Origin of the sequence: Virgibacillus sp. L01, assembly GCF_052246775.1 — a bacterium.
Lineage (GTDB): Bacteria > Bacillota > Bacilli > Bacillales > Amphibacillaceae > Lentibacillus.
Window position 1 is genome coordinate 230,687 of sequence record NZ_JBQQCP010000005.1, and the last position, 57,671, is coordinate 288,357.

The 57,671-nt window shown below is 38.5% G+C and carries 54 protein-coding genes and 1 pseudogene (2 of these 55 running past the window's edge); 23 read left to right on the forward strand and 32 right to left on the reverse strand.

Annotated features, from left to right (window positions below):
• A protein-coding gene (locus tag ACTWQM_RS11700) for an EcsC family protein (RefSeq protein ID WP_443258331.1) crosses the window boundary here: on the reverse strand, positions 1 to 323 show its 5' portion. 406 nt of this gene lie to the left of the window's left edge; 323 of the gene's 729 nt are visible here — the first part of the coding sequence; the start codon lies at positions 321 to 323; its stop codon lies beyond the left edge, outside the window.
• Between the two features lie 179 nt (positions 324 to 502).
• On the opposite strand from ACTWQM_RS11700, the gene ACTWQM_RS11705 reads away from it, so the two are divergent.
• On the forward strand, positions 503 to 1,126 hold the full coding sequence (locus ACTWQM_RS11705; RefSeq protein WP_443258332.1) for a metal-dependent hydrolase: 624 nt from the start codon (positions 503 to 505) through the stop codon (positions 1,124 to 1,126).
• A gap of 599 nt (positions 1,127 to 1,725) precedes the next feature.
• On the opposite strand, the gene ACTWQM_RS11710 is transcribed toward ACTWQM_RS11705, so the two are convergent.
• The 3 genes from ACTWQM_RS11710 to ACTWQM_RS11720 are packed head-to-tail and all read right to left on the reverse strand — an operon-like array spanning position 1,726 to position 4,885.
• Positions 1,726 to 3,327 carry an ABC transporter permease gene (locus ACTWQM_RS11710; RefSeq protein WP_443258333.1) on the reverse strand — a complete coding sequence of 534 codons (1,602 nt, stop codon included), beginning with the start codon at positions 3,325 to 3,327 and terminating at the stop codon, positions 1,726 to 1,728.
• Positions 3,327 to 4,241: an ABC transporter ATP-binding protein gene (locus tag ACTWQM_RS11715; protein ID WP_443258334.1), complete on the reverse strand. Its 915-nt coding sequence runs from the start codon at positions 4,239 to 4,241 to the stop codon at positions 3,327 to 3,329. The genes ACTWQM_RS11710 and ACTWQM_RS11715 overlap by 1 nt, the downstream gene beginning before the upstream one ends.
• A 14-nt stretch (positions 4,242 to 4,255) precedes the next feature.
• A complete protein-coding gene (locus ACTWQM_RS11720; RefSeq protein WP_443258335.1) occupies positions 4,256 to 4,885 on the reverse strand; it encodes a TetR/AcrR family transcriptional regulator in 630 nt (209 codons plus the stop codon).
• Positions 4,886 to 5,073: 188 nt separating this feature from the next.
• On the opposite strand from ACTWQM_RS11720, the gene ACTWQM_RS11725 reads away from it, so the two are divergent.
• On the forward strand, positions 5,074 to 5,802 hold the full coding sequence (locus ACTWQM_RS11725) for an AEC family transporter (protein WP_443258336.1): 729 nt from the start codon (positions 5,074 to 5,076) through the stop codon (positions 5,800 to 5,802).
• A gap of 2 nt (positions 5,803 to 5,804) precedes the next feature.
• Positions 5,805 to 6,044, forward strand: coding sequence for a hypothetical protein (locus tag ACTWQM_RS11730; RefSeq protein ID WP_443258337.1), 240 nt, complete (start codon positions 5,805 to 5,807; stop codon positions 6,042 to 6,044).
• 595 nt (positions 6,045 to 6,639) lie between these two features.
• Here the strand turns inward: ACTWQM_RS11730 and ACTWQM_RS11735 are convergent.
• Positions 6,640 to 6,849 (reverse strand): heavy-metal-associated domain-containing protein, encoded by a 210-nt coding sequence (locus ACTWQM_RS11735; protein ID WP_443258338.1) that lies wholly within the window; start codon positions 6,847 to 6,849, stop codon positions 6,640 to 6,642.
• A gap of 352 nt (positions 6,850 to 7,201) precedes the next feature.
• Here ACTWQM_RS11735 and ACTWQM_RS11740 point away from each other — a divergent pair, with 352 nt between their 5' ends.
• The 5 genes from ACTWQM_RS11740 (at position 7,202) to ACTWQM_RS11760 (ending at position 12,742) form a co-directional block, all read left to right on the forward strand.
• Entirely contained in the window at positions 7,202 to 8,803 is a 1,602-nt protein-coding gene (locus tag ACTWQM_RS11740; protein WP_443258339.1) for a catalase, read from the forward strand.
• A gap of 332 nt (positions 8,804 to 9,135) precedes the next feature.
• Positions 9,136 to 10,128: a sodium:calcium antiporter gene (locus ACTWQM_RS11745; RefSeq protein ID WP_443258340.1), complete on the forward strand. Its 993-nt coding sequence runs from the start codon at positions 9,136 to 9,138 to the stop codon at positions 10,126 to 10,128.
• A 96-nt stretch (positions 10,129 to 10,224) separates the two neighbouring features.
• Positions 10,225 to 10,482: a hypothetical protein gene (locus ACTWQM_RS11750; protein WP_443258341.1), complete on the forward strand. Its 258-nt coding sequence runs from the start codon at positions 10,225 to 10,227 to the stop codon at positions 10,480 to 10,482.
• 113 nt (positions 10,483 to 10,595) lie between these two features.
• The gene (locus tag ACTWQM_RS11755; protein WP_443258342.1) at positions 10,596 to 11,225 is read left to right on the forward strand and encodes a LysE family transporter; all 630 of its coding nucleotides are present in this window, start codon (positions 10,596 to 10,598) and stop codon (positions 11,223 to 11,225) included.
• A 149-nt stretch (positions 11,226 to 11,374) separates the two neighbouring features.
• Complete coding sequence (locus ACTWQM_RS11760; RefSeq protein WP_443258343.1) at positions 11,375 to 12,742, forward strand: amino acid permease; 1,368 nt, start codon at positions 11,375 to 11,377, stop codon at positions 12,740 to 12,742.
• A 345-nt stretch (positions 12,743 to 13,087) separates the two neighbouring features.
• Here the strand turns inward: ACTWQM_RS11760 and ACTWQM_RS11765 are convergent, their stop codons facing one another.
• On the reverse strand, positions 13,088 to 13,774 hold the full coding sequence (locus ACTWQM_RS11765; protein WP_443258344.1) for a hypothetical protein: 687 nt from the start codon (positions 13,772 to 13,774) through the stop codon (positions 13,088 to 13,090).
• Between ACTWQM_RS11765 and ACTWQM_RS11770 the strand changes: the two genes are divergently transcribed.
• The gene (locus ACTWQM_RS11770) at positions 13,714 to 13,908 is read left to right on the forward strand and encodes an IS3 family transposase (protein WP_443258395.1); all 195 of its coding nucleotides are present in this window, start codon (positions 13,714 to 13,716) and stop codon (positions 13,906 to 13,908) included. The genes ACTWQM_RS11765 and ACTWQM_RS11770 overlap by 61 nt on opposite strands.
• A gap of 112 nt (positions 13,909 to 14,020) precedes the next feature.
• Here ACTWQM_RS11770 and ACTWQM_RS11775 read toward each other — a convergent pair whose 3' ends face one another.
• The 4 genes from ACTWQM_RS11775 to ACTWQM_RS11790 form a co-directional block, all read right to left on the reverse strand.
• Positions 14,021 to 16,792 carry a UPF0182 family membrane protein gene (locus ACTWQM_RS11775; protein ID WP_443258345.1) on the reverse strand — a complete coding sequence of 924 codons (2,772 nt, stop codon included), beginning with the start codon at positions 16,790 to 16,792 and terminating at the stop codon, positions 14,021 to 14,023.
• Positions 16,793 to 17,350: 558 nt separating this feature from the next.
• Positions 17,351 to 17,698, reverse strand: coding sequence for a bacillithiol system redox-active protein YtxJ (ytxJ, locus tag ACTWQM_RS11780; protein WP_443258346.1), 348 nt, complete (start codon positions 17,696 to 17,698; stop codon positions 17,351 to 17,353).
• A gap of 80 nt (positions 17,699 to 17,778) precedes the next feature.
• The gene (locus ACTWQM_RS11785) at positions 17,779 to 18,186 is read right to left on the reverse strand and encodes a secondary thiamine-phosphate synthase enzyme YjbQ (protein WP_443258347.1); all 408 of its coding nucleotides are present in this window, start codon (positions 18,184 to 18,186) and stop codon (positions 17,779 to 17,781) included.
• The gene (locus tag ACTWQM_RS11790) at positions 18,183 to 18,875 is read right to left on the reverse strand and encodes an RluA family pseudouridine synthase (RefSeq protein WP_443258348.1); all 693 of its coding nucleotides are present in this window, start codon (positions 18,873 to 18,875) and stop codon (positions 18,183 to 18,185) included. Before ACTWQM_RS11790 ends, ACTWQM_RS11785 begins: the two co-directional genes overlap by 4 nt.
• Before the next feature lie 160 nt (positions 18,876 to 19,035).
• On the opposite strand from ACTWQM_RS11790, the gene ACTWQM_RS11795 reads away from it, so the two are divergent.
• Positions 19,036 to 21,273 carry a bifunctional 2',3'-cyclic-nucleotide 2'-phosphodiesterase/3'-nucleotidase gene (locus ACTWQM_RS11795; RefSeq protein WP_443258349.1) on the forward strand — a complete coding sequence of 746 codons (2,238 nt, stop codon included), beginning with the start codon at positions 19,036 to 19,038 and terminating at the stop codon, positions 21,271 to 21,273.
• A gap of 266 nt (positions 21,274 to 21,539) precedes the next feature.
• Here ACTWQM_RS11795 and ACTWQM_RS11800 read toward each other — a convergent pair whose 3' ends face one another.
• Positions 21,540 to 22,517 (reverse strand): ring-cleaving dioxygenase, encoded by a 978-nt coding sequence (locus ACTWQM_RS11800; protein ID WP_443258350.1) that lies wholly within the window; start codon positions 22,515 to 22,517, stop codon positions 21,540 to 21,542.
• A 402-nt stretch (positions 22,518 to 22,919) separates the two neighbouring features.
• Between ACTWQM_RS11800 and ACTWQM_RS11805 the strand changes: the two genes are divergently transcribed.
• On the forward strand, positions 22,920 to 23,129 hold the full coding sequence (locus ACTWQM_RS11805; RefSeq protein ID WP_443258351.1) for a hypothetical protein: 210 nt from the start codon (positions 22,920 to 22,922) through the stop codon (positions 23,127 to 23,129).
• 76 nt (positions 23,130 to 23,205) lie between these two features.
• On the opposite strand, the gene ACTWQM_RS11810 is transcribed toward ACTWQM_RS11805, so the two are convergent.
• The 4 genes from ACTWQM_RS11810 to ACTWQM_RS11825 all read right to left on the reverse strand — a co-directional run bounded on the left by ACTWQM_RS11810 (position 23,206) and on the right by ACTWQM_RS11825 (position 25,902).
• On the reverse strand, positions 23,206 to 23,526 hold the full coding sequence (locus ACTWQM_RS11810; protein ID WP_443258352.1) for a YbjQ family protein: 321 nt from the start codon (positions 23,524 to 23,526) through the stop codon (positions 23,206 to 23,208).
• On the reverse strand, positions 23,507 to 23,758 hold the full coding sequence (locus ACTWQM_RS11815) for a hypothetical protein (protein ID WP_443258353.1): 252 nt from the start codon (positions 23,756 to 23,758) through the stop codon (positions 23,507 to 23,509). Before ACTWQM_RS11815 ends, ACTWQM_RS11810 begins: the two co-directional genes overlap by 20 nt.
• A 140-nt stretch (positions 23,759 to 23,898) precedes the next feature.
• A complete protein-coding gene (locus ACTWQM_RS11820; protein ID WP_443258354.1) occupies positions 23,899 to 24,918 on the reverse strand; it encodes a hypothetical protein in 1,020 nt (339 codons plus the stop codon).
• A 51-nt stretch (positions 24,919 to 24,969) separates the two neighbouring features.
• The gene (locus tag ACTWQM_RS11825) at positions 24,970 to 25,902 is read right to left on the reverse strand and encodes a hypothetical protein (protein WP_443258355.1); all 933 of its coding nucleotides are present in this window, start codon (positions 25,900 to 25,902) and stop codon (positions 24,970 to 24,972) included.
• A 160-nt stretch (positions 25,903 to 26,062) separates the two neighbouring features.
• On the opposite strand from ACTWQM_RS11825, the gene ACTWQM_RS11830 reads away from it, so the two are divergent.
• The 9 genes from ACTWQM_RS11830 to ACTWQM_RS11870 all read left to right on the forward strand — a co-directional run bounded on the left by ACTWQM_RS11830 (position 26,063) and on the right by ACTWQM_RS11870 (position 34,011).
• Complete coding sequence (locus ACTWQM_RS11830; RefSeq protein WP_443258356.1) at positions 26,063 to 26,650, forward strand: bifunctional transcriptional activator/DNA repair enzyme AdaA; 588 nt, start codon at positions 26,063 to 26,065, stop codon at positions 26,648 to 26,650.
• Complete coding sequence (locus ACTWQM_RS11835) at positions 26,640 to 27,155, forward strand: methylated-DNA--[protein]-cysteine S-methyltransferase (protein WP_443258357.1); 516 nt, start codon at positions 26,640 to 26,642, stop codon at positions 27,153 to 27,155. Before ACTWQM_RS11830 ends, ACTWQM_RS11835 begins: the two co-directional genes overlap by 11 nt.
• Positions 27,156 to 27,157: 2 nt before the next feature.
• The gene (locus ACTWQM_RS11840) at positions 27,158 to 27,808 is read left to right on the forward strand and encodes an endonuclease III domain-containing protein (protein ID WP_443258396.1); all 651 of its coding nucleotides are present in this window, start codon (positions 27,158 to 27,160) and stop codon (positions 27,806 to 27,808) included.
• Positions 27,809 to 27,823: 15 nt separating this feature from the next.
• Positions 27,824 to 29,047, forward strand: coding sequence for a winged helix-turn-helix domain-containing protein (locus ACTWQM_RS11845; protein ID WP_443258358.1), 1,224 nt, complete (start codon positions 27,824 to 27,826; stop codon positions 29,045 to 29,047).
• A gap of 139 nt (positions 29,048 to 29,186) precedes the next feature.
• On the forward strand, positions 29,187 to 30,326 hold the full coding sequence (locus tag ACTWQM_RS11850; RefSeq protein WP_443258397.1) for a glycerate kinase: 1,140 nt from the start codon (positions 29,187 to 29,189) through the stop codon (positions 30,324 to 30,326).
• Positions 30,327 to 30,492: 166 nt separating this feature from the next.
• Positions 30,493 to 31,233 carry a type I methionyl aminopeptidase gene (map, locus tag ACTWQM_RS11855; RefSeq protein WP_443258359.1) on the forward strand — a complete coding sequence of 247 codons (741 nt, stop codon included), beginning with the start codon at positions 30,493 to 30,495 and terminating at the stop codon, positions 31,231 to 31,233.
• A gap of 149 nt (positions 31,234 to 31,382) precedes the next feature.
• On the forward strand, positions 31,383 to 31,937 hold the full coding sequence (locus ACTWQM_RS11860; protein WP_443258360.1) for a TetR/AcrR family transcriptional regulator: 555 nt from the start codon (positions 31,383 to 31,385) through the stop codon (positions 31,935 to 31,937).
• Positions 31,938 to 31,999: 62 nt separating this feature from the next.
• Positions 32,000 to 33,133: an MFS transporter gene (locus ACTWQM_RS11865; RefSeq protein ID WP_443258361.1), complete on the forward strand. Its 1,134-nt coding sequence runs from the start codon at positions 32,000 to 32,002 to the stop codon at positions 33,131 to 33,133.
• A gap of 314 nt (positions 33,134 to 33,447) precedes the next feature.
• Positions 33,448 to 34,011, forward strand: coding sequence for a DUF4256 domain-containing protein (locus ACTWQM_RS11870; RefSeq protein ID WP_443258362.1), 564 nt, complete (start codon positions 33,448 to 33,450; stop codon positions 34,009 to 34,011).
• Between the two features lie 451 nt (positions 34,012 to 34,462).
• On the opposite strand, the gene ACTWQM_RS11875 is transcribed toward ACTWQM_RS11870, so the two are convergent.
• The 15 genes and pseudogenes from ACTWQM_RS11875 to ACTWQM_RS11945 form a co-directional block, all read right to left on the reverse strand.
• Positions 34,463 to 36,130 (reverse strand): glycoside hydrolase family 13 protein, encoded by a 1,668-nt coding sequence (locus ACTWQM_RS11875; protein ID WP_443258363.1) that lies wholly within the window; start codon positions 36,128 to 36,130, stop codon positions 34,463 to 34,465.
• The gene (locus ACTWQM_RS11880) at positions 36,127 to 38,412 is read right to left on the reverse strand and encodes a TIM-barrel domain-containing protein (protein ID WP_443258364.1); all 2,286 of its coding nucleotides are present in this window, start codon (positions 38,410 to 38,412) and stop codon (positions 36,127 to 36,129) included. Before ACTWQM_RS11880 ends, ACTWQM_RS11875 begins: the two co-directional genes overlap by 4 nt.
• A 3-nt stretch (positions 38,413 to 38,415) precedes the next feature.
• Positions 38,416 to 41,769 carry a glycoside hydrolase family 31 protein gene (locus ACTWQM_RS11885; RefSeq protein WP_443258365.1) on the reverse strand — a complete coding sequence of 1,118 codons (3,354 nt, stop codon included), beginning with the start codon at positions 41,767 to 41,769 and terminating at the stop codon, positions 38,416 to 38,418.
• Between the two features lie 66 nt (positions 41,770 to 41,835).
• Positions 41,836 to 43,104, reverse strand: coding sequence for an ABC transporter substrate-binding protein (locus ACTWQM_RS11890; RefSeq protein ID WP_443258366.1), 1,269 nt, complete (start codon positions 43,102 to 43,104; stop codon positions 41,836 to 41,838).
• A gap of 25 nt (positions 43,105 to 43,129) precedes the next feature.
• Entirely contained in the window at positions 43,130 to 43,963 is an 834-nt protein-coding gene (locus ACTWQM_RS11895) for a carbohydrate ABC transporter permease (RefSeq protein ID WP_443258398.1), read from the reverse strand.
• Positions 43,964 to 44,016: 53 nt separating this feature from the next.
• Positions 44,017 to 44,892 carry a carbohydrate ABC transporter permease gene (locus ACTWQM_RS11900; protein WP_443258367.1) on the reverse strand — a complete coding sequence of 292 codons (876 nt, stop codon included), beginning with the start codon at positions 44,890 to 44,892 and terminating at the stop codon, positions 44,017 to 44,019.
• A gap of 17 nt (positions 44,893 to 44,909) precedes the next feature.
• Positions 44,910 to 46,124 (reverse strand): ROK family protein, encoded by a 1,215-nt coding sequence (locus tag ACTWQM_RS11905; RefSeq protein ID WP_443258399.1) that lies wholly within the window; start codon positions 46,122 to 46,124, stop codon positions 44,910 to 44,912.
• 232 nt (positions 46,125 to 46,356) lie between these two features.
• Positions 46,357 to 48,138 (reverse strand): glycoside hydrolase family 3 protein, encoded by a 1,782-nt coding sequence (locus tag ACTWQM_RS11910; protein ID WP_443258368.1) that lies wholly within the window; start codon positions 48,136 to 48,138, stop codon positions 46,357 to 46,359.
• A gap of 21 nt (positions 48,139 to 48,159) precedes the next feature.
• Positions 48,160 to 49,017, reverse strand: coding sequence for an endonuclease/exonuclease/phosphatase family protein (locus tag ACTWQM_RS11915; protein WP_443258369.1), 858 nt, complete (start codon positions 49,015 to 49,017; stop codon positions 48,160 to 48,162).
• Between the two features lie 272 nt (positions 49,018 to 49,289).
• A complete protein-coding gene (locus ACTWQM_RS11920; protein ID WP_443258370.1) occupies positions 49,290 to 50,516 on the reverse strand; it encodes an SGNH/GDSL hydrolase family protein in 1,227 nt (408 codons plus the stop codon).
• A 132-nt stretch (positions 50,517 to 50,648) separates the two neighbouring features.
• A pseudogene (locus tag ACTWQM_RS11925) lies at positions 50,649 to 51,308 on the reverse strand (MFS transporter); the annotation flags it as partial.
• Between the two features lie 651 nt (positions 51,309 to 51,959).
• Positions 51,960 to 52,592, reverse strand: a complete 633-nt coding sequence (locus ACTWQM_RS11930; protein WP_443258371.1) for a type 1 glutamine amidotransferase family protein — start codon at positions 52,590 to 52,592, stop codon at positions 51,960 to 51,962.
• A 76-nt stretch (positions 52,593 to 52,668) separates the two neighbouring features.
• A complete protein-coding gene (locus ACTWQM_RS11935) occupies positions 52,669 to 53,631 on the reverse strand; it encodes a helix-turn-helix transcriptional regulator (protein ID WP_443258372.1) in 963 nt (320 codons plus the stop codon).
• 63 nt (positions 53,632 to 53,694) lie between these two features.
• Positions 53,695 to 54,270, reverse strand: a complete 576-nt coding sequence (locus ACTWQM_RS11940) for a recombinase family protein (RefSeq protein WP_443258373.1) — start codon at positions 54,268 to 54,270, stop codon at positions 53,695 to 53,697.
• Positions 54,201 to 54,692, reverse strand: coding sequence for an ImmA/IrrE family metallo-endopeptidase (locus ACTWQM_RS11945; RefSeq protein WP_443258374.1), 492 nt, complete (start codon positions 54,690 to 54,692; stop codon positions 54,201 to 54,203). Before ACTWQM_RS11945 ends, ACTWQM_RS11940 begins: the two co-directional genes overlap by 70 nt.
• A gap of 303 nt (positions 54,693 to 54,995) precedes the next feature.
• On the opposite strand from ACTWQM_RS11945, the gene ACTWQM_RS11950 reads away from it, so the two are divergent.
• From ACTWQM_RS11950 to ACTWQM_RS11960, 3 genes are read left to right on the forward strand one after another with little or no spacing between them, the layout of a single operon-like run.
• Positions 54,996 to 55,286 (forward strand): hypothetical protein, encoded by a 291-nt coding sequence (locus ACTWQM_RS11950; RefSeq protein WP_443258375.1) that lies wholly within the window; start codon positions 54,996 to 54,998, stop codon positions 55,284 to 55,286.
• Between the two features lie 7 nt (positions 55,287 to 55,293).
• Entirely contained in the window at positions 55,294 to 55,614 is a 321-nt protein-coding gene (locus ACTWQM_RS11955) for a hypothetical protein (protein ID WP_443258376.1), read from the forward strand.
• Positions 55,615 to 55,644: 30 nt separating this feature from the next.
• Positions 55,645 to 55,911 (forward strand): hypothetical protein, encoded by a 267-nt coding sequence (locus ACTWQM_RS11960; RefSeq protein ID WP_443258377.1) that lies wholly within the window; start codon positions 55,645 to 55,647, stop codon positions 55,909 to 55,911.
• 108 nt (positions 55,912 to 56,019) lie between these two features.
• On the opposite strand, the gene ACTWQM_RS11965 is transcribed toward ACTWQM_RS11960, so the two are convergent.
• Together ACTWQM_RS11965 and ACTWQM_RS11970 are read right to left on the reverse strand one after the other, a co-directional pair.
• Positions 56,020 to 56,151, reverse strand: coding sequence for a hypothetical protein (locus tag ACTWQM_RS11965; RefSeq protein ID WP_443258378.1), 132 nt, complete (start codon positions 56,149 to 56,151; stop codon positions 56,020 to 56,022).
• 1,204 nt (positions 56,152 to 57,355) lie between these two features.
• Positions 57,356 to 57,671, reverse strand: the end of a protein-coding gene (locus ACTWQM_RS11970; protein ID WP_443258379.1) for a YobI family P-loop NTPase. 3,725 nt of this gene lie beyond the right edge of the window; 316 of the gene's 4,041 nt are visible here — the last part of the coding sequence; its start codon lies beyond the right edge, outside the window — the gene reads right to left on this strand; the stop codon is at positions 57,356 to 57,358.

The following is a 57,671-nucleotide window of genomic DNA, read 5'->3' on the forward strand; positions in this document are numbered from 1 at the left end:
ATGCCACCTGCACCTGTTCCTGCTCCCTCAATTACTGCTGTTTTTCGATATGAAGTGAGTTTTTCCCTGAGAATCTCATCCCTCTTATAAAGACTCAATCCGGTTGAAAGTTTTTTCTTTGTTGTAACATTTGAACCGACTAAGGTTGCCTTAACCATATTTTTAATACTATCTGTTATGATTTTATGGGCCCGCTCTGGAATCATCCCGTTAACTTTTGTTTGTGCTTTTTTTGATAGCTGATTTATCAGACCTGACTGCTTCAAAACTTTTTTCCGCCACGTTTGCAGTTCTTCATAAACCTTTGATTCATACATTTTCATTATCAAACCATCCTCTTTAATTCTATAGTAAAGCATACGTTTTTTTGATGAAAAGGATTCAGTATATGAATTCCCCTATAGGAAAAAGGTCTACATTTTTCTGATTTACTGTTAAAACGGAATTAATTTACGTTATGATGTTAAAGTTGCTACCCACACTAATCAAAGGAGAGAGAAAAATGAATGGAATTAGTCACGCTACAATTGGAAGTGGAATCGGACTTGCTGTAGGAATTTTCTCAAGCGCTGACTATGTAACAATAGGATCCTTAACATTAGCAGGCGTTGTAGCTGCACTTGTACCAGACCTGGATACAGGGGGTAATTTAGCCAAAAAGATTTCATTTTCGCATAAACTATTACAAAACGTTATGATTTTAACTGGCATCATCATGATGATCTATTCCTGGGTTAACGGAATTGGAATTGAAAAGCTAATTGGTGTTGGAATTGGCTTTGCCGTAATTATGATTTCCAAAATGGTTTCGCAAAAAATGATGCTTTTGTTAACTGGACTAGGCGCAGTCTTATTGGGAATTATGCTCAGCATATTGTGGATAACGCTTAGCGGTATCTATGTTGCTGCAGCTTCTTTGTTACCACATCGTTCGTATACACATTCTTTAATAGGTCTTTCCTTTTTCAGTTATATCGCTCATTTATTTTCGCTAAGTATACCTGTTGAAAATATATTTATTGTTTGTGTATTAGGTTATATCAGTCATCTAATTGCAGATATGAGGCTCATTCCCACGAATAAACGCGGTATTCCCTTATTATTACCATTTCCTGTGAAGTTCTAAAATAGGCTATCTTCTAAGAAGTTTGTTACTATTGTACACGCACCGATGCGACATTATCGTGATTTTCTTTGATATTTGATTAGATGAGTACTAATCCAATGCAACGGCGGCAAAATACTCGACCGATGAGTGACCTTTTCTCGCTGTTTGAACAGAATTCGGGTTCTCATAACCCGCATGAGTAACCGTTTCTCGCTATTTGAACAGATTTCGAGTCATCATAAACCTCATGAGTGACCGTTTTTCGCTATTTGGACAAAATCCGGGTTCTCATTACAGTCATGAGTGACCGCCTCACGCTATTTTGACAGATACTTGCCATAGGGAACGCTTCTGCCTCCTCGCGAGAAAAAGGCGCTCGCTGTAGGGTCTTCAGGTTTTTCTATCGACGAATAGGACGTGAACCTTTTTATAAAACAAAATATAAATAAGAAAGCGCCTATACATTTAATGTACAGGCGCTTTTACGAAATTTGTGGCGAAAGACCATGTGTTCACATCCACATGAATTGCATTGTCCTTCGTCTTACACAAATCAGCTCATCGCAACTTCAAGTGTATCATTATTACCGATACTAGTCACTATTAAATTATATAATTCAACTCTCAATATCTCGTTTATTATATCCAATAAAGCCAACAATTAACAAAATTATTGCGATTAGAGTCAAGATGATAACTGGCATAAAGTTCATATCCTCTATCGGAAGTTGTGGAATATGGCCAAATGGCGAAAGGTTTCCAACCCACTCTGGAAATTGGAATATCCCGCCTAAATAAAGAACAACAAATGAATAAAAAACATATAACCAAATGAAACTAATCCACTTAGGCACAAAGCCAATCAGTAACACCGCAATACTTATAGACACTACCATCGCCGGTAAATATACGATAGCTGCTCCATAAACCATCCCTAAGCTAAGCCCTTCCTCCATAACAGCTGTTCCAGCACCCCAGAGCCCGAGTGCAGCAAGTGAAAGCATAACAAATCCATTAACAACTGAAATGGTTAAATAACTAGCCATAAGTCGTGTACGTGAAACGGCTCTGCCAAGCAAGTGCTCAATGCGGCCTTTCTTTTCTTCACCATGAAGTTTGTTCACGGCCATCACAGGAGGAACCGTTGACAGGAGTGCCATAACAATCATTAGCTTGGGTATAAACTGTTCCGTTACAGAAAACCCCTCCTTAGAGGCTAACATTTTTTCCAGCATTTCATTTCCTTCAAAAAATGATTCCAAATCGCCGAAAATAGATCCATAAGATAATCCCATTAAAAGCAGGCCAATCGCCCAGGAGATTGTTCCAATTCGCTGCAATCTGAAGGCAATTCCTATAGGACTTTGTAGAAGCGGCGCAGCATATTTCCTCCCAGGTTTTGCTGGCAAAAATCCAGCTTCTAAATCACGGATAGCATTTAAATAGTTTGCTAGAATAAATAGAATGATAGATGTACCGATCAACAACAGAATCGGCCACCAATTATTCGAGGAGTATACCTCAGTCGAAGTGACCCAGCTTAAAGGTGAGAAGCCTGACAACGTTTCGTTGCTCACATCACCAATAGCACGCACAAGGTAGGCAATTATCAGCACTGTTATTGAAAATCCAATTGTTCCACGAGAACTTTCCGAAAGCTGTGCGAACAAACCCGTAACTCCTGCAAAGAAAATACCTGTTGCACCTAATGCAGCGCCATATAGTAAAGATCCCTCTAACCCCATACTTTCTATACCTAGCGCGTATAGTCCTAAACTTGTTATTAAAGCCAACACAACATTCGTTACACATAAAACAAGCAATGTTGCATTTAAATTAGAAAGACGCCCCACTGGCAAGGATTGAATCATTTCAGTACGTCCATCTTCTTCATTGGCCCGGGTATGGCGAGTTACAAGCAGAATACTCATGAGCCCAACAACTAATGCCGTCATAAGCAGCATCTGGTGTGCATTCATGGCCCCAAGTGTATAGTTCTCTAAATTACCAGGACCTACCATTGCTGTCATCGCAGGATTCATCATTGTTTCGGCCATAACATCTCTATCTGCCTGAGAAGGATATAAACTAGCGAAAGCTGGCGGTACGATTAGTGTAAAAAAAGATAGTCCGATTAGCCATAAAGGAATACGGATGCGGTCCAGCCTTACAATTAACCACGAAAGACGCCCGGTTTTATTATATAGATTTACAGCCATTAGGATACACCTCCTGCCCCTGTCTCTGTTTGCCCCCCACCTTCATAATGACGCATAAACAAATCTTCTAATTTAGGTGGTGCGCTTTCAAGTCTCACAATTCCAAATTGGCTAACATGCTTAATAACAGCATCTAACTCTTCCGCATCTACCTGGAACGAAAGTGCTTCATCTCTTTCTACAACATCATGAACACCTTGTAACTCATTTAACGATGTGATTGTCTGCTTCGTTTCAACAAGTAAATTCGTGCGGGTTAAATGACGTAATTCACTTAACGAGCCTGTTTCAATAATCTTACCCTGACGAATGATGCCAACTCTGTCACATAACTTTTCTACTTCAGATAAAATATGACTGGAAAGCAGGACACTCTTGCCTTCTTTTTTAATATCCATTACACATTCCTGAAAGACCTGTTCCATCAACGGATCCAGTCCTGATGTGGGCTCATCCAGAATATAAAGATCTGCTTCTGATGAAAATGCAGCAACTAATGCGACCTTCTGACGGTTTCCTTTTGAATATGTTCGGCATTTCTTTGATGGATCTAAGTCGAACTTTTTAATCAGCTCTTCACGTTTACTTTTATTGTTACCACCCCGTAATTTCATAAAGAGATCAATAACCTCACCGCCAGTTAAGTTCGGCCACAAGTTCACATCCCCCGGAACATAAGCAATACGTTTATGAATTTCAACAGCATCTGCCCAAGCATCCTTGCCAAATACCTTAACTTCGCCTTGGTTAGCCTTTAAAATACCTAGTAACACACGAATAGCGGTTGACTTTCCTGCACCATTTGGACCAATAAAGCCATAAATTTCTCCTTCATTCACGTTAATGTTAATGCCATCCAGTGCGGTGAATTTGCCAAACTTTTTTGTTAGATTATTTACTTGCAATAAGCCCATATAAAATCCCCCTCTTATTTATAAAAACTTGTTTTTAAGATATCCAGATATTCATAAAACTCATCCCAGTATGGATGTAAATCGACAGAAGACATTTTTCGTCCTGCAAGTTCAGCTGACGTTTCGTTCTGGTAGCCCTCAATCGACCAGCGAATTAGCTTGAATGCCTTATCAACATCAATATCATCTCGGAATAATGTGTTATCAATGTTTTCATAAATCTTTGAGTTCCCTAGTTTTTGTAACTCCTGAATCTTCTGCAACTGGTCAGTTGATACTTCTTCTTCACTGGTTAACAATAGGGTCCCCAGGAAATTAAAGGTATCGGGATTATCCGAAAGAGCTATCGTTTTAACCCGGGCTGCCTGCTTCATTCGCTCAATAAAGTCAGGTTCAGTTGTATCAATGCGTGTTAGATATTCATTTTTTACAATGTCTAATGTGTAGTCTGTCAGATAGTGATAAAGTGCTTTTTTACTTTTAAAATAATAAAATAGCATTCCCTTACCAATTCCAGCGCTCTTTACAATTCGGTTTGTTGAAGCCTGCTCATATCCATTCTCAGCAAATTCTTTTAATGCAGCATTTATAATTCGCTGTTGTTTATCATTATCGAGCTTTTCAAACTTTTTTGTAATATCCAATCCCCTCCTTTACGTTAGTTTATTCCTAATCAAACAAAGTTAGACCATATTGGTCGATTTTAGCTTAACACGTTAGACCACCTCGGTCAATAAAATTCTGACAAGGGTGAATTTTATAGATAACGTTACTGATCATTTATGTTACGATGGAAAATGCTATGTATTCTAGCGTTAAAGGGGGGAAATAGATGGGGACAATGTTTCAGGTGGTCATACCGATTTTTGCTATCATTTTATGCGGATTTTTAGCTGGAAGGCTTTCCTTATTACCACTTCATGGCACATCATCATTGAACTATTTCGTGTATTACTTTGCACTCCCAGCGTTACTATTTTTCTCGTTATCTACTGCACCGATTGAGCAAATCACGAATACAAATTTTATTATTATAAATTTAGTTATTACTTTAATTTGCTTTGCCGTAACCGTAGCTATATTTAAATTCATTTTTAAAAAGAAATTTCCTGAAGTAACGATGTATGGCATGATTACTACTTACGGAAACACAGGATTTCTCGGGATCCCTTTATTAATCGCTGCGTTTGGACAAGAAGCGGCAATACCAGGTGCAATCGCAACATTTATTTACGACTTAACAGTTATAACACTGATTATCGTTTCCTTTGAAGTAGCAAAAGCGATGAATATCAAGAACGGCGATAAGGTGAAAATCGTCCCTATGTTTGGATCTATCGTAAAGCCTATTCTGTTAAATCCAATTAACGCTTCTTTAGCATTTGGAATTATCGTAGCCTTTTTAGAAATCCCATTGCCTGAATCTGTCTATGTATTCACAGAGGTACTTGGTCCTGCTGCAGGTCCCACTGCTTTATTTGCACTTGGGCTAGGTCTATCAGGTGAACGAAGTGTGCTGAAGAGCAAAGAGTACAATGCCTCTGAATTTATCACCTATTAAGCTTGAAATTAATATTTCTGCCTTTACTGGCTATTTTTTTCGTTTACTTTGTTTTTCCAATCGACGACGATTTATGGGCAACTACAATTATTATTCTTTCCGCGTTGCCAACAGGGGCAATTGTATACGTCTTTGCTGAAAAATATAATACATTGGTTAAGCAAGTACCGTTATACATACTCGCTACCACGTTAGTTTCGATTATCACAATCTCGATATTCCTTGTTTTAGTTGTTGGATAACCGTGCTCTCCCGATAAAACAGGTAATGGGAAATCAAATAAATAACATCATGAGGCCGGAACAAAAGTGTTTTTGTCAAAGTAAAATCCGAACTATAATTCAAAATTCTTGAGATAGAATTCGAATTAATTCGGATTTATTTTTATTGCTGATTAGCTATAAAATGCGACGTAGATACGATTAGAAACATTTTGTGAGAATCTCTGACAACGCAGCTGGAATATACTCGCTTTCCGTGGGAGTCTCGCATATTCCGGCTGCTGGTTTAGATGGTCTAAGATCTTGTATATATCATCACAACATGCATTTATTTTTTTGAATAAGTGAACAAAACCCAGCGGAGGAAATACACGAAGACTCCTGCGGGAGGAAAGGCATCGGCGAGACCCCGCAGTGCGCAGCACGAGGAGGCTTGCCAGCCGCCCGCGGAAAGCGAAGTGTATTTCCGTAGCGAGATCATAGCACTGAAATTATTTTTCCACAGTACATCGCAGTTTATATCAACTACATTAGAGCCAACCATTGAAAATAAACCTTCTAACATCTTATCCTGTTATTATTCGAAGACGTTAACTAAAGAGCAGTCCTAAATTGGCTAAGATGCAACCGGGTAGCCTAATTTCTCGATGGTTGTTTTCAATTCTTCTGAGGTCACCTTATTCTGATCAAATGTTGCTTTGACTTTACTGGAGTTGAACATAACTTTTGCTTCTTCAACTCCCTCCATTTTCCCTACTTTCCCTTGAATCCTTTTGATACATGATGGACATGTTAATGGTTCTAATTGAAATTTTATTGTTTTCATTTTAATTACTCCCTCCTTGTTTCTAACTTCATTTTAAGCTGTATCCCGTCGGTTACCTTGATGCAAATCAATTTTTGAACAAAAGCGTAAGCGCCTGTTCAGCGCCGTATGGACTGGACTGACCCGTGTGAGATAAAGGATACACGAAGAGCGTAAGCGATTCGATGTTGACTTATCGTAAACACGGGGAGGGAAGTCCACTAGGCGATAGGCGCTGGAGCTGGACGTGGCTTATATTGTAACCTAAATATATAACTGCCAACTTTTTATACACTTTAGTAATAAAAAACTCATAAATAGGATAAATTTGGACAATGTAACAGTAGTGAATTTGAATGGAGGATGATAGGAAATGGCAGAAGACCATAAAAATCAAACAAATATTGAAAATAAAGACACATTAACAAATAGACAAGGGCACCCTGTTACAAACAACCAAGACATAAGAACAGTAGGAAACCGCGGTCCTTCTACATTAGAAAACTATGATTACATTGAAAAAATAAGCCACTTCGATAGAGAGGAAGTACCAGAGCGTATTGTTCACGCTCGCGGTGCAGGTGCACATGGTTATTTTGAGACATATGGAACAGCTGGAGATGATCCCGTATCGAAATATACAAGGGCCAGATTATTTCAGGAAAAAGGCAAACAGACACCCGTGTTTGTGCGGTTCTCCTCTGTTATTCATGGTGGGCATTCTCCAGAAACGTTACGCGACCCACGCGGTTTTGCTGTCAAATTTTATACGGAAGATGGCAACTGGGACCTCGTAGGAAATAACCTGAAGATCTTTTTTATTCGTGATGCAATCAAGTTTCCAGATATGATCCATGCATTTAAGCCAGACCCAGTAACAAACATTCAGGATAGCGAACGGTTTTTCGATTTTTGCTCAAACTCTCCAGAATCATTCCATATGGTTACGTTTGTATATTCACCATGGGGAATTCCAGCTAATTATCGGTTAATGCAAGGATCTGGCGTCAATACGTATAAATGGGTGAACAATGATGGAGAAGCTGTACTTGTTAAATATCATTGGGAACCGACACAGGGCATTAAAAACCTGACAGTTAAAGAAGCAAACGAGATCCAGGCTACAAACTTCAACCATGCAACACAGGATTTATATGATGCAATTGAAAAAGGTGATTACCCTGAATGGGAGCTTTACGTGCAAATTATGAGCGACGATGAGCATCCGGAATTAGACTTTGACCCGCTTGATGACACAAAAATCTGGCCTGAAGATCAATTCCCATGGTTATCAGTAGGGAAAATGGTATTAAATAAAAACCCAGAAAATTACTTTACTGAAGTGGAACAAGCTGCATTCGGTACAGGTGTTCTTGTAGATGGCCTTGACTTCTCAGATGATAAAATGCTGCAAGGCCGGACATTCTCCTATTCAGACACGCAACGTTACCGTGTCGGAGCAAACTATTTACAGTTACCAATTAATGCTGCTAAAAAAAGAGTGGCAACAAACCATGAAGGCGGACAAATGCGCTATGAACCAGAAAATTTATCAGGGAAAAATCCGCACGTTAATTACGAACCATCAACGCTTGGCGGATTAAAAGAAGCAAAGCAGATCGGAAAAGAATATACACCAAAAGTTGAAGGAAACCTCGTTCGAGAACCGATTGACCGCCAAAGTAATACAAAACAAGCTGGTGAAACATATCGTATGTTCAAAGATTGGGAAAGAGATGAGTTAATAGCTAACCTTGTCGGTGATATTTCAGAATGTGACCAGCGAATCCAGGATAAAATGGTAGCACTTGCTGAAGATGCAGATGAAGAATACGGCCGCCGTCTTCGAGAAGGATTAGCCGGGACAAGCAAAATGACAACAGGGGGTACAAGTAAAAACCCGCTTGGAAATAAAGATAGTGAGAAAGCACCTGAAGAAGCTGTCAAAAAATCACATGATGCTGACCCGTATTAATTGTGTGCTGTGAGGGTGCGCTGGCCATATTAGCTGGGGAAGGATCGGAGCTGGGATTCAGTCTTCCCAGCGATTATTCAGGCTTAACCGGTCACTTTGGACGTTTATTCAGTCTTCGGCCAAGCCTATTCAGTATTCGTTCGTGTTTATTCAGTTTTCAATCGTTTTTTTCAGTTTTAAGCAGTTTTTAAAGCCCTTCTCAATCGAAAGGGCTCTTCTTGTTTATACAGCAGTACCTTACGTGCGTGTTCTCCTTCCCTCTAATTCATGGTATGATTATGTACTTTATCAACGGGGTATATATGTCTATGCAATATGAAAGGAGACGCTTTTTGCTACTTACATCAATCATTATATTTATTGTTGCAGCTGCGGTATCAGTACTTTCTGCAATTCGGCTGGCGACTTACGCTGATATTATTAGTAATAAAACAAAAGCTGGAGGACTTGTTGTCGGTACAGTACTGCTCGCTGTCGCAACTTCACTACCTGAATTAACAGCCACAATTTCAGCCGCTGTCATTGACAATGCTGATATTGCAGTGGGTAACGGTTTGGGAAGTATCACATTTAATATTTTTGCATTATTTCTTTTTGATTTATATTTTCGTAAAAAACGTTTATTTTTGAAGGTGTCAGCTAACCACTTTTACACAGGAATTTTAGGATTAACTTTATGCGCAATAGTCATCTTGTCGCTTTTTTTAAACTTAAATCAGGAACTTTTCCGTATTGGAATTACAAGTATCGCAATTGCTGTTGTCTATTTAGGCGGGCTTTGGCTTATATCATTAAAGCATCAGCAAGAGATAAGCGGGGAGGAAGCTGCTCAACAGAGTACAAGAAAAACAGATTTTCCTGTAAAAACAGCCATTATTCGATTCATTTTATTTTCACTTATCGTTTTCGTCGCAGGGAGTTCCCTGTCGATATCAGGTGATGTGATCGCTCAATCAAGTGGGATAAGTGCAAGTGCTGTAGGAAGCCTGCTAATTGCAGCTGCAACTTCACTACCAGATGCCGTTAGCGTATTAGTCGCACTTCGGGTCGCAAATGTCAATCTGGCAATTGGTACTATTCTTGGGAGCAACATTTTCAACGTTTTTGTCATTCCCATTGCTGATATTTTTTACCGGAATGGAAGCATTTGGGCTGATGCGTCGAATCAACATATCTCCACTGCAGCCGCAGGATTTATGCTGACATTAATTGTTATTAGTATTTTAAAGCGTAATAATACAAAGAATACACTCACATATATTACACCCTCATTAATTGTTGTGGGCGGGTACCTTATCTTTTCTGTCTTTTACTTCTTAGGGTGATGTTTCAATTAGCTTAGATTAAATTTGGATGGAATGTCCTTGATGAATAATTAGCTTCAGATATGGAAAATTAGTTAACAAGACAGGAGGACAGCTATGCATTCAAACAACAAGGACATGGAAACTGTTATGGGATATATGAATAATGCGAAACTTGCTGTGGAAAAGGCTCAAGAAGATCAAACAGGATTCAGCGAGGCACAACAACAGGTGAAGCTGGCAGAAGAAATTTTAAATGAAGCCAAACATAATCCAACGATTAATACTGAAGTTAATGCGCAAGAAATGCAACGGGCCACTGACCTGCTACGGCTGATTGAGGAGACAAACCAGGCCATCAATCGCCAAACATAAAGGCATACTGTGAAACATGCAGTATGCCATTTTTATCAACGTTTAAGTTATATATCCTCCTTCTGATGAATAGTAATGGTACGAGCCATATTTATCCATAAGGAGTGAAAACTTTGGGTGTATTCATCAGTTATATATTTCTTGGGTTATCATTAGCAGCACCACTTGGCCCAATCAATGCTGCTCAAATTAATCAAGGTATTAAAAATGGATTTTTCCATTCATGGTTAATAGGGCTAGGTTCCATCGTAGCGGAGCTTTTCTTTATTATCGCTGTCTTCTTTGGAGTTGTGCATTTTTTGGAGATTCCATTCATGAAAACATTTTTATGGTCATTTGGTGCTTTTGTTTTATTTTATACTGGCATTGAAAGCATCGTCAGCTCGGAAAAATTACAAATTAATCAAAACAGAAAAAAGGAATCCTTAAAAAAGACATTTACTACTGGCTTTTTGATATCTATCAGTAACCCACTGTCTATTTTATTTTGGCTTGGTATCTATGGTTCTGTATTAGCAAATACAATCAACCGATATGATAACTTCCATCTAATCCTATATGGTGTCGCAATGTTAGTTGGTTTAATGTTATGGGACTTAACAATGGCTGGGGTTTCCAGTAGCTTTAGAAGGTTCCTTACCCAGCGCACTTTAAAGGGCATCTCCGTTTTCACAGGACTTGTGCTGTGTGGGTTCGGCTTATATTTCGGTATTCAAGCAATTAAAATACTTTTCTACATTTGAATATTACTAGTAGCCCCGTCCACAGGATCCATATGACAATAATGGATTCTATGGGCTTTTTTAACTATTTGATTTTTCCTGAAGATCGATAATTGCTCTCTTATTTGGACAATATACACTTATGTACTAATTGCTAAAGGAGAGTATGAATGAGTGGAACAGAATCAGGCGCTGATCGTAAGGGGACAGGGTCAAAAGAATCCGGCATGAAGTGGTGGCAACTTTCTTTAGTAGGGTTAGGGTGCACAATTGGGACTGGCTACTTTCTCGGCTCTAGTATAGGGATTAGTATTACAGGGCCTTCATTTGTTTTTTCATTTTTACTTGCCTCACTAGGAACCTATATTGTGTTTAACTTACTGGCTAAGATGACAGCCAAAGATCCACAAGAGGGATCTTTTTGTTACTATGCTGAAAAGGCTTACGGTCGTTGGGCAGGCTTTAGCAGTGGTTGGAATTACTGGTGTTCGAACGTTCTAATTATGGGCAGTCAGCTAATAGCCCTTTCAATCCTTTCACAATTCTGGTTTCCGAATATTTCCTTGTGGATTTTTGCTGCTGGGTATGCTGTCCTTTCCATTTCTGTAGTGTTACTGGGAACAGAAGGCTTTGATAAAATAGAAGATATCTTTGCAGTTATTAAAACAGCAGCAATTCTCATTTTTATTATTTTAGGTGCTGTTGCCTTGCTAGGTTGGATACCCGGGGAAGGAAGTGAACAGCCAGGCATTCCTGTTTCAGCAGAAAAACTCTTCCCTAATGGACTAAAAGGATTTTGGGCTTCCCTTATTTACGCTTTCTATGCTTATGGAGGCGTAGAGGTTATTGGATTGATGGCAATGCAGCTCAGAAAAAAAGAAGATGCTCCAAAGGCTGGTAAAGTAATGATGGTTGGATTAACGACTATATATGTTATATCGATCAGCCTTGCAGTAACTATGGTATCAATAAATATGTTTCATGAAGAAGAAAGTCCCTTTGTTACAGCATTGTCTAATTACAATCTTCCATTTTTCCCGCATCTCTTTAATGGAGCAATAATAATTGCTGGCTTTTCAACGATGACAGCTGCATTATATGGAGTCACAACCCTTATGGTAACGATAGCTAAAGATGGGAACGCTCCTCATCTTTTTGGAAAAAAGTTAACGAAATTTAACAGCTTGCCATTGCCATCCTTAGGACTTGGGGCATTAGGACTGCTTGTCTCAGTTGTAACGGCATTGTTGTTACCAGGTAAAATTTACGAGTACATTACCACTGCTGCAGGTATTTTACTGCTTTACAATTGGTCGTTTATCATTATTTCTTCATTTAGCATCCTAACGGAGAAGAAGATTCTGGATAAAGTCATCTCACTGATTGGTCTAGCATTAATACTTTGTGCAGTAATTGGAACGTTAATGGATGAAAGTATTCGCCCAGGGTTTTATATCAGCTTATTATTCGTATCCATTATTGGTATTGTAACCCTCTTTATGAGAAAAAGATGGAAAGCAGATATGAATGATCTATAGCCGTTAAACTTTCAATTATTGAAAATCTGACTTATCAGCAAGACTTAGCTGCGAAAAAAGGATCTCCACGCTGGATAGCGAGTTCCGTTTCCTATCACAAAACATGGAATTACATTTTATATCGTAAATAAAATTTATATAACTCTTTGCGTCGTACTTGTAGTGATATTTGTAGATAAAAATAAGAAATCTCAGTTCAATTTAATGAACTGAGATTTTTCTTCTATTTATTTTCAAATGCTTATGAAACTGAGGCACCCTTTAGTTTAAGTGAATTACTTCACAATCTATGTATTGCTCAATGAACCCTTACAACCACAAGGATAATTATCCTTGCGGTTGACATTACTCACAATGATCAAACGTCTTCAATACAGCTTGCCCAATCTCTTCATCGGTAGCATTCACATCTAATTTAATAACAGGAACTTCGTATTCAAAGTTTCGATAAGATGAATCGGAATACCTTTTTCGTGGTTTGAATTTGTAACCATCTTCCGGATTGAACTTTGCTGAGAAATTTAAATGTAGTTTCGTAAATTTTGCAGTACTTTTGATTCCGGTTATCTCTTCAGTAATATCCACCATATTTTCTCTTGTGTACTCCTCATTGATGACAATATCCAATGATTTTTTTAAAGCATTGCCAATTGCGTTCGAATCAAAGGGATTGTGAAGAATATTAGGTTTATCCAGCCCTGTACGAACACCATCAGTATCAAATCCGAAAGGGATCATAAAAATCATCCCGTCATTCTTATTTTTATATACTCCAACACTGTAAACAGTATTGACGATAGTGACAACTAACTCAATTTCTACATTGTAATGCAAACTATTTGCATAAGCTCTTACCTCTTTAAGCGCATTAATATGTTCACTATTTAATTCTATATTAGGTACTGCTAAATTTAAAATTTTCTTGTCATAATCATCTTCATCAACGCTTCTAGTGACTTTTCTTCCGTCATATAAAGTTACCTTTCTTTCAGCTTCTTCAAACCGATTTAGATCTCTTATATCACGAGGCACTGTGCTCGTTTGAAGAATTAAAAAAGAAAATTGAAGACTATATCAATTATTATAATACTAAGCGTATAAAGCAAAAATTGGCAGGCATGAGTTCGGTTCAGTACCGCATTCACACCAGCCAATTAGCTGCTTAATATTAAACTCTAACTTTTGGGGGTCACATCAAATTTAATGGTCATTTTACATTACATTTTTAATGTTTGTGATAGGAAAAGGAACCAGTTACACCTGGAGATCTCATCATAACTATTCTTGATTCGCTAGCTGGTTTTCAATTTCGGTCATAATTCGACCCGCTTCTTCCCAGTTTCCTTCAGACATTGCCTTTTGATAGGCATTAAACAATTCTCCAAACTGTCGCAGTTTTTCTTCTGCATCATTTATATCCTGTGAAGGTTCTTCTGCGTTTTCATCCGCTTCCCCTGTTCCTCCACCTTCTTCTTGTGTTCCCTCATCTTCTTCTGCTTCCTGATCACTTTGCTGTTCCGGATTAATTAGCTTTAGCATTTCATCAAGAGCGTCGTCAAAGTTTGCTTCCATAACGATATTTTCGCCGTGTGCCAGGACAACCCGTTTTACTTCCGGAAGTGACGTTGCATTAGCTGATTCGATATAAATCGGTTCCACATAAAGCACCGTATCCTCAATTGGGATAGCAAGCAAATTTCCTCTAATGACTTCTGATCCACCTTGGGACCATAAGTTTAGCTCTTGTGAGATATCACTGTCTTGATTAATTCGATTTTCAATTTGTTGCGGACCATAAACATTACGTTGCTTCGGAAAGCGATATACAAGCGTATCGCCGTAGTGCTCGCCATCATTACGAACACCCATCCATGCGATCATGTTCTGCCTATTTTTCGGCGTATATGGCATCATGAGCATAAATTCTTCCTCTTCTTCATCGGGTAATTTCATCGTTGTATAATATGGTTCCATTACAATATCTTCATCAAAATATTTCTCCGTCGGGAACTGCCAAGTATCCTCCCGATTGTAAAACACTTCTAAATCTGACATATGGTACGTTCCATACATAGAGGCCTGTATAGAGAACAAATTCTCCGGATATCTGAAATGTGCCTGAATATCTTCAGGGACTTCCTCGGTAAATAAATCAGGGAATATATTTTGGTACGTTTGCAGTAACGGATTATCTGGTTCTACTACATAAAAATTCATCTTACCCGTATAGGCATCAATCATTACCTTTACAGAATTCCGAATATAATTTGTCTCCTTTTGATAAGGCTCGGCATATGGATATTTTTCTGCTTTCAGATACGCATCGATCATCCAAACAACACTGCCATCATCACGAACCACTAAATATGGATCCTGGTCATAGGAGAAAAATGGTGCGATACGCTTTACTCGATCCATGATATTTCTAGTTGCCAAAAGCTGACTGTCATCTGTTAACTGATCAGATACAAACATACGGAAAGAACCTTCACTTAGTGAAAACAACAAACGGTTTATGCCTTGTAATGGAATACCGGAATCCGCCTCATAGCGTGTATCCATATTCTCATCGCCTGAAGGATAATCAAATTCATCAACCGAACTATTGACAATGACATTTGGATGCGATTCCTCACCAAAGTAAATTTGCGGGCGATTTATATCCATTACACCCTCAGGCGGGAGATTTTCCAGCATATACTCAGGCTGCCCTTGTGCTGTCACCTGATTAACATGACTCATAGCCAGGCCGTAACCATGTGTATACCGTAAATTTTTATTAACCCAGGTTTTAGCCTGATCCGGAAGGTCGACCGTATTCAACTCCCTTGCTCCCAGGAATACTTGTTCATACTCACCATCAACCTCATAACGATCAATATCGACATCGTTAAATTCATAATACGTACGGAAAGTCTGCTTTTGATTATAGACATCGAGCAACGGTCTGACATCATTTATCCGCATGTTATCAATTGTCTCCTGGTTCCGCTCCACCATCTCCTTGCTTAATGAGCTATTTCCAGGGTGCTCCATTTCGTTAATACTGTCCAAATCATATGCAGCCCTTGTGTAGGATAAATTATGTTCTAAATAAGGCTGTTCTTTCGAAAATTCATTTGGTGACACAATAAAGTTCTGAACAGCAACAGATGTCAGCTGTCCTACAATTACTAATCCAATATAGGCAACAACTGGAATTAATATTGATTGGAGCTTACCCCGAACAATGGCTACAATTATCCAAACAGTTGCAATAACTGCAGTTCCCGCCAATATGTATGATTTAGGAATATTGATAATATCATCCGTGTAACTTAAACCGTAAACAACACTCTCCTGAAATAGGTTCACCTGATTCGTCAGAAGCGTCCCATATGGCGCCAACAGGTGGATACCCGCCAAAAGCAGCCCTATGAAACCAAGCGTTACGCCAAGCTGCAATTGAGCAGAACGGTTTAACCGATACATGTTATATACCGAATAAGCTCCTATTTCTGCCACTAGGAAAAATATACCTAACCCCAATAGGAGATAAACAATAAACTTTAGAAATGGTAAAACAAACATATAAAACGATATATCTAAATTAAAATAAGGATCCGTTTCTCCGAAAGAGGCATGCTCTAAATACTTAAGAGTACGTTCCCAGCCAAACCCCTGTGTAATACTACTGCCAAACAGGCCTATTAGAACAGATATTCCAAATATGATCAGGAAACTCATTTTGCGATTAACAATAACCTTTGACAGCTGACTGCTATCAAATTGATTCATGTACGATCGCCTTATCCAGTACAACGTGAAGAAAGTACCCGCAGCAAATAAAATAAACCCTGCTATGCCGAGCATTACTTTACTTCCCAGTATGGTAGTAAACACTTTCTCAAAGCCAAGCGATTCCATCCATATATAATCTACAATCAATTGATTAGCTATTAAACCTACGATAAGAATCAGAATAATACCAACTAAGATGTAGCCAATCCAATTCAAACGCTTCTTCCATTTTTCCTTTTGTTCTTCACTAAAACTGCCTTTAGTATCCAAAGTTGCCGCCCCCTGATTTTCACACTATTTCCTTGGCTATGATGATACACCACATAGCAAGAATAATATACACTGTTTTTAGATTAGTCTTTATGATAGTTACAATTACTAGATACGGATTTAGAAAAAAATGGTTTCAAAAGATAACGAGTTTACTAATATTATTGAGGAAAATTGATTGGTGGTGACTCCTTCGGGAATAGCACGTGTTCGAAGACCCCGCAGAGCAACTAAATGAAGGCCGACTAAAACCGTCCTTTGCGGACAACGTCGGCATATCCCTTGCCGGGGCAAGGAGGCTGAGGCAGTGCCCTATGGTGCGCACCCGCCCGTAGCGACCCCGGACGGCGGGACAAGAGTTTATAGATTTTATTCCAGCAGTTAGTTCGCAGTTTATATCAAATACGTACCGTTGATCCAAAGTCAACTCAAATAGTGTATCTTCAGCCTTTCTTATTCCTTCAAGGTTTATGCGTTCATTTTACGCTGCGAAAGTTGAATTATTAGTTCAATACAAACTGCCGCAGTCATGAAACACTGCAACAGTCTGCATCGACTCTATTCTGCATTCTTAAGCTCTCTAGTTATAGAGTCAGCTGTTATTTTTGAATGGGAGGTATGCCATAATACTTCTTTGTTTTTTATCAAAAAAATCTGCGGTGATTCATGTTTTACATTTGTTTCTACCGCGATTTGATTGGAGATATCCTTGCTTTCAATTACCTTCACGATATAGCCATCCAGATTATTATCAGATGACTCCAGGAATGATTGATATTGCTCAAAGGCGCCTGCACTGATTGGACATGTCGTACTATGTTTGAATAACAGAACAGGCTTTTGTTGAGATTTCTCCCAAACTTGTTCCAATTCTTCATTTGATTGCAGTTCTTCTAGCTCAATCATTGCTATCCCTCCATACTAGTATTTAATTCATAGTCACATTGTACTTGATGAATGGGCTATTAACCAGTAATTGCATTCAGCTACCCTTCTATAATCTTGACATGAAATGTCCTTGTTCTTGGACCGTCAAATTCACAAAAATAGACACTTTGCCAGGTCCCTACTATGAGCCTGCCCTCTGAAATAATTAATGTTTCATTCGCTCCAACAACAGAAGACTTCATATGTCCATCTGAATTTCCTTCCATATGCACATACGCAGACTTATTTGGAAACGTTTCATCAAGCCCCAGTTTTAAATCAGTTTTTACATCCGGGTCCGCATTTTCATTGATTGTAATCGCTGCAGTCGTATGAGGGCAATATACAATCATTATTCCATCTCGTATGCCACTTTTAGTTAGCGCTTCGTCCAAATAACGATCCAACTCGGTAAACGATTGTTTTGCCTTCGTGGAAATCGTAAAAGTAAATAGTGTCTTACTCACGTCATCATCTCCCCTTCTCTAAAAAACAGGTTCCATGGATGTTCTTCTGGCGGTAAAGATTTAAATTCCATCATTTCTTTTTTAGTTGGATGCTCAAATGACAATGTATGAGCCCATAAAGCAATTTGCTGTCCTTTACGATTCACATTTTGTCCGTATTTTTGGTCACCAAAGAGTGGATTACCGGTTTCAGACAGTTGAACTCTTATCTGATGTGATCGTCCGGTATGAAGATCGATCAGCAATAAGCTTAATTGCTCCTTCTCACCAATTACTTCATAATCCAGCAATGCTTTTTTGCCTTCTTGACGCTGGGAAGACACGGTCGACACTTTATTCTCACTTCGATCCTTCAGTAAAAAGTGCTCCAGCCTTGCCTGCTTTTGGGGAGGATTCCCCCTTGCAACAGCCAGGTATTTTTTATAAAATGCCTTCCTGCGAATCGAATCAGACAAACGAGAGGCAGCTTTTGAGGTTTTGGCAAACACCATCACTCCACCCACAGGTCGATCCAAACGATGAACCAGTGCTAGAAAGACGTTGCCTGGTTTATTATGGCGTACCTTTAAATCTGCCTTTAACATTGATAACATATCCCGATCTCCGGTAGGATCCTCCTGAACCGGAATGTTGACCGGCTTTTCAACCACAAGCAAATGATTATCTTCATGTAGGATAGGTATATTCATATATCGAAACTCCTTATACGTAAAAATCAACGTCCATGATAACATAACTAAAAAGAATCAAACCATCTAATTCATTTGACCCCCTACAATCAGACTATTCAAAAAGGCATCACATTCCTTTAACCTAGTAATTAACAATATATTGAAAGGGGTTACAAAATTGAAAAATAAAAGATTGGTAAAGTTCTCTTTTATATTTTTAACAGCATTACTTCTGTTTAATCCGCTGGGCGAAAATAATTCTTCTCATGCGGCAACAACTGACAGCAGCATAGTCAACATGAGACTTATGGAAACAACGGACATTCATGTTAATCTTGTTAACTACAACTATTATCAGGACAAGCCAACTAATGAATTTGGTCTGGCTATGACAGCAACACTCATTAAACAGGCTCGTAGTGAAGCGAAAAACCATATGTTATTTGACAACGGTGACCTGATTCAGGGCAATCCACTTGGAGATTACGTTGCTAGAAACGGCCTTGAAGAGGGAGAAGTCCACCCTGTCTACAAAGCAATGAATCTTCTGGATTATGACACCGCAAATATTGGGAACCATGAATTTAACTATGGTATCGACTACTTGAAGGAATCCATAGACGATGCTAATTTCCCATATATCAATGCAAACGTCTACTATGATGATGGTGACAGCGACCCAACCAACGACGAAAACTTCTTCCAGCCATACAAAATCATCAACAAGCAAGTGGAGGATGAAAACGGCAATACCCAAACCGTTGACGTTGGGGTAATTGGCTTTGTTCCACCACAAATCATGCAATGGGATAGCACTAACCTGGAAGGAAAAGTAATTACCAAAGGAATTTATGAAACAGCTCAAAAGTTTATACCGGAGATGAAGGAACAGGGCGCCGATATCATTGTAGCAGTTCCACACTCTGGACTTGGCTCAGTTGAACTGCAAAAAAAAGAAGAGAATGCTACTTACAATCTGACGGAAGTAGAGGGCATTGATGCGATTCTGTTCGGCCATGCTCATGAAGCTTTTCCTAGCGAGTCATTTGCAGGAATTCCCGGTGTGGACCTGGAAAAAGGAACAATTAACGGTGTTCCATCTGTAGAAGCAGGCTTTTGGGGGAACCACATGGGATTCGTTGATCTGAAACTCGAAAAAAATGGAGAAGACTGGGATGTGATTGATTCCAGTGCGGAAGTCCGATCCATTTACGACGAAGAAACAGGCGAAGCGCTTGTCGAACCAGATCAGGAAATCATTGATGCCGTAGCAGAAGAACATCAGGCAACATTAGATTATGTACGTTCTGAAGTGGGCGAAACAACTGCACCGATTCACAGCTATTTCGCACTCGTTAAAGACGATCCATCTGTACAAATCGTATCCAATGCACAGAAATGGTATACGAAAAATGCAGTAGAAGGAACGGAATATGAAGGGCTACCAGTCCTGTCAGCGGCAGCACCATTTAAAGCGGGTGGAAGAAGTGGATCTAACTATTACACGTATATACCTGAAGGGCCAATCGCCATTAAAAACGTGGCTGACCTTTACGTATATCCGAACACCTTGAAAGTAGTCAAACTAAACGGGAAGCAAATTCGTCAATGGCTCGAAATGTCTGCCGGGCAATTTAATCAGGTTGATCCGGATGCCTCAGAACAGCAGTCATTAGTTGACCTTGATTTTTCAACGTATAATTTTGATATAATTGATGGCGTCACTTATGAAGTCGATGTGACTGAACCATCTCGTTATAATAATGACGGTGAGCTGATTAACCCGAATGCACAACGGATTGTAAATCTGCAATATAATGGTGAACAAGTATATGACGGGCAGGAATTCCTTGTTGCAACGAATAACTATCGTGCTGGTGGAGGCGGTAACTTCCCTAACTTAGATGGAAGTCAAATTGTCCTATCTCCACAGGTACAAAACCGTCAGGCGGTTATCCAGTATATTCAGGAAAACGGAACAATTGATCCTTCAGCTGACGGGAATTGGTCATTTACACCAATTGATGGCAGTCCGAAGCTAACATTCCAGTCATCACCGGATGCACAGCAATTCACTAAGCCAGACGGGAATATTAGCTACTCCGGTGAAGGAACAAATGGTTTTGCCAAATATAACATTGACTTATCTAAGCCCGTAACGCTTTCATCTATCCAGCAGAACGTTGCGGACTTGAAACAAGCAGGTGAAATCGATCATCCATTGGCAGTTCAGCTAACGAATAAACTGAAGCAAGCGGAACACCAATTGGATAAAGATCACCAAAAACAGGCGATTAAAAAAGCAGAAGGATTCTTAAAGCATTTGAATAACAAAGCAATGAACAAATTCATTACATCAGATGCAAAGGAAGACTTGAATAACGCTGCTGATGAGCTTATTAACAACTGGCAGTGAGAGGAACAAAAGCGCAAGCGCCTGTTCAGCGCCGTATGGACTGGACTGACCCGTGTGAGATAAAGGATACACGAAGAGCGTTAGCGATTCGATGTTGACTTATCGTAGACACGGGGAGGGAAGTCCACTAGGCGCTAGGCCCTGGAGCTGGACGTGGCTAGATAGCTTAGTTAGTTATCCACAGCGCTCAAATTTTATAATTTCCTAGACAATAAAAAAGCCCTGTTATGGATTGATTCCATGACAGGGCTTTTTAATGCTTTTAATTATTCTTTCGTAAACTCTTTCGTACTTCTTACCGTATCAATTGGTCGAACCATTTTTTCGATTTCTTCACGTTTTGGTTCCAGCATTGGAGGTAAGGATAGTTTTTCTCCAAGCGTTTCATAAGGCTCATCACCCATAAAACCTGGACCCTCTGTGGCAAATTCAAATAAAATCTGTGGGGCCACATTGATATACAATGACCCGAAGAAGAATCGATCAACAAAGCCTGATGTCTGGAATCCTATGCTTCTCATCCGTTTATCCCACTCATCTAATACAGAACGATCTTCAACACGAAATGCTGCATGGTGAACTGTCCCAAAACCTTGTCTTGCCTGCGGTAGAACTGTATTATACTCTACGACAACCTGTGCGCCATTTCCTCCTTCGCCTACTTCGAATAAATGAAAGGAACCTTCATGATCTATTTCTTTAAATAGAAGGGCTTTTTCCATCATTTCTTTAAAGTAATCAAAGTTGGCAATACGAACAAAGATTGGCCCTAATCCGGTAATGGCATACTCTAATGGGACCGGCCCTTTTTGCCACGGAGTACCTGCAGCAACTCCCTTATCATTTTCATCTGAAATCAGTTGGTAATTTTGATCATCAAAATCAACAAAAGGAAGTGTCTTTTTACCAAATTGTTCTTTAATTCCGGAGTGTTTTACTTCCAGCCGGTCAAAGCGTTTCACCCAATATTCAAGTGCTGCATCACTTGGTACACGAAATGATGTCTTAAAAATCTCATTTGTCCCGTGTGACCCTTTTGGAATGCCAGGGAAATCAAAGAAAGTCATATCCGTACCTGCACTTCCTTTATCATCCGCAAAAAATAAATGATATGTTTTGATATCGTCCTGGTTAACGGTCTTTTTCACCAAACGCATTCCTAAAACATATGTGAAAAATTCATAGTTCTTTTCTGCACTGCTTGTTATCGCAGTTACATGATGCATACCTTTTAAACCATTCATTTAAAATTCCTCCAATCAATTTACACTGTAGTAGCTCTATTTTATCTGTTATATTTATTTTTAATTCAAGATAAATATAATACTGATAAACTTTAGTGTCAATAAATAAGGTTTATATCGAATGAATAATGGCTGATTGTTGCTGTTTCCAAGCAATGAATCTTATAATGCTGCGACACCAACTAAGAGTAATCGATTTGTGGCTCGCTGTCCCACAGGAAGTGGTTTTTGCTTCTGAGGAATCTGAAGCGTTGCCCTAAGGCGCGCGATATGTATTGCCCAAGCGTTGTATAACATTCAAATATTTTCCAAATTACTTCGCAGTTTATATCAATTGCGACAAACTAAAAGCAGCCTGTATAAAAATAGTTACGAAACACAGTTTATTACTGAGGTGAAAAAATGGAAAAACAACGCAAAAAGGAGTTCTCCATTCCAACAGAGGCGAATTCAGATGGTGAGATAAGTGTTCAAGACGGACTAGATGCTAAGTATCCTTTTGCCGAGGAAGACAATTTCGCTGGAGATTCTGTTGATGAACATAAGGAACTTGAAGCAGCCAATGAATACTTTGCAGAAAAAGAGATATCACAGCAAAATAACAACTCATAACTATCAGTTTCGAGTTCAATCACTTAGAAAAAGCCGCATTCTTCAGCTGAAGATGCGGCCTAATTTCTAGCTCATTTTATTTTTTTTGAATATTGACAGCCGTTCCATACACCAAAAGTTCTGCTGCCCCGTTGGCAATCTGGGATGTTACAAAGCGAACATTTACAACCGCATCAGCACCTGAATTCTCCGCCTCCTTGACCATTCGTTCTGTAGCCCTTTGTCTGGATTCTGTTAACATTTCCGTATACTCTTTCACTTCTCCGCCAACTATATTTCTGAAACCTGCGACAAAATCCTTCCCAATATGTTTCGCACGCACAACATTTCCTTTCACCATTCCCTTCACATCTGTGATTTCATACCCAGGAATAGTTTCAGTATTTACTAACATCATTTTGATCTTCCTCCTTCTTGTCTTTAATTCTGTCTCTTATAACACCGATGAGCACTACCAGAACACCTGTCATTCCAGCCAGAATAGAGCTGATCAAAAAGATAGTATTATACCAATGGTTAATCGCAAAAAAATCAACGGTATTAGATAACAGAAATATTAAAATAGAAACCCCAACTAGAACAACACCACAGCGAAATAAGATAACTCCAAGACGAACTATAACCTTCACCCGCCAATCACGACGTACTTACTTAAGTAATACGGTAATAACTGCAAAAGGTTCCAAAAAGTCAGACGTTTGTATTACATTTTCTCAAATGACTTCAATATAAAAAGCCGGAGGAACCCCCCGGCTTTTAATAAAAACATTTATTTTACTTCGACTTCTAATTCAGCTGACTCTTCCACAGATGTTTCTACAGTCTCTTCTGTGTTTTCCTCTTCAGTTGTTTCTTCATCTGTTTCTTCGTCACTCGCTTCTACTGCAAGTACTGCTGAGTTTTCTGAAGCATGTTCAATTGCTACATCACTAGCGTTTGCTGAAGCTTGTGCGTTGATTTTGTTTTCTTGTGACTTATTCACTTCTTCTTCTGTTTCTGTTTCCTCTGTTTCTTCTTCCGTTGTTTCCTCTTCTGTTGCTTCTTCATCTGTTACTGATTCTTCTGTTTCTTCTGTGCCTTCTTCAGCTTCTTCTGTATTCTCTTCTTCTGTTGTTTCTTCTTCTGTTGCTTCTTCATCTGTTACTGATTCTTCTGTTTCTTCTGTGCCTTCTTCAGTTTCTTCTGTGCCTTCTTCAGCTTCTTCTGTATTCTCTTCTTCTGTTGTTTCTTCCTCGTTTGCCTCTTCATCTGTTTCTGTTTCTTCTGTGCCCTCTTCTTCTGTCTCTACAGCTAGTACTGCTGAGTTTTCAGAAGCATGTGCTTTAGCTACATCGCTTGCATTTTCTGCAGCTTGTGAGTTTACTTTATTTTCTTGAGATTTATTTACGACCTTTTCCTCGGTTTCTTCTTCAGTTTCTTCTGTGCTTTCTTCTTCAGTTGTTTCCTCTTCCGTTGCTTCTTCCTCTGTCACTGATTCTTCTGTTTCTTCTGTTGTTCCCTCTTCAGTTACTTCACCATCAGCTTCAGCTGTCACTTCAACATTAGCCTCTTCGTCCTTAGATTCAGCTACAATAGATGACTTTGATGATGCATTAGCTTTTGCTGTTTCACTAGCATTCGCACTTCCTTGAGATTCACTTTTCTTCTCAGCTTTTGCTTCCTGCTTCTTTTCAACAGCTACTTCTTTTTCTGCATTAGAAGAAGCTGCATCTGTTGATTGAACACCTGCAAATACTCCTATTGTCATAACTCCTGCAAATACTAGAGATTTCATCCGTACGTTTTTCATAATTTAATCGCTCCTTAATTAATTTTATATATATTCATCACTTTAAAAAAATTAAGAAGCAATCTTTGGCGGTTCTGCTGGCGGTGCATTCACCCACTGATCCCAAAGAACTTCGGATCTTTTGCCGATTACTTGCGACTTAGAAAAGAACATGAGGGGATTTGGCAAATCTCCTTTTACCACTGATGAAAAACTGGTTTGTCCACCATAATCACTACCACTCGTAGATGCTGGTGACGGTAATGAACCAGGTTTGATCATAATTTCCTGACTAACTGGATCTTCGTTAGGTTTTGGAATTGACTTTAAATTACCACTTTGTTCTTTTTCATCAGGAGTCATATCATCCTCAGATGCGCTTTGTTTATTAGTTTGAACTGTTTTATCTCCTGAATCGGTTACTGAAATTTGGGGCACTTCTTTACCCTTCGTTGGATTTCCTACATTTTTAGAGTTGTCATTCGTCTGAGTAGTTTGCTCTTCATTAATTTTCGAGCTTTTATCTACAGTACTTTTTGACCTCCCTTTTTTTCCATGCAGTTTATCTTCAACCTGTTTTTTTACTTTTTCCTTCTTTGACGCCACCTCTCGCTCAAGCTTTTCTGTTTGTTCAGTAGTTTGGTCATTTGCCTGAGGTGGCAAGGTTTTTGAATTCTCATCCTTCGATTCAGGTTCCGCGTGATCGGAAGCTTTATCCGACGGTTTCTCTTTATCTGTCATCCCTTTAGAAACTTGCTTATCATGATTCGATGATTCTCCAGGATTGTCAGAAGATCCTTTCCCCTTTTTAGTAGCCTCTTTGACAGCTTGAGAAGCTTGCTTACCTTTTTCCGAAGCTTCTTCAGCTACATTTGTTAACTCTTTATCGTTAGCCTGTGGCGCTGCCTTTTCAGAAGAACTCCCATTATTCGCTAAAGTATCGACTGGAAGTAAAAATACCGCTAGTACCATTAGGCAAAAATATACTAATGGTCTTATGCGCATACACTCACCTCCTTCCCTCTCTTTCTACATAATTCTAATTTTTCTATTATTTTCTGTCCGTCTTATTAAAATTCAACAACTTTCGATATCTTGCTTTTCCATTCAAAATAAGCTGTTTTGTAACTAATATGAGTTATAATAATGGTGGAGGTGGATGGTGATGGTTACAGCTAAAAACTCAGTATTAACAACTGAGCAGTGGAAAGCTATTCGTGAAAATGACGAGAATTTTGATGATCAATTTTTCTATGCTGTCAGAACGACGAAAATCTTTTGCAGACCTTCCTGCAAATCTCGTGTTCCGAATTTTGATAATGTAACTATTTTCTATAATGCGGATGAAGCATTGGCAGCGGGATTTAGACCGTGTAAAAGGTGTGAATCAGCGGGATACCGGCTGCCGGATGAGGAATGGGTCCTTAAGGCAGAGACATTTATAAGAGAACATTTTTTTGAACACTTAACATTGAATAGTATTGCAGAGGGATGCCACGGCAGTCCTTATCATTTACATCGCGTATTTAAGCGGATAAATGGTATTACACCAATAGAATTTATGCAAACAGTTCGGATGGAAAAAGCAATATTTTATCTCAGAAAGACGGATAAATCGATTCATGAAATTTGTACGTTAATAGGAGTTCCTAATGCTGCACACTTTGCAACATTGTTTAAAAAACGAACAGGGCAGTCACCACGAGATTTCCGAAAAAGTGATGAAAATGAGGTGTTACGTCATGAAATATAATGAAGAAAATGTGGTATATTATGGCCATATTAAATCTGATGGTTGGTCCATTTATCTTTCGGTTACCGATACTGGCCTTTGTTTTATCGGTTCGCATAATGGGGGATTTAGTGAAATGAAGAGCTGGTTTAATACTAAACGGCCAAAAGCCCATCTAGTTGAAGACTGGAATGAAGTATCCGTATATGCTGAACAATTAGCAGACTATTTAAACGGTGAACGGAAAAATATTAATTTACCTATAGATTTAATTGGCACAGAGTTTCAGAAAGCAGTATGGACTGAGTTGCAAAAAGTCCTCTATGGTGAAATAAAGACCTACACAGATATATCAAAAGCTGTCGGCAGGCCCAATTCAGTACGTGCAGTAGGAACAGCAGTTGGAGCGAATCCTATATTAATTGTTGTACCTTGTCACCGGGTGATTAGTAAAAGCGGGAAACTGACTGGCTATCGTGGCGGCATTCCCATGAAGCAGAAATTACTTAGTCTGGAAAGCAGCTAATGATGACACGAAATTATCAATTAATCTATGATAAGTTGTTAGACTATTACGGCCCGCAAAACTGGTGGCCTGCCGATACACCCTTTGAAATGATGATTGGCTCGATTCTAGTACAGAATACAAGCTGGCGTAATGTGGAAAAAGCACTGGAAAAGGTAAAACCTTTTTTGAGTCCGAAGCGTATGGAAAAGTTAACAACTAAGGAGCTTGCCCTGTTAATTCGGTCGAGTGGTTTCTTTAATATCAAGTCAAAACGAATTAAGACTTTTCTGGAATGGTATAAATCCTATAACTACGATATTGACGCGGTCAAAAAAACAGACAAGCATCAGCTAAGAAACGAACTGCTTAGCATTAATGGTATTGGTCGCGAGACAGCTGATGTCATGCTGCTATATGCTTTTGACAAACCAGTATTTGTTGTTGATGCATATGCCAGAAGAATTTTTTACCGGCTCGGATTCGATATGCCAAAATCCTATGATACATTTCGAAAACAGGTGGAAGAAGTGGTTCCGGAAGACCTGGGATTATTTAATGAATTTCATGCTGTGCTGGTTGAGCATGCAAAAGTTCATTGTAAGTCTGTACCGATATGTGAGGGTTGTCCATTGTTTGACGTTTGTGACCAAAGATTGGATAGCAATGATTAGAATGGAGGAAATCAGATGATGTCGCACCATACAAACCGACGTGCTGTTCGCCGTTTTCTGCTGGATACCCAGCACCTCCTTTCACAGAAGGAGAATCCCACTAAAGAAGAGACATTCCAGATAATTCGGCAGCTTGAATGTGTTCAGCTTGATGCAGTTGCCTCCGTTTCCCGTAACCAGCATCTTGTTTTAGCCGCTCGAGTTCCTGGGTATCAACCCGAAATATTAAATGATTTATTAGCACAAGGTCAATTATTCGAGTATTGGGCAAATGCCGCATGTACGATCCCAATGGAAGACTATCCAAAATTTGAAGCGACCCGACTTCGCTTCCAAAATCAGTCGAAGGAAGAACTGGATAAACTAGGATCTGTTGTGGATGATGTGCTCGATAAGCTGCAGCTAGAGGGCCCGCTTCCTTCACGAGCTTTCCAGGCTGAGAACCGTGTTCACGGTGCATGGGACAACAAATCGCCCAAGACCAAGGAGACCTCCCACGCCTTGAACCAGCTCCTTGATACAGGAATAATCCGTGTCGTCAGGAGAGTTGGAAGTGAACGTTTCTTCGATCTAACGGAACGTACAATACCGATGAGCCTTTTACAGGAAGCTAAAAAAATGGATAGCGTTGACTCGAATGAAGCCCTTCTGGAAAAATATATGCGGGCCTACCGCATCTTTGATGCGAGTGATTCCCGTCTGGGCTGGCAAAAAATGAGTGCAGCACAACGTCGAGAAGCGATTACAAAGCGATTGGAAACTGGAGCAATTATTCCATTAGAAATGGATGATGTTCACCGGCAATATTATATTTTAGCTGAAGATCTGGACGCATTAAAAAAACACGAACAATTCACGGTTGAGGGGGAATCTTCCACAGAGGATGCGCCAATCCGATTTCTTCCGCCACTGGATAATTTGCTCTGGCGCCGGGAGCGATTGGTAGATCTTTTTGACTTCTCATATAAATGGGAAGTATATACACCAAAAGCCAAACGCAAGTATGGATATTATGCCATGCCAATCCTTGCCGGAGACCGTTTAATTGGTCGAATCGATCCAGGCCTGGACAGAGAAAATCAACACTTGAATATTCGTTTGCTGCAACTTGAGCATAATGTGAACCTGACGCCACACCTGCGTAAAAATTTGAAGGATGCAGTAGAGAGCTTTGCTGCCTTTCACCATGCTCAAACTATTACGATCGAACGGGCAATGCAGGATGTACAGATTTTTTAATATCATTTTTTTACATAACCAGCAAAAACGTACAAGCTGGCAAGCGTACACTATTAGAAGTAAAATGAATATAGGTACCAAACATCAGGCACCCACTTTTTTACTGGGTGCCTGGTATTATCCAAAGGGTGTGAATAAGATGAAAATCGTAATTGCTCCGGATTCTTTCAAGGAAAGTATGTCAGCATTAACTGCTGCCAATGCAATTGAAAATGGTTTTAAAAAAATTATTCCTAAAGCAACATATGTGAAAGTCCCCATGGCTGACGGGGGTGAGGGAACGGTTCAATCACTCGTGGATACAACAAACGGGAAAATCATCAGTGAAACCGTAACAGGACCAGCTGGCTACCCTGTTGAAGCATTTTACGGACTTACGGGTGATGGAGAAGAAACAGCCGTGATTGAGATGGCTGCTGCTTCTGGTCTTCACCTCGTACAATATGAAAACAGAGATCCATTAACCACAACGACAAAAGGTACAGGAGAACTAATTCTCGCTGCACTTGACTTTGGTGTAAAACATTTGATTATCGGACTAGGTGGAAGTGCAACGAATGATGGTGGAGCAGGAATGGCTCAAGCGTTAGGTGCCAGCCTGCTCAACTCAGACGGACTACCGATAGATTTTGGTGGCGGTGAATTAAATAAAATTCATTCGATTGACACCACAAACTTGGATCCAAGATTGCAAGAGGTACAAGTTGATGTTGCTTGTGACGTGGATAATCCTCTGACTGGAGATCATGGTGCGTCTGCTGTATTCGGCCAGCAAAAGGGTGCAACTGAAGAGATGATTACGACGTTAGATCAAAATCTCACCCATTACGCGCAAATTCTAAAACGTGATTTAAGTAAAGACGTTGAGAAAATAGCAGGATCCGGTGCAGCTGGCGGACTTGGCGCGGGTTTACTAGCCTTTTTAGAAGCCGACCTAAAACGAGGAATCGATATTGTCATCGATGCAGTCGATTTAGAAGAACACATGGAACATGCCACACTAGTCATCACCGGTGAAGGTAAAATAGATAATCAGTCAATCTACGGAAAGACCCCAATTGGCGTTGCTAAAATCGCTAAAAAACAACACGTACCTGTCATCGGTTTAGCAGGTTCTCTTGGCGAGGATTATCAAGTTGTTTATGACCACGGGATTGATGCACTCTACTCAATTGTACCAAGTGCTGTTCCACTAGAGACAGCACTTGCCAATGCAGAGCAGTATACAGAACAACTAGCCGAGAATATTGCCAGGACGATTAAGGTACTGGGATTATAATATTTGGCATGGTGTCGTGACTAGTAATGCACACTTAATTGACTTTTAAAAAGTAGTCAACCGACCCGCAATAGTGCCATTTTGTTGAAAAAAAAGCCGTTCCGTTTATGATAGAAACTCAATGGAATGGTAATCATAAAAACACTTAAAAAAGGGAGCATATGCAATGATTGCAAAGACTGAAGAGGATTTTAATGGATTAAGAGAAATTGGTGAAATTTGTGGAGCAATTCGAGATAAATTAGTCCAATGTACGAAGCCTGGTATTACTACAAAAGAACTCGATGAAATTGCGGGAGAGATTTTTGAAAAAGCAGGAGCTCAATCTGCACCAAAAGAAGAATACGATTTCCCTGGGTTTACATGCATTAGCATAAATGAAGAAGTAGCGCACGGTATTCCAAGGGACTGGACAATTCAAGAAGGAAACCTTGTAAATATTGATGTTTCAGGTTCTAAAAACGGGTATTTCGCAGATACTGGAATTTCCTTTGTTGTTGGGAAAGGAGAGTTAATTTTACAGAAAATATGTGACGTTACTAAAGAAGCATTCGACGCTGGACTTGAGAAGGCAAAACCAGGTTCGAAAAAAAGCGCTCTCGGAAAAGCTGTACACAATGTAGCGAAACAGCATGGCTTAACTGTTATAAAAAATCTTACTGGACACGGTGTTGGGCGCTCGATTCATGAAGCACCAGAACATATTTTCAATTATTTCTCTCGCTGGGATGATGAAATTTTAAAAGATGGTATGGTAATTGCCTTTGAGCCTTTTATCTCTACATTTGAAGAGGAAGTTTACCAATCCAAAGATGGATGGACCTTCCTAACCGATGAAAGCCATGTGGCTCAATACGAACATACAGTTATCCTTACAGAGGAAGGACCAATTATTACTACATTGTAGGTGTACTAATACCCGCATTAGAGCGCTTTCTGTAATAAGGAAAAGGTCCTTATTGGCGTATAAATTTAAGAAATAGTTGAAGTTTAGATTTGGAATTGATATTCTATCGGTAGAAAGGTCATTCTATCTAACTGAAGGAGAAATGTAACATGAGTCGATCTATAAAAAAAGAGACATTACTTAAAGTGGCTGAACGATTATTTTATGAGCATGGATTTCGTGGGGTAGGATTAAAGCAAATCATAAGTGAAGCGAATGTTGCTACAATGACGCTCTATAATCATTTTCCTTCCAAGGATAATTTGGTCGAAGAAGTACTGAAGCAGCGGGAGGAACGCTATTGGTCTTATTTGGATTCACATGTGGAAATGGATTCAGATTCCCCTTTCATCCTCGCTGTTCAAGCTCATGGCCGTTGGTTAAAAGAACAATCCTACAAAGGGGATATGTTTTTAAGAGCGATAGAAAATTATTCGGGAACTGATAATGAGATTGAAAACATTGCAAGAGGTCATAAAGCAAAATTACTTAAATATTTTCAACTATTAGCTCAAAGAAAAGGTAAAGAAAACAAACGTGATCTGGCTAATCAATTTACCTTACTGCTTGAAGGAACCACTTCCATGACGACATTAATTGGTGTAGAGAAAGCAACAGAACATTCTATTGCGATGGCGAGGACACTTGTCCAACATTCATCGTAATTTTTTTAACCAACTATTAGAAAGGTCGTTCTATATACTATTTTGGAGTTAGGATGAGTACCATGAAATTTTCAAAGCTAGTTTTACCTGGAGTTACCATGATTGCTGTCACCTATGGATTTGCAAGGTTTAGTTTTGGATTGCTTCTTCCCGGGATAAATGAATCACTTGAAATGTCCGAATTCGTATCAGGGATGATTTCTTCGCTTTTTTATTTATCCTATTGCTTTACGATCATTCTATCCACCGTGATTACTTCAAAAGAAGGGCCAAGAAGGATGATTATCGCTGCAGGACTATCAGCATTTGTTGGATTGCTGTTGATGTGTATCGCTCCAAATGAGTGGATGCTGGCGTTAGGGGTAATACTAGCAGGTGGAAGCACAGGCTTAATATCTCCTCCTTATGGTGCGGCGATATCGCTTTGGATTAAAGAGGATAAACAAGGACGAGCTAACACATGGATCAATTCAGGAACAAGTATTGGCATAGTCCTTTCTGGATTGGGAGCGATTTTATTAGCACCAAACTGGAGAATGACGTATTTGATTTATGCTATCTTGACATTTCTGATATTGGTATGGAATCTCCGAGCGATTCCAAAAGTCGGGGCGAGCCCAAGTTTAACGTTTAAAAAAGGGAATCTCTCTATACGAGGAGTAAAAGGAGCCACCCCTTTGACTTTAGCATCGCTTACCCTGGGAATTTCCACAGCGGCCTTTTGGACATTTTCCAGAACCTTTATTGAGGTGGCTGGAGATTATAGTGCCTGGCAGCTTTCGGGATTCTGGGTCATCATAGGATTATTTGGTGTGCTAGGCGGTTTTTCTGGTTCTCTAATTGAAAAAGGGGGACTGCCGTTAGCTTACAAATTAGGGAGTTTGTCGATTGCATCATCATCGATAATTCTCTCTTTTGCACCTGGAAATTTGCTTATGACTTACCTATCGGCTGGAATCTTCGGTTGCTCCTATATATTTTTAACAGGAGTTCTTCTTGTATGGGGAATTCGTGTATTTATTACGAATGCATCATTAGGTATTGGTGTTCCATTTTTACTTTTGGCAGTGGGGCAAGTTATAGGTTCATTATTCGCTGGAATGTTTATTGAAGCGTGGGGTTATGTTCTTTCATTTATACTTTATGGAATAATCGGCCTATCTGCTAGCCTAATAGGTCCAAAAAGAACTGCTTAGAAAACTTGGCATCGTTAAAGGGATTCTTATGAAAGCGTATTATGCTTTCTTAAAACCCCTTATACTCTGGAGTGCAAGCCTTTGGGCGAATTGCCTTAGCTGCACTTATGCAGTAAGAAAGTAGTTATACTTTCTTACTGCCAAGAAAACCCTGATGCTTCCTAAACAAACGTAGCGCTTTAATCTATCGTGCCGGGTTTAGGCAGATTATGGAGGAATGGATTTACTTAATCATTTATTGTAAACTGAACTTACACAATTATTTAAATGACTTATTAACCATTACGATTAAAAACAGTGAGGGGGAAACTAACGTGAGTAACAAACAGGAGTTGTCACCAGAACAACGTGAAGAATTACTCAAAGCATTGAAAGCACGTTTTGAGAAAAACATGCACCGCCATGAAGGCCTTGAATGGGCTGATGTCCAAGCAAATTTGGATACTAATCCTGAAAAACTGTGGTCGCTCAATGAAATGGAAAGAACTGCCGGTGAACCGGATGTTGTTGGTCATGATAAAAAGAAGGACGAGTACATTTTCTATGATTGTTCAACGGAAAGTCCTAAAGGTCGCAGAAGCATTTGTTACGACCGTGAAGCGCTGGAGTCAAGGAAAAAACATAAACCAGAAAACAGTGCTATTGATATGGCAACTGACATGGGCATTGAACTTTTAACAGAAGAACAGTATCGGGCTTTGCAGGAGCTTGAAAATTTCGATAAGAAAACGTCGAGTTGGGTACAAACACCTTCTGATATCAGGAAACTCGGCGGTGCTCTTTTTTGCGATTACCGCTTCGGACACGTTTTCACGTATCACAATGGAGCAGAGTCCTACTATGGTGCCAGAGGTTTCCGTGGCTCGCTAAGTGTCTGAATTTTGCACGGACAGATATCCTTTAATTTGAGAACGGACCTCCTTGGGATATGCTTTAAATTCATTCTTTAACTTTTGAGTGCAGGAATTCTAGCAAACTTTTCTTATCACTAGTAAGAAAAGGATTTAGTTTTCTTTCCTGAAATTAAAAATGGACTGTTACAGCAGTCCATTTATAAGATCACTAATCACTTAATATCACAGTTAAGTATATCGCTCAGATTCGATTCTTCACCCTAAACTTATCAACTACGCTATCCAATTCATAAAATAAAGACTTTTTAACTGCCATCTTAATGTTTTCCAAAAAAACCTTAAAAGCTATAAACATTATATACGGATAATTATGTTATCCACTTTTTAATTTTCAGATTTTCTAGTTAATGCTTTTCTAGTTTCCCTCTTATTCCTCTTTAACCTGCCATGCTATTAAAGTTTCCGATTTACCAAATTATAGTTTATAGACTGTCCCTTCATAAGGTTGTAATGTTTGTCCCTTAGATAACTTTTCTTCATTCGTAATAACAATATCAGCATCCCAAATCTTTTCTACAATCTCACTGCTTACATTAACCTTCTGATCAGAGAAATTACACAATGCAATTAATTCCTCCCTCTCACCGACTCGCCGATATGCAAAGATGTTCGGATCGGCACGCATCAACAACTCAAATTTTCCTGTTGTGATGATATCCAACTCTTTTCTTAGGTTTATAAGGCGTTGGTAATGATAAAAAATAGAGTTCTTATCTTCCATTGCAGCCTGTGCATTGATCTTTGCATGGTTGTCATTCACTCTAAGCCAGGGTTCTCCTGTAGAGAATCCTCCATTTTTTAATCCGTTCCATTGCATAGGGGTTCGGGCATTATCGCGACCCTTCGAATATATAGCCTTCATGATTCGTTCATGCGACCAACCTAATTCAGATTTTTCTTTGTACATATTAAGGGTCTCGATATCCTGATAGTCCTCTAACCGAGCAAAACGGATATTAGTCATACCTAGCTCTTCACCCTGGTAAATATAAGGTGTCCCTTGCATCATATGCAGACAAGTTGCCAACATTTTAGCAGATTTTTCACGATAAGTACCATCATTGCCAAAACGGGATACTACACGTGGCTGGTCATGATTGTTCCAGTACAAACTGTTCCAACCAACATCATTTAACGATGTTTGCCATTTCTCGAAATTCTCTTTCAAATCAACAAGATTTAGTGACTTCAGATCCCATTTATCTCCGTCTCGCTCATCTAAAGACATATGCTCAAACGTAAAAATCATATCCAATTCGTTATTTTTAGGATTTGTGTACAACTTAGCTTCCTCGGGTGTGGCTCCTGGCATCTCTCCGACAGTCATAACATCGTGTTTTGAAAGTACTTTACGACTCATTTCCTGTAAAAACTCATGAATGCGTGGACCGTTGACAAAAAAAGGACCTGGATCTCCATATTTATTACCTTCTTTTAACTCTCCATCTGGTAATCTCTGATCTTTGGATATAAAATTTATAACATCCATACGAAATCCATCAATTCCTTTGTCCATCCAGAAATTCATCATGTCATACACATCTTCTCTAAGCTTCGGATTCTCCCAGTTTAAGTCCGGCTGTTTTTTTGCAAATAAATGAAGATAGTATTGTTCTGTCTTATCATCATATTCCCATGCTGAGCCACTAAAAATGGAACTCCAATTTGTTGGCGGCTCTCCAGACGCCTTTCCATCTCTCCAAATGTAGTAATCACGATAAGGATTATCTTTATTACTTTTCGATTCAACAAACCATTGATGCTCATCTGATGTATGGTTCACTACTAAATCCATTATTAGTTTCATATTTCTAGCGTGGACTTCATCTAAAAGCCGCTCCACGTCCTCCATTGTGCCAAACTGCTTATAAATCACACGATAGTTTCGGATATCATAACCATTATCTTCCTGTGGGGAATCATAAATAGGCGATAGCCAAATTACATCAATTCCTAGTTTTTTTAAATAATCCAGTTTTTCGATAATCCCGGGAATGTCACCTACCCCATCACCCGTTGTGTCATTAAAGCTACTAGGATAAATCTGATAAACCACACTTTTTTTCCACCATTCTGCTGTCATCTCTTTTCACCTACTCCATTTTCCCCTATTATTTTCACATTATTAATCGTTGCACTTGTATCTAAAGCACCTGATTTTACGACATCAGTTTCCCCGTTATTCATCACTTTAATAGTAGATAAACAATACTTACCTAATCGATAGTCATATGATAAATTATCATCTTCATAAAGCTTTCCCGCCATTTCTTTATGGTCAGAGTAATAAGCTAGTAATTCAATGTCTTGCTTTTCTTTTGTATGGAATACAGAATTGCCCAATGGTAAAACTGTACCTTCCTTTATAAATATTGGCAGTGTATCTATTTCCGCATGAATTAGGTGATATTGTCCTCCTTCTATCTTCACTTCTGTCCACCAGTCGTACCAAACACCTTTCGGAAAATATACAGCACGGTAAGATTGACCTGGGCGAAGTATTGGAGCAATCATCACATTATTTCCAACCATCACTTGATCACTACAGTCTAAAGTCTCTTTATCATCTGGAAACTCCATCACTAGTGGTCGCACGACAGGAACTCCTGTTTGTTCTGCTTCATAAAATAATGTATATAAATACGGCATGAAGCGATACCGCAATTCGATATATTTCTTAACAATAACCATCGTTTCTTCTCCAAAAGCCCATGGTTCCTGATAAATAGAATCTTGAACACTATGATTTCGAAAATATGGTAAAAATGCTCCCATCTGTGTCCATCGGATTAATAATTCCGGTGTTGCATCAGAAGAAAACCCACCCACATCTCCACCACAAAATGCTACTCCTGACATTCCTAGATTCATAATCATTGGAAGCGACATTTCAAGGTGTTCCCAGTGACTTCTATTGTCACCAGTCCATACAGCTGAATAGCGCTGAACCCCTGCATATCCAGCCCTAGTAAGAGAGAAAGGCCTTGTATTAGGCAGTTGCACCTGCAAACCTTCAAAAGTTGCTTTACTCATATATAACCCATAAAGGTTATGGCCCTCCTTGTGACTAATGAGCTTGCCATCCTTGTTATGCATAACATTTAAATCCATCGTTTTAGTTTCATTAAACACGGATGGTTCATTCATATCGTTCCAAATCCCTCTGATTCCTAAGTCAGTATAGAAACGATGCAAATTGCCCCACCATTGCTGAGCTTTAGTCTGGAAAACGTCAGGAAATGCACTTTGCCCAGGCCATACTTCTCCATGATACACAACTCCGTCGATATATTTACTGAAGTAGTTATGTGTTATCCCCTCTCGATATACCGAATAGTCAACATCCTTCTTCACGCCTGGATCTACAATCGGCACTACATCAATTCCTTTCTCTCTTAAATCAGAGATTAGCTTTCCAACATTAGGAAATCGATCCTCATTAAACGTAAATACCCGATAACCATCCATGTGGTGAATATCAAGGAATATACAATCTAAAGGAATTTTATATTTTTTAAATGTAGTCACTACTCTTTCTACTTCCTCTTGTGATTCGTAGCTATAGCGAGACTGGTGATAGCCTAGGGACCATTTGGGAGGAAGCGGTGTGGTCCCAGTAATGTTCGTATAGTGCCGCACCGTGTCTTTAATATCATCTCCCAGAATAATATAAGTGTTTACTGAACCACCTTCAGCCCGGACGGTCATCTTATCTTCATATCGCTGCATATCAAATTCTGTACGATAAGAATTATCGAAGAGAACACCTGTTGAGAGTTTATCTGGTTCATGAATAATAGCAAAAGGAATTGATTGATATAACTCAACCGTATCTTTGTTGTGAGGTGCGAAGACATCTGTGTTCCAGTTGCTTAGTTTTGATCCATTTTTATTAATAAATCCACTTTTTTCCCCCAGACCATATATTGGAGAATTCACAGACTTGTGCATCGAGAAAATTATATGTTTTTCCGAGCTATAAGCGACAGAAGGTGCATTTGTTTCAAAAATGATTTCCTCGTGCCTCTTAACGTTAAAATGAAAAGGAGATTTAAAAATAGTTATACAGTAATCTCCCAGAACTAAGGTAATTTCATTTTCCTTCTCATTAAAGTGTGCCCCTGCCTGGGTTTCATCTTTCTCTATAGCGATAGAAGTATTTTCATCCACTTTATTAAAAGGGTTTAAACCAAAACGGATTACTTTTTCATGCAGAAAATATAGAAAGAAACTCCCTTTAGCCAGTTCCCCTCTTAGTACACTGCCATCCCAGTATACTCCTTGAATGGAACCGATAGAGTGCAGGACTTCTTCTTTTTCACTAACTTCAGAAGGCAGAATAGCAAAACTTGTATTTTCTAACATATTCTACAACCCTTCCTTTACATTAATAATGTGCAGTGGTTTGTCACTTCCTATAACGTCATAGTGTAACCCTTTTATATCTGTTTGCACTCTGACTGTGATTTCCTCATCAGAAACTTCCACGGATAGCTCAACCGTATTCCCCAAATGATCTTCCAGTTTTTGATTAAATGAAGCATCACAATAAATTTTACATAATGGTACCTGATATTGAGAGATATCATTACCAACTGAACTCCCCCACTGCTTCGTATCGTTTACATTAAGTAATAGAGCGTGATTCATACGGGCAAATACAGGGATTTGATCAACATCGGCAGCTGATAAAACGACTGTTGGCCCTTGGTACACTTTACCACCCCATAGATCCACCCACCTTCCTTTAGGTAGATAAACCTTTCTAGAAATTGTATTTTCTTCAATTATGGGAGCTACTAGTAAAGATTGACCAAAAAGGTACTCATCATAAAGACCATCTACTCTGGAGTCATCCGGATAATCAATCATAAGTGCACGCATCAAAGGTATGCCTGTTTCACTTGCTATTTTTGACTCCTGATATAAATAAGGGATTAGATTCATTCGAACATTAGCAAAGAATCGATATACATCAATAACCTTTTCTTCACCCGTACGTGCTGCAATATTCCATGGCGTTCGATCTTGACTAAACTCTGCTTTACTCTCTGCATGGTATTGCATAATTGGACAAAAAGCAGCCATCGAGGAAGATCGCATGAATAACTCTGCTGTTGGAATCTCTCCATTAAACCCAGCTAAATCCCAACCCCAAAATACGATTCCTGCTAAACCTGCATTAATCCCAGCCACCAAAGACCGTTTAAAGGCATCAAATGTAGAGCGCTCATCTCCTGCCCAGTGAGCCGGAAAATTTTGGGCACTTATATAACCTGCACGGCTAAATGTGATACCGTTATTCTGCTGAGCAAAATTATAGTAAGCTTCAATATAATCATTCGGGTATTGATTCCGCATTTCGCTTCCGGTTTGGCCATTTGCAAATTGAAGGTTTTTCCCGAAAATAAATTCACCTCCATCTGTTTTAAAACCGTCTACCCCTATATCTAATAGATATTGACGTTTATCAAACCACCACTTTTTTCCCGCTTCATTGCTAAAATCCATTACTAAGCTGTTCGTAAACCAGTTTTCCGGGATGCGATATGGAGAACCATCCTCGTTCTTCACTACATACCCATTTTCTATCATGTAAGCCTCATCTTGATCCTTAAGAGGATGTTTTTGATTATTTAAGTACTTCTGTATGGGAATTTGCCAGAGAATAAGTTTTAAATTTTCATCGTGTAACTTCTCGACCATTCCCTTTGGATCCGGCCACCTTCCCCAGGAAGGAAAACTCATTTCAGCATAACCGTGCACATGTCCAGGCTCTTTAAGCTCGTAAGTTGCGTCATTGAACATATAATACGTAGCTTCATCACTCCATTGCTCCAGAACGATAACCGTTGCGGGAATACTATGCTTGTTTGTGGTTTTTACTTCTCCCTCAACAATAGATTGTCTGTCCCAGTTATTACTCGACATCCATGGACCGAGAGCCCATGCCGGCACCATTGCTGGCTTTCCTGTTACCTCGGTGTAAGCTTTGAGTTGCTTCTTATAGTCACCAAAGTAAAAATGGATATCCGTATTGGTTACCATGGAATCCTGTTCAAACGTCACGGTGCATTTGTCTTTCAGTTCAGATGCAAGATCAAATTTTGTGTAATTCGCTGTATTTACAAAACAACCATATCCGGTATTGGTCATATAAAATGGGATCGGTATATACGTTCTCGTTCCCTGGTCTCTGTATTGATTGTATACATAGCAATCAATGACTTCTCCTCGTTGTTCGATAGCGTTGTACCTTTCACCAAATCCATAAAACTTCTCCTCTTTTGGCGTATACCAATTAATATTGAATTCTCTAACTATACCTTCTACATCAGTCCTCCATTCAAAAGGAGCATACAAAGGATGGGTTGAAAGGAGTCTACTCTCACCTTTAAAAAGAGAAATCCGTGGGTTTTCCATTTCAACTTCCAGTCTGTATTCCCCAACATCTAGAGATATAGGTTCTTCATTATCACGTTCGGACACCATTTGCCCTGCTTGTTGCTGAATACTAATGTTCATTCCGTCTTCCCTTAAGGAAATACTCATAGCATTATCCTGGCCAAGTCCAAGTAACAACCCTTTATCCTTTTTCTCCAATAAATGGAGACTATTTGTTTCATTCTTCTTCCGGGTTGTTAACATGTATTTTTTCGAGCGAAGCTCTTTTCCATTAAGAAGTTTTGCTATAAATCTGTATGAATATCTATCATGATCAGGGAGAGGATCTATTTTTCTTCGATATACAGCTGTACCGTTAATAAATTTAGAAAGAAGATTTTTTGTTATTCGCCAGGTTTTTGCTTCATTTTCCATTTCGACTACAACGCTATCAATATCACTCTGACTAACTACTTGGCAAGCAATCTGAGTATAATCATCTAAAGTTGGATAATGTGGTATTCGTTCCGTTAGTTGAGAAATATAAACGTTTTCATTTCCCAAAGGCTCATGAATAATTTGATCTCTATGGTTTTCTTTTGCTGCATAGTGATCAAAAATATTCAGGATAATATCAGCAAGCTCATCTTTCCCTTTATCCAATTGTACTTGTTGAGCATAATGAAAAGCTTTTTCCTTTTCGGATTTCTCCAAGTAATAAAGGGCGATCATAGCGGTAGCAGACGCAGAAGATTCTTGGGCTCCACGATAGGGTAATAACCCACCGTCCTCTTCTAAATGAAGAATCATTTTCTGTGTCGCCTCCACGATAGCCAGGTCTTCTGGTGAAAATAAACCGAAAGGCATAACAGCTAGTGTTTGGTCGACAGAAATTGTTCGATTATGTACCCCGTTGAGAGCCGTTCCCCCCGATAATAAATTATTAAAAACAAAATCCCGAATATCTGTCATAACCTTTTGTAGGGAAAAGGAACCCCGGTTATTTTTCGTCTCCAACAAAGCAGCATAAACCATAGATATGTTTGACAAATAAATATCTTTTGAACCTGTTCCCCATATACCTTCGTGCACTTCCTCCCATTCCTTTGTAAGATACGCAATATAGGATTCATAATCGATGATTGCTATTTTTTTATTATCAGATGTTAATCCTATTTGTCTTTGAAGTAGCCATGTCCATGTTGCAATATTATAAATCTCTTCTGTTTCGATATCAGGCTGTAAGCACAGTAGGGACTCTTCTGCTGAGTTAAAGTCTCCTTTCAGTTGTGAAAGATACGCTTGAAGCAATTCTATATATGTCTGTTTCGCTTCCATATGCACCATCCTTTCATGAAGAAGGATATATGTGAGGTGGTTACACATATACCCTTCTCGAATCACTTAATTGTTCATGATTTGTTCGTATTCAGATTGAAGCGTTTCTAGCACTTCTTCTGGTGTTTTATCACCATTTAGAGCTTTTTCAAACTCCTGGTTTGTTACGTCACTAATTTTACTCCACTCATTAACAGCTGGTGGCAGTACAAGGGTATCTAGTGCTTCAAATACTGCCTCTCTATTTTCTGGTGGTGTCTGCTCAAGATATGGTTGTAAAATTTTCTCATTTGTTATTGCTGGCAACTCCCATGAATTTTCGACACGCAGTTTAGCCACTTGTTCACTCGCGCTCATGAAAGCAGCAAATTTATACGCAGCTTCTTTTTTATTGGAATCTTTAGATACTGCTAATCCATTCGCAAAGAAATGATGTGCTTTTTGTGTATTTCCCGCTTCTAGCTCAACATCCCATTCAAACGATGCATCTTTAAATGCCCCAAACATCCAAATACCTGTATGAACGATACCAAGTTGGCCATTCAGGAACAAGTCTGCAGGTGCCTGCCCAGACATTTCCGCAGGGGAAGGAGATACACCGGACTCTGTCACTTTATCCACCATATAATTCAGTGCTTCTAAGTTTGCTTCTGATTGAACCGTTGGCTTACCTTCTTCGTTAAATAGTTGCCCACCATTCTGTGCTGCAATTTTAAAGTATTCGTTCATTGTTGTAGGGGCATAAGTTCCCCAGACATTATTTTCTTCGTCAGTAATTTTCTTGGCAGCTTCCAATTCATCTTCCCAAGTCCAGTCTTCGGTTGGATATTCGACACCAGCTTTATCAAAAAGGTCTTTGTTGTAAAAAGTTAAAACATTAGAGAAACTTTCCACCATCCCGAACTGCTTTCCATCATACTGATAAGCTTTAAAGGCTTCTTGATTCAACTGCGCAGGATCAAAGCTTTCATCTTCTTCGATATATCCTGATAAATCAGCTAATGTTCCTTTGGAAGCATACTGGATAAAATTTTCATAGTTTAATTCAAATACATCTGGTGCATTTCCTCCAGCAATACGCGTCTGTAGTTTCGTGAAGTAATCTGCATACGCTACTAATTCTGTATTTACTTTAATGTTTGGATTTTCTTTTTCAAAAGCCTCAACAATGTCAGCTAGCACATCTTCATAATCCGGTGTCGCAGAGAAGCTATAATACGTTATTTCTGTCGTACCATCCTTTCCTTCTGCTTCTCCACTATCATCAGAAGAACAAGCCACTAAGCTAAGAATAGCTATCAATAATAATACAGATGAAAACCAAAACTTCTTCATATAAATCTCTCCCATCTTTAATAATTTATTCTTTCATTCCACTCATAGTCATACCTTGGATAAAGTATTTCTGAGCGAAAAGATAGACAATTAATATCGGTAAAATACTTATGACTACCCCGGACATCATTAATCCCCAGTCTGTGGCCCACCTCCCCTGCAGCAGAGATAGTCCAAGAGGCAATGTTGCAAGCTTCTCATTACTTATCACAATCAGTGGCCATAAGAAATTATTCCATGATTGCATAAATGTAAAGATTCCTAATGTAGCAAGCATAGGTTTAATCAAAGGTAAACAAACCCGGTAAAATACTTGGAAGTGATTCGCCCCATCCATGAATGCTGCTTCTTCCAATTCACGAGGTATCCCCAACATAGCCTGACGCATAAGGAAGGTTCCAAACACGGCAAACATCGTTGGTATAATGAGTCCAGGGTAAGAATCTAACCAACCAAACTGCTTGATTAATATAAACTGCGGAATCATCGTTACCTGGGTCGGAACCATCATAGTCGCTAAATACAGTAAAAATAACTTATCTCTTCCCTTAAATTGCATTCTTGCAAATGCATACGCAGCCATAGAACTAAATATCATTTGACCTAATGTAGTAAGAACTGCTACCACGATTGAGTTCCATAAAAACCGCATCATTGGAAACTGCTGGGTAACTCTTTGGTAATTAGCAGTTGTCGGGTCCCCAGGAACAAATTCAGGTGGTAATACCATTGTTGCCCCGTCTGGTTTAAGAGAGGTAGACACCATCCAAAGAAAAGGTACCAGCATCGTGAAAGCGCCAACAATTAAAAGTAAATAGAAAAGCAGTTTCTTGATAATGGGACGTTTATTCGTATTGATTAAGCGAGTATTTTTCAAAATAAAATTTTCATTCGAGTTTTCTACTGTCACCGCTAATTCGCCCCCTTATCCTGAACCTTCATTTGAATCCAAGTAAACAGGAAAATAACTAGAAAGAGTACCCAACTCATTGCAGAAGCGTATCCCATTTCGAAATAACGAAAAGCATGATTATAAATATTTTGAACCATAACAATCGTAGAACCCCCAGGACCACCACCTGTCATGATCATCACCTGGTCAAATACTTGAAATGAGTTAATTAGTGAGATAATAGTCACAAAGAATGTCGTAGGTGCTAAAAGTGGTATCGTGATATTCCATAATTCTCGAATTTTACTGGCACCATCAATGGAAGCGGCTTCATAATAAGTCGGAGAAATGTTTTGCAGCCCTCCTAGAAATAGAACCATTACAAAACCGATATCTTTCCAGGCACTTGCAAGGATAATTCCTATCATGGCCGTACTAGGATCATTCAACCACTGAGGACCAGCAATACCAATCGTAGACAACAAATAGTTAATCAATCCATATTCCGGGTTGTATAACCATTTCCATACTAAAGATACAGCTACCCAACTTGTGATCACTGGTAAGAAAAAAGTTGCCCTGAAAAAGGCACGAAATTTCATTTTCTGGTTAAGTAACAATGCAGAAGCAAGACCAAAAATAAGAACGAGTGGTAAATAACCAAGTATAAATAAAATAGTATTACGGAATGAAACCCAAAACTCCGAATCCTGTACTAATCGAACATAGTTCTCCAGTCCAGTAAACGTCATAGTGCCCAGTAAATCCCAATCTGTAAAACTAATAACCAATGAAGAAATAATAGGTGCACCAATGAATGTTAAAAATCCTATCAAATTTGGCAGGAGAAATACACATAACCAGAAGGTTGTTTTTTTCTTTGTCATTCCCACCATGTCTAGCACCCCCTTAATCAGAGTTTAGCAATTGGCTCATATATAGGTTCCTGAAAAATCTCATTGATGGCTAGTAGTGCTCCACCTGTAAACCATGCGTCCTCTTTCAACTTTGAGAAAACGAGTTCTGTTTCAATATTCACTTTTTCAAAAAAGTTATCATTAGCAATAGCGTAGACATCTTTCTCAAATAAATGGCTATATTTCACACCTTCTCCAACGATAATAATTTTGTCTGGATTGAAGGTGTTTATCAGATTTTTCAAACCGTATCCAAGATACTTTCCCATTTCTTTCATTAAATTTATAGCGTAAGAATCGCCATCTTCTGCAGTTTTTGCTACTTCCGAAAATCGAAAGTCCGCTAAATCTGAATCTGGATAATCTATTAAACCTTCAAGCCCTTTGTTTTCAAAGTAAAATTCAGAAGCATACATTTCCAGACAGCCATTTTGACCACAATGACAAGGATATCCGTCAATAACAAGATTCGTGTGGCCAAATTCTCCTGCACCGCCAACAGAACCATAATAAATTTTACGATTAATCACGACTGACAACCCAAGTCCAGCACCGATGGAGACAACCAAGAAGTTATTACTACCTCTTCCTTCTCCTTTTTCCATCTCCGCCAAGGTATATCCATTAATGTTGTTATCAACAAAAATTTGAACATCAGGAAAAAGTTCCTTCACCATGTTCGTAATTGGTATGTTCTCCCATCCCAACATGGATGACCGCAAAATACTTCCATCATGTTGATTTACTAATCCTGAAGATAATATTCCGATACCTAAAAGAAGAGAAATGTCGCGTTTTTCCTCTGAAAAAATCTGGTGGATTTCTCTTTCAATAATTGAAACAACTTTATTAGGAGACGTTTTCTTCTGAAAAGAAGCATATCTCTTAGATAATATTTCCCCCTCCATATTTGTAAGCGCTGTTAATATTTGTGTCTCTTCAATCTTGACACTTACAATAGATCCATGATCTTTATTAAACCTAAGTAATTTTGCTTTTCTTCCACCCGTTGAGTCCGCCTCTCCTATCTCATAAATTAAACTTTGGGTTTTCAGCTCTTCCATAATATAAGAGAGAGTAGATACTCCTAAATCACATTGTTTTGATATCTCTGCTCTACTGATAGGTTGTTGTTGTCTAATAATATTTAACACTTTAAACCTATTAATCTCTTTAATAAGCTCTTTACTACCACTTCTTAAAGCACGCATCTTATTCACTCCAATACTGCTGCATACTTACTTTTTTCATTGAACGAATTAAGTATGATTACACTATACATTATGAGTAATAAAAACACAAGATATTTTTTGATTTTTTAAATTATTCATATATATAACCAAAAAAAATGACCATCAAATTACAGTGATGATCATTTTAAAATAAATTATTAATGTTGGTATAGGTAACGGAACCTTTATTGCTATAGTAAGCCCTATTCAGTTAATAACTGAGGTAATCCCCAAACTCATACAGTTCCGGAATTGTTACCGGTAATTTCCCTTCTGGATTAACCTCACCACTTAGCACTCTGGCTAGTGCTTCGATAGATACGTCACGGTTACCGTACGTAGCTAAGTAGCCATTCACCTCTGGAAACGCCATTATGTCATATGGATTACGAACCGCTGTTACGATGACTGGCTTACCTGTTTCCATTAGGGATTCTACTAAACGCTGTTGGGCATTGTTCGTATTGGCAGTATACGTTGTCACAATAACTTTATCAGCATCCGCTGCTCTTGATGTTGCCTCAGCGATTTGATTTGAGCTTGGACTTGTGTTTGTTGCGTAATCACTAGAATCGTACCCTTTTTCCCTAAGCAGATCAGAGAGGTAATCAGGATCTCCTGCAGATGGCCCTGTTATAAATAAACTGCCGTCATCCTGCAAAGGCAGTAAATTGTTTTCATTTTTAACAAGTGTAATACTTTTGTTTGCAATTTCGGTTGCTTTTGCCAAATTTTCTTCTGTACCAATGTTTTCAACTTCACTTGGATCTGTGTACGTGTCTCCGAATAGTCCCTTCTCCATTTTGGCTTTCAGTATTCTATACACGGATTCATTCACACGATCCTCACTAATCTCTCCACTTTGAACTGCTTCTAACACTGAATTATAAGCCACTTCCACGTTAGGTGGGTTTAGTAAAATATCGTTTCCTGCCTTAAATGCTTCTACAGCAACACGGTCTGGTTCAACGACATTGGCACCTGACATGCCTAAGCTGTCGGTAACAATCAATCCCTCAAAACCCATTTCCTCACGTAAAAGTCCTTGTAAAATTGGCTTGGATAGCGTTGCTGGCAGGCCTGAATCATCAAGTGCCGGAACAACGATATGGGCTGTCATTATTGCATCTATACCATTTTCAATTGCTGCTTGAAATGGCTTTAAGTCAACATTATGCAGCGTCTCTAAGTCATGGTTAATAATCGGCAATCCATAATGAGAATCAACATTTGTATCTCCATGACCAGGGAAATGCTTAGCTGTTGGGATGACACTTTGATCTTCATATGCCTGCACCTGGGCAACTGTTAAATCTGAAACGAGATCGGGATCTTCACTGAATGAGCGAACACCGATAACCGGATTCTCCGGGTTAACGTTCACATCTGCTACTGGGGCAAAGTTCATGTTAATACCAAGACTGCTTAATTCCTCGCCCATAATAGCTGCAGATTGTGCTGCATATTCGGTAGACCTCGTGGCTCCAAGTGCCATATTTCCAGGAAACACTGTACCAGGACTTGTAATCCGCTGTACAATTCCACCTTCCTGGTCCGTCGAAACAAATAATGGAATTGGCATACGCTGATCCATCGCGATATCTTGTAGACCATTTGATAGCGCATTAACCTGTGTTGTATCAATCGGTGTTCCAATATTACCTGTCCAATTGAAATAGATTACACCACCAATATGATATTTTTCAATCGCCTTTTCAAAATTCTTAGCTCCTCGGTTCATCCGTAAGTTTGTGTCTTCATAATTAGGATCTGTCGGGGTTTTACCGTACATATGAATGACAAATAACTGGCCAATTTTTTCTTCCAATGTCATATGGTTTATTTTGTTAACAATCCAGCCATGTTTGACTTTTTCACCATCACCCCAGCCAGGATGGGTTGGATCGTCCCAGCCATTTGCAAAACTCGTCATTGGTAAACTCATTAAAATAAGCAAGAAACTGGAAAGAATCGCAAACAATCGTTTCTTCATTAAAATTTCACTCCTTTTAATCTAGTTATCTCGTGTTAAGAGTACCTCTGTCATTACCGGTAAGTGATCAGATGCTTCAGTGTCTATCACTTGGGTGTTTGTCGGGCTTAGATCTTGGGATGTGAAAATATAATCAATACGTTTTTCTGGTGAAGTCTCTGGGTAGGTATAGCCATCTCCACTTCCTGCTTCATTCCATGCATCATTGAACCTATTGAAAAGCGGCTGCAGCTCAGGAGCATCAGGTGTTGCGTTCATATCACCGACTAGAAAGGTATTTTTTTGTTCGGAAATAATGCTGAGCATATCGTCTACTTGCATTTCTCGAATATACGGGTCTCCACGGTAATCCAGGTGTGTTACATACAAGGAAACGTTGATCCCTTTGACGTTTATCGAAACACCAGGAAATCCAGGAGCAGGACTTGGTTCAGGCACAGCATCTTGTGTCGAGAGTCTTGTTATTTCGTAATTTTCAGAATTGATAATAGGGTATTTACTTAAAACTGCTAGTCCATATTTTCTTCTTGGGTCTTCTTCATTTAGTGGATCTTGATTATAAATTGGGGCAAAGAAGGCATGCATATCTAACTTTTCGGCAAGGTATTCAACTTGATCCTCAAAGTTACTGCGATACCCCCAATTGACATCCACTTCCTGCAATCCAATTACATCTGCTCCAGAACTTCGAATTGTTTCGGCAGTATGATCGATATCGTACAATCCGTCACTTCCAATCCCTGCATGAATGTTAAAGGTCATTACGTTCAGTGTTATGTCTTGGTGTTTGTCGGGGTCTTTCTCAGAAGCTGCTGTGGTCATCGGTGAAATTAGAATCATTAGAAGAGCAATGAAAATTACAATAGCCTTGTTCTTCATTATCTAACCTCCTTATATAACTCTATTATGTTTGTTCTCCTCCTTTCCAAACTATTAACTCTATCAAGTTAATAGTAGCTTCTAGAAGATAGCCTGTATATAGTACGATGGAATTATTATTTAATAATTCTGAATAAACAGAGTAGATATTACCTATTTACCCCACGTAACTTTTGGCTCATGTTTTAGCCTATGTTGCACTTATGCAGTAGAAATGTTTTATATACTGCTAAAAAAAAAAGCCGGGGTAAGCACTCCGACTTTACAAATAGCTATTTGAACATGGAAAGGTCAACTGAATCAGCCATTTTCTTATAACCTAAATCATTAGGGTGCAAGTGATCCCCAGCATCATATTTGGGAAGATAACGTTCAGGTTCTTCTGGATCCCTTAGTGCTTTGTCAAAATCAATTACTCCATCAAACTCGCCACTTGTCCTAATCCAGTCATTTACCTCCTGACGCGTTTTCTCTTTTTTTGAAGTATACATTCCCGAACCTTTAAAGGGCGTTAACGTACCACCATAAATTTTAAGTCCTTGTCCATGGACAGAATTGATAACCTGCCTCATTCGTTCAATAATTTTATCCGCATCATATTCCGGATAATGTCGAATATCATTTAATCCTTGATTTAGGATTACTGCCTTAACTCCTGTTTGGCTAAAAACATCTCGTTCTAGCCTCGCTAATGCATTCTCACCTTTATCAGAATGACTGTTTATTAATTGATTAGCAGAGATTCCTGCGTTCAATACAGACATTTTGACATCAGAACTATCCTGATTAAATCGTTTCGCTAAATAATCAGGCCATCGGTGATTGGCATTTACTGTCGAGTGATTTCCATTCGCAATAGAACTTCCCACTACAACAAGCGAACCTTTTACGGATGAATCGGCTACAACATCCACTCCATCTAACCAAAACCATGCTTCTTCTTTTGTTTTAAATGCTGAAGAACCAGAATCTGAAACATGATTCCCAGTTGAAATATACGTGGTTTGCATGGAATGCGGGTGCCATGTAGCTGGACCAGTTTTATCCTTAACATAAACACTTACTGCCAAATTCTTTTCACTATTTACTTTAAGAGGAATAGGATCACTAAATTCTTTCTCACCAGAGGGAATGGTTACCTTTTCATCGCCTCCAAATGTGACCTTTTGGTCTGTACCAGGAATAATCTCAGATCCATTTTTGGTAATCGCTACATGTACCTCGTCGATAGTTAGCGGGTCCAAACCAAATGTATTAGATACGCGGATGCGCATTTTTTCACCGTCTATATGAGGTCGGAGAATTAATCGTATGGTTTGATTTTCAAATCCTTTATGAGAAACTCCATCTTCACCAGGTGATTGCATACTTGCAGTCCAAGCACCTACCCACTCACCCTTACTTGAGTTTTTTTCGTTTGAAGATCCCCATCCCTTTAAACCGTAGATGCTGAAGAATATTATAATGGTAATGAAAATAACATATAATAGACGCCTCATGATTTTCTCGCCCTTCATGCTGATGTCGATAGGTTGCTGCACCTTATAATATTTTATTCGAAAAGTGGGGTCCTTTTCTTAACGTTAAATGATCTTTTTCCTAACATTATCGGCTTTTTTTACTAAGAATGATTAGTTAGTTCTATGTGCTACCTTATCGTTGCTTTCTCTACGTAAAACCATCAAAACAACAGGAACAAGAATTAATGAAAGCACACCACTGCCAAGAGATAATGCAGTAAAGCTGGAGTTAACTACAACAATACCTGATAAAGCTCCACCTGCAGCCCCTGAAAGTGCGATTAAAACATCTACTTTTCCTTGTATCTTGGCACGGTTTGTTGGTGTTGTTGCATCTACGATAAGTGCAGTTCCGCTGATCAAGCCAAAATTCCACCCTAATCCTAATAAGGCTAATGCGATCGTTAACATGACTAAAGAATCAGTTGGCGCGTAAGCAGCTATTATACCAGCCAATAGTAACGTAAATCCTGACGCTCCCGCCATCACTTTACGTCCAACCTTATCAACAAGTATTCCTGTTACAAGTGAAGGAAGATACATTGCTCCTATATGAATCCCAATTATTAGCCCCACTTCTCTTAATCCATGACCATGGTCTCCCATATGCACAGGGGTCATCGTCATAACCGCAACCATGACTATTTGGGTTAAAACCATTACGGTAGCGCCAACAATAATGACTTGCTGATTTATTTTAGGTGTTTCGACTTTATTTTCAGTAATTTTACTTTCATTCTGCTGATCTTTTAGCGCAAGTGCTTCAGCAACTTAGTTCTTCCCTGGGCGATCAGAACAGAGAAAGGAATTGGAGAAAGAGGAGAGGTAGACTTTCTCGTTTCTTTCTCTCACACCTTTCCTCGAAACATGATTGAAAAGTGATTGGGTTTTGATTGAATTGTACTTGATTGAGTTCAGTGCTGATAATGAATTGAGGGTTTTCGAAGGCAAAGAAAAAAGACTGGTCCGTGATTGGATCCAGCCTGAATTTTGATTGATATTTGATTGAGTTTATTTGAGTAAGGAGTGGATGCTGATTGGTCGGTTTCTTCTCTTTTTTCTTCTCTTCTTACTCTTCTCATAAACCAACTTTGTTCCCTAAGGAAGAACTTTGTTACATAGGGAAGGACATTGATTTCGGGAAACAAATACTGTTCACGGACATTAATGTTGGTAACTACGGAATCCCTTAATATCAATGTTTTTTAGATATTGTAAATTTTTTCAACTTACATTAATGTTGGTAACTGAATTTCTTTTATAATAAATTGATGTACATTAATGTTAGTAACTAAAATAAATGAACTTCCTTGTATGGGGTAGCGTCAGGAAAATGCGGATTTACAACGATAAGGAAATTCCAAATTAAAAAGCCCAACTTCTCTACAAATCAAAATAGAGAAATTGAGCTTTTCAGTTACTTCATTTATTTATTGAATTCATTAACTGGAAGAAGTATTCAGGTTTATGAGTCTTATTTAGGTTATACCATGAATGTAATGCATCTGGTGTAAATACATCTATTTTTTTCAGTACCTCCATTGCAAATTCCAGAGGAGCTATTCCTGATGCAGTAACTAAATTTGCATCAGATACCGCAGATCCCAACTCATAGAACTTTTCTCCTTTATAGTTAGAACATACCATTTTAGTATATTCTAAGTTATTACTTGTATGCTTTCTAGTATCTAAGTATCCCATATTCGCGAGGCCCTCAGTTGCACCACAAATTGCAGCAACAATAGTGCCAAGCTTTAAAGCTTGGCCAATTCTTTCCAAGATAGGTTGATGAATTTCTTCACTCCAAGTAGTCCCTCCTGGTAAAATTAAAAGATCTTTACTCTCAAGAGTACATTCATCAAGGGAAATATCTGGTTTTATGCTCAGTCCTCCCATAGTAGTAATCATTTCTTTATTAGCTCCTACTGTAATTACTTTTAAAGGTGCTAAATCTTTTTTGAAATATCTTCCTGAGTTTAGTTCAGCAATTAAATATCCATATTCCCAGTCTGACATTGTATTAAATACATAAAGATAAACTTTTTTTGTTTGCATTAAATAACACTCCAATCCCAATTGATATACCTAGTATAATACAACTTCCCTGACAGCTAACGTCAGGGAAGTTGTATTATACTTGATGAAATTTTATTAATTCCGACAGAACTTCAATAAGTCTTTTCTTAAGACTTATTGGCTCAATAACTTGAATAGATTTACCATACGGTAAAAGTAAATATGGTACATATTTATGTATCATATCTTTTTCAAGAAAAAATACTGCTTGATTTGAAGTCCGTTCTTGTAAATAATGTCCTAAAAACCAATGTTGGCAAATATCATCCAACGCACTTGTATTTCCATTAATAACTAAAGAAATAATCCCTTCTTTTTCTTCTATAGTTGGAAGGAGGTTTTTCATAAAAAAGTCACGTGCTGAAAAATTTTCTGGCTGGTTAAACTTATTTTTGGTTAGCATTAGACTTTCAATTCGATCTACTCTAAAACTACGGATATCATTCCTGAGATGACAAAATCCAATCAAATACCACTTATTATTCCAATAAATAATTCTGTACGGATCAACCAATCTATACTTTGATTGCTCTTCGCCACTTTTATGATATAGAATTTTTATAGAGTATCCGTCAGCTACAGCCTGCTCCAACTCCTTCAAAAAAGGTTCCATAGCGAGGGAACTTAATCGACTTATTACTTCTAGACTATTTAAATGTTGATTTATCTTTGTTTCCTGTTCTTGATTCGAATATTTCCTTAGCTTTGAAATAGCCCTATTTAGTGCTTCACCACCATAATACCCGGCTTCTTCTGCAAAAATAGCAGCGTGAAATAGCGAGGTTTGCTCCTCTAAATCAAAAAAAAGAGGAGCTTCAATAAAATTGTTCAATAAAGTGTATCCACCATTATGTCCTGCGTCTGAAATTATAGGTACACCACTTATTGAAAGTGTATCAATATAACGATACACAGTCCTTATATTAATCTCTAACTTTTCCGAAAATTGTTTCGCAGTAATTTTTTCACCTGAACTAAGCATCCATAGAATTGCTAACATATTGTCAATTTTAGGCATATAATTCCACCTCTATATGAAATTTATTTTCTATTATATATTTCCGATTTTTGGTATAACTCATCAACTGTTCCTTTCCGATAGCATTCTATATAATGAGGCCCTAGACACATTTGTAATTTCACAAATTTGATTTACAGTCATATCTCCCTCTTTATAAAGCTTTACTGCATAATTCATTCCTGCATGATTTTTATGGTACTTCTTTAACGGACCTTTAAACTTTCCTTCTTTCTTAGCCAGTTCAATTCCTTCACGCTGCCGCATACGGGTAAGATCACGTTCTAATTGGTTTACACCCGCCATAACCGTAATTAAGAATTGGCTGTAGGGATTATCTTCTGATAAATCTAGCCATGTATCTTTTAAGGATTTTAAATTTGCCTTTTTACTCCGTATGTTATCGATTAATTCAAATAAATCTTGTGTACTACGAGTAATCCGAGTTAAGTCCGTAACATAAATGATGTCACCTTCTTGTATATCCTCTAACATTTTTTGAAGTTGCGCACGATCTTTTGTTGCTCCGGAAACTTTTTCTTCAAAAATAATATCCATTCCGATTTCGTTCAGTTGCTGAAATTGCCTTGAAGGATTCTGGCTAGTTGAACTGACACGTATATAACCGATTTTTCGCAAAATATCACTTGTTGACCGGAAGCCTCTTCTTTCGAATTGTGTATTGCCTTATTTTTGTCTACGTATAATAAATTTAAGTATTGCAGTCTTGTTGTTAAGGCGGATATTGAAACGTCAAAATTATCTTTAATCTCATATAAGTCTGCCCATTGAACTTTTCTATTTTGTTTCAACTTTTGTATGTATGAAATAATGAGCGTCTTTGGCATTAGTAGACTAGAAGTAAACATATCTGCCTGAATCTCTTCAGGCTGCTTATTATTTACGCTTCTACAGTAAAACACTTTGTTTTTACCAGTCATATCAAAACACAATTGCGTATCATCAATAGCGTGCATCACCCAATGCCCTAACTCATGAGCAAATGTGAAGTTCATTGTTCCTATTTTTTCCTCGAACAAACCTCGTTGGCTCTCATTCATAACAATTACTTTTTTTATTAGGAAAAATAGCTGCCATAACTGGTTCGCTTGGATTTAAATGATTGATATTTTCCCACAACTCAGGAAAAGCTAAATAAACAAAATAAAACAGGAGTCTTTTCACAAGAAAAGGCTCTTTTTTTGGATACATAGCAAATTTTTACTATAGAATAATTAAATATGAAACTCTTTACTCATTTTCAAAAAAATACAGGAGTTAGATGGCACTTTCGTGAATACATACAGTGAAGAATATGAATGGGGGGGGGGGGAAGAAGTGGTTAAAAAGATCGTTTTAGTGCTATGGGTCTCGCGCTTCTAGTGGGTTCACCGAGTTTTGTGATTGCGGCAGAATCTGAAAAGACATCAGATGTAGAGAGGTATAAGATGGTGGAGAAGTTCGACTTAAACACTGGTTATTCCATGAAAGCATCATTGAAAGAACTTGGTTATACAGAATCAGAAATCGTCGAGATGGAAGAAAACTTTAAAGAAATCGAACCGTTTTTTGGAACAAATGAAAATGGTGTTGTTACTTTTGATTCGGAAGCTGCACTTGCGAGTGGTGCCGACAATTGCGACAGTCAAAAGTGACTTTGAAATGTTTAAATCTAGCAATCGTGGTGTAGAATCTTTAAAGCTACAAAGCTGCCCAGGTATTTCGGGATATTATTTAGGACAGAACATTCTATTCCTGGATAATTGTATAACCAAAGATATAATTTGGTTCTTATTAGAAGGGGCGGCCTACTATTCCATAATGGGTCTTCTTGCATCAACGTTTGTCATGCCTGCTGGAATTACTGTAGGTGTTGCAGGTATTTTAGTTGGACTAGGTGCTGGTTATTTATCACTCTATAACAGAGGATATGGTTATTCCGTTTTTGTAACAAGAACACCAATGGAACTATACCCCCAATAATCAAATAATACAGCAGGAAGGATTGGGATAATGTCATTTAATCTATTAAGCAAACCTATCAAAATTGTGAATATCATACTTATTGCAGTTGCTATCATCAATTTTATTTTGTTGCTTTCGAACGGTGAAGGAAGCTATAAGATATACGGAATCACCATTAATTGGATTGTAGCAGTCGTTTTTATGATAAATGGTATAGATATTCATTATAAAAAACGGAGTTGGTCCATTTATGCAATGTTAGGATCGGTGATAGTAGCAGCACTAACTGTATGGCAAATGATGTTATTCTACTGATAATCCTCGACATGATTGCTGGCAATTACTATAAAATAAATAAAAAAGGCGAGAAGATATCTCCCACCTTTAATCACGCAGCATTCTTTGTTGCGTTTTTTCTTGCCTTTATACGTTTTTTACCCATTTTTCAATTGGAGGAAGGTCACGCTCTGATAAGTCAATACGTACACCTTTCTCTAACAATCTCACTTGCTTTGATTCCTGTTTCTCACGATCATCGATAAGCATATTCATCATTGGAAAAGTAATCAACCAATTAGACAGGCAATGCCGCCCAACCATTTGTAGCTTGAAATACCATCCCAATCCCTGATAATGAAATACAACATACCGAACAAAAACATCAAAAAAGCAATCATTGGTAAGTTTTTAAAGATAGAAATTCTAACCCTTTTCTACACCAACACACCTCCATTATTCATAGGATGTCGAACATACATTCGTTAAACTGCATAATAAGATGGCATCGGGTCTGTGGATTTCTGGGTTTCTTTTAGGTCAAGCATCTGTTATTTATATTCTTATCGTACTTGGTACAGAAACTTTAAACAATTGCTTAGATGTCTTACCCTGTTCTATCCCTTTGAATATTGCTTCTTGTTTAATACTATGTAACACTTTTATCCCCGATTCCTTACTGGTCGAATAATGACTATTTAGCAGTGGATATCGAATATCTAGTACTGTATTTGTATTGATATTTTATTGAAAAACCCGATGAATAAATATTTAAAATACCATTGGATTACATAAATATTTTGCCTGCTGTTAAAGAAAACCAACTTTAAGGTAGAGAGATAAATATATTGAAGAGATAATGAACTTCTTCCTTTCTTTTTTCATTCATTTTTTCTATTATGTTACCAGGTAACTTTTATCTTCCCTCACAAAATCCCCCTCAATCCCTTGCCACACCTATCTCTAACACGCTTTTCCCTTTTTCTGTAATGGAACTAAGTTCTTCCCTGAAACCGCCCATTTTGCTGCCTGAAATTAGGTGGTGTTGGATTGGAAAAGGTAAGAAAGTTCTTCCCTGGCGATCAGAACAGAGAAAGGAATTGGAGAATGAGGAGAGGAAGACCTTCTCGTTTCTTTCACACTTCTTCCTCTAAAGTAATGTATTGAAAAATTGCTGGATAAGGATTGAAAAGAGGGTGCTTGAAAGTTGATTAAGTTCAGTGCTGATAATAGATTGAGGATTTTCGAAGGTAAAGAAAAAAGACTGGTCCGTGATTGGATCCAGCCTGAAATTTCATTGATATTTGTTTGAATTTAATTGGGTTATGAATAGATGTTGCTTGGTTGGTTCTCCTCGTTCTTCTTCTGTTTTCATCCTTCTCACATACCAACTTTGTTACATAAGGAAGAACTTTGTTACACAGGGAAGGACATTGTTTTCGGGAAACATAATAGATACAGGATAATGAAACAGAATAAGAATTCATTTATTCGAATACGTTTCCTTTTTTCTCTGCTTATTTCTGATCAAGTAATAATTATCTTCTTCTTTTTTATCATAGGAAGAAATCACCTGTAATGGATCTAAATACGACAACAAATCATCAACGTTTGGGTCAACTGAGTCAATTTTGTAGTGTTTACCATTTGGTTTTATTTTATTAAAAGGATGTGGCAATTTTTCAAGCAATGAATATATCTTACTGCGTTTTAAATCTTTATACCTTAAATACTCCAATAGAAACCTTGAAGCATCTTCAAGGGGCAAAGCGGTTATAATGCTACGTATTGTATCATCA

Coding starts and splice junctions, on each gene's coding strand:
- ACTWQM_RS11705 (WP_443258332.1), top strand. CDS start 503: ATGAATGGAATTAGTCACGCTACAATTGGAAGTGGAATCGGACTTGCT.
- ACTWQM_RS11710 (WP_443258333.1), bottom strand. CDS start 3,327: ATGGCTGTAAATCTATATAATAAAACCGGGCGTCTTTCGTGGTTAATT.
- ACTWQM_RS11715 (WP_443258334.1), bottom strand. CDS start 4,241: ATGGGCTTATTGCAAGTAAATAATCTAACAAAAAAGTTTGGCAAATTC.
- ACTWQM_RS11725 (WP_443258336.1), top strand. CDS start 5,074: ATGGGGACAATGTTTCAGGTGGTCATACCGATTTTTGCTATCATTTTA.
- ACTWQM_RS11735 (WP_443258338.1), bottom strand. CDS start 6,849: ATGAAAACAATAAAATTTCAATTAGAACCATTAACATGTCCATCATGT.
- ACTWQM_RS11740 (WP_443258339.1), top strand. CDS start 7,202: ATGGCAGAAGACCATAAAAATCAAACAAATATTGAAAATAAAGACACA.
- ACTWQM_RS11750 (WP_443258341.1), top strand. CDS start 10,225: ATGCATTCAAACAACAAGGACATGGAAACTGTTATGGGATATATGAAT.
- ACTWQM_RS11760 (WP_443258343.1), top strand. CDS start 11,375: ATGAGTGGAACAGAATCAGGCGCTGATCGTAAGGGGACAGGGTCAAAA.
- ytxJ (WP_443258346.1), bottom strand. CDS start 17,698: ATGATTGAGCTAGAAGAACTGCAATCAAATGAAGAATTGGAACAAGTT.
- ACTWQM_RS11790 (WP_443258348.1), bottom strand. CDS start 18,875: ATGAATATACCTATCCTACATGAAGATAATCATTTGCTTGTGGTTGAA.
- ACTWQM_RS11800 (WP_443258350.1), bottom strand. CDS start 22,517: ATGAATGGTTTAAAAGGTATGCATCATGTAACTGCGATAACAAGCAGT.
- ACTWQM_RS11805 (WP_443258351.1), top strand. CDS start 22,920: ATGGAAAAACAACGCAAAAAGGAGTTCTCCATTCCAACAGAGGCGAAT.
- ACTWQM_RS11810 (WP_443258352.1), bottom strand. CDS start 23,526: ATGATGTTAGTAAATACTGAAACTATTCCTGGGTATGAAATCACAGAT.
- ACTWQM_RS11820 (WP_443258354.1), bottom strand. CDS start 24,918: ATGAAAAACGTACGGATGAAATCTCTAGTATTTGCAGGAGTTATGACA.
- ACTWQM_RS11825 (WP_443258355.1), bottom strand. CDS start 25,902: ATGCGCATAAGACCATTAGTATATTTTTGCCTAATGGTACTAGCGGTA.
- ACTWQM_RS11830 (WP_443258356.1), top strand. CDS start 26,063: ATGGTTACAGCTAAAAACTCAGTATTAACAACTGAGCAGTGGAAAGCT.
- ACTWQM_RS11835 (WP_443258357.1), top strand. CDS start 26,640: ATGAAATATAATGAAGAAAATGTGGTATATTATGGCCATATTAAATCT.
- ACTWQM_RS11840 (WP_443258396.1), top strand. CDS start 27,158: ATGACACGAAATTATCAATTAATCTATGATAAGTTGTTAGACTATTAC.
- ACTWQM_RS11845 (WP_443258358.1), top strand. CDS start 27,824: ATGATGTCGCACCATACAAACCGACGTGCTGTTCGCCGTTTTCTGCTG.
- ACTWQM_RS11850 (WP_443258397.1), top strand. CDS start 29,187: ATGAAAATCGTAATTGCTCCGGATTCTTTCAAGGAAAGTATGTCAGCA.
- map (WP_443258359.1), top strand. CDS start 30,493: ATGATTGCAAAGACTGAAGAGGATTTTAATGGATTAAGAGAAATTGGT.
- ACTWQM_RS11860 (WP_443258360.1), top strand. CDS start 31,383: ATGAGTCGATCTATAAAAAAAGAGACATTACTTAAAGTGGCTGAACGA.
- ACTWQM_RS11865 (WP_443258361.1), top strand. CDS start 32,000: ATGAAATTTTCAAAGCTAGTTTTACCTGGAGTTACCATGATTGCTGTC.
- ACTWQM_RS11875 (WP_443258363.1), bottom strand. CDS start 36,130: ATGACAGCAGAATGGTGGAAAAAAAGTGTGGTTTATCAGATTTATCCT.
- ACTWQM_RS11880 (WP_443258364.1), bottom strand. CDS start 38,412: ATGTTAGAAAATACAAGTTTTGCTATTCTGCCTTCTGAAGTTAGTGAA.
- ACTWQM_RS11885 (WP_443258365.1), bottom strand. CDS start 41,769: ATGGAAGCGAAACAGACATATATAGAATTGCTTCAAGCGTATCTTTCA.
- ACTWQM_RS11890 (WP_443258366.1), bottom strand. CDS start 43,104: ATGAAGAAGTTTTGGTTTTCATCTGTATTATTATTGATAGCTATTCTT.
- ACTWQM_RS11900 (WP_443258367.1), bottom strand. CDS start 44,892: ATGGTGGGAATGACAAAGAAAAAAACAACCTTCTGGTTATGTGTATTT.
- ACTWQM_RS11905 (WP_443258399.1), bottom strand. CDS start 46,124: ATGCGTGCTTTAAGAAGTGGTAGTAAAGAGCTTATTAAAGAGATTAAT.
- ACTWQM_RS11910 (WP_443258368.1), bottom strand. CDS start 48,138: ATGAAGAAACGATTGTTTGCGATTCTTTCCAGTTTCTTGCTTATTTTA.
- ACTWQM_RS11915 (WP_443258369.1), bottom strand. CDS start 49,017: ATGAAGAACAAGGCTATTGTAATTTTCATTGCTCTTCTAATGATTCTA.
- ACTWQM_RS11920 (WP_443258370.1), bottom strand. CDS start 50,516: ATGAGGCGTCTATTATATGTTATTTTCATTACCATTATAATATTCTTC.
- ACTWQM_RS11930 (WP_443258371.1), bottom strand. CDS start 52,592: ATGCAAACAAAAAAAGTTTATCTTTATGTATTTAATACAATGTCAGAC.
- ACTWQM_RS11935 (WP_443258372.1), bottom strand. CDS start 53,631: ATGCCTAAAATTGACAATATGTTAGCAATTCTATGGATGCTTAGTTCA.
- ACTWQM_RS11945 (WP_443258374.1), bottom strand. CDS start 54,692: ATGAATGAGAGCCAACGAGGTTTGTTCGAGGAAAAAATAGGAACAATG.
- ACTWQM_RS11950 (WP_443258375.1), top strand. CDS start 54,996: ATGGGTCTCGCGCTTCTAGTGGGTTCACCGAGTTTTGTGATTGCGGCA.
- ACTWQM_RS11955 (WP_443258376.1), top strand. CDS start 55,294: ATGTTTAAATCTAGCAATCGTGGTGTAGAATCTTTAAAGCTACAAAGC.
- ACTWQM_RS11960 (WP_443258377.1), top strand. CDS start 55,645: ATGTCATTTAATCTATTAAGCAAACCTATCAAAATTGTGAATATCATA.
- ACTWQM_RS11965 (WP_443258378.1), bottom strand. CDS start 56,151: ATGATGAATATGCTTATCGATGATCGTGAGAAACAGGAATCAAAGCAA.